This is a genomic window from Amycolatopsis anabasis (assembly GCF_009765355.1).
Classification (GTDB): domain Bacteria; phylum Actinomycetota; class Actinomycetes; order Mycobacteriales; family Pseudonocardiaceae; genus Amycolatopsis; species Amycolatopsis anabasis.
In genome coordinates this window covers 1-55,686 of record NZ_VTHK01000051.1, presented here as the reverse complement: position 1 = coordinate 55,686, position 55,686 = coordinate 1, and the positions used below count along the sequence as shown (strand labels likewise).

Annotated in this window: 59 protein-coding genes (1 of these 59 only partly in view); 42 read left to right on the top strand and 17 right to left on the bottom strand. The window is 71.0% G+C overall.

Annotated features, from left to right (window positions below):
• Positions 1 to 108: the 3' portion of an HAD family hydrolase gene (locus FXO23_RS40445; protein WP_158892401.1), read on the top strand. 561 nt of this gene lie to the left of the window's left edge; the window shows 108 of its 669 coding nt (coding positions 562–669); its start codon lies off the left edge, out of view; the stop codon is at positions 106 to 108.
• Here FXO23_RS40445 and FXO23_RS40440 read toward each other — a convergent pair.
• Positions 81 to 713, bottom strand: coding sequence for an antibiotic biosynthesis monooxygenase (locus FXO23_RS40440; protein ID WP_158892399.1), 633 nt, complete (start codon positions 711 to 713; stop codon positions 81 to 83). The genes FXO23_RS40445 and FXO23_RS40440 overlap by 28 nt on opposite strands.
• A 59-nt stretch (positions 714 to 772) precedes the next feature.
• Between FXO23_RS40440 and FXO23_RS40435 the strand changes: the two genes are divergently transcribed.
• The 3 genes from FXO23_RS40435 to FXO23_RS40425 all read left to right on the top strand — a co-directional run bounded on the left by FXO23_RS40435 (position 773) and on the right by FXO23_RS40425 (position 3,025).
• The gene (locus FXO23_RS40435; protein WP_158892397.1) at positions 773 to 1,795 is read left to right on the top strand and encodes an aminotransferase class V-fold PLP-dependent enzyme; all 1,023 of its coding nucleotides are present in this window, start codon (positions 773 to 775) and stop codon (positions 1,793 to 1,795) included.
• 82 nt (positions 1,796 to 1,877) lie between these two features.
• Positions 1,878 to 2,474, top strand: a complete 597-nt coding sequence (locus FXO23_RS40430; RefSeq protein ID WP_158892395.1) for a hypothetical protein — start codon at positions 1,878 to 1,880, stop codon at positions 2,472 to 2,474.
• A 56-nt stretch (positions 2,475 to 2,530) separates the two neighbouring features.
• Positions 2,531 to 3,025, top strand: a complete 495-nt coding sequence (locus FXO23_RS40425; protein WP_158892393.1) for a GNAT family N-acetyltransferase — start codon at positions 2,531 to 2,533, stop codon at positions 3,023 to 3,025.
• Here the strand turns inward: FXO23_RS40425 and FXO23_RS40420 are convergent.
• On the bottom strand, positions 3,022 to 3,963 hold the full coding sequence (locus FXO23_RS40420) for a ferritin-like domain-containing protein (protein ID WP_158892391.1): 942 nt from the start codon (positions 3,961 to 3,963) through the stop codon (positions 3,022 to 3,024). The genes FXO23_RS40425 and FXO23_RS40420 overlap by 4 nt on opposite strands.
• A gap of 118 nt (positions 3,964 to 4,081) precedes the next feature.
• Here FXO23_RS40420 and rimP point away from each other — a divergent pair, with 118 nt between their 5' ends.
• The 8 genes from rimP (at position 4,082) to FXO23_RS40380 (ending at position 11,432) form a co-directional block, all read left to right on the top strand.
• On the top strand, positions 4,082 to 4,624 hold the full coding sequence (gene rimP / locus FXO23_RS40415) for a ribosome maturation factor RimP (RefSeq protein WP_158892389.1): 543 nt from the start codon (positions 4,082 to 4,084) through the stop codon (positions 4,622 to 4,624).
• Entirely contained in the window at positions 4,621 to 5,658 is a 1,038-nt protein-coding gene (gene nusA, locus FXO23_RS40410) for a transcription termination factor NusA (RefSeq protein WP_158892387.1), read from the top strand. The genes rimP and nusA overlap by 4 nt, the downstream gene beginning before the upstream one ends.
• Positions 5,655 to 6,056 (top strand): YlxR family protein, encoded by a 402-nt coding sequence (locus tag FXO23_RS52560; protein WP_343034566.1) that lies wholly within the window; start codon positions 5,655 to 5,657, stop codon positions 6,054 to 6,056. The genes nusA and FXO23_RS52560 overlap by 4 nt, the downstream gene beginning before the upstream one ends.
• 76 nt (positions 6,057 to 6,132) lie before the next feature.
• Positions 6,133 to 9,066 carry a translation initiation factor IF-2 gene (infB, locus tag FXO23_RS40400; protein ID WP_158892385.1) on the top strand — a complete coding sequence of 978 codons (2,934 nt, stop codon included), beginning with the start codon at positions 6,133 to 6,135 and terminating at the stop codon, positions 9,064 to 9,066.
• A 91-nt stretch (positions 9,067 to 9,157) separates the two neighbouring features.
• Entirely contained in the window at positions 9,158 to 9,454 is a 297-nt protein-coding gene (locus tag FXO23_RS40395; protein WP_158892407.1) for a DUF503 domain-containing protein, read from the top strand.
• Between the two features lie 31 nt (positions 9,455 to 9,485).
• Positions 9,486 to 9,959: a 30S ribosome-binding factor RbfA gene (gene rbfA, locus FXO23_RS40390; RefSeq protein WP_158892383.1), complete on the top strand. Its 474-nt coding sequence runs from the start codon at positions 9,486 to 9,488 to the stop codon at positions 9,957 to 9,959.
• Between the two features lie 29 nt (positions 9,960 to 9,988).
• A complete protein-coding gene (locus FXO23_RS40385) occupies positions 9,989 to 10,822 on the top strand; it encodes an alpha/beta hydrolase (protein ID WP_158892381.1) in 834 nt (277 codons plus the stop codon).
• Positions 10,823 to 10,835: 13 nt separating this feature from the next.
• Positions 10,836 to 11,432 (top strand): mycothiol-dependent nitroreductase Rv2466c family protein, encoded by a 597-nt coding sequence (locus tag FXO23_RS40380; protein WP_158892379.1) that lies wholly within the window; start codon positions 10,836 to 10,838, stop codon positions 11,430 to 11,432.
• On the opposite strand, the gene FXO23_RS40375 is transcribed toward FXO23_RS40380, so the two are convergent.
• Entirely contained in the window at positions 11,423 to 12,466 is a 1,044-nt protein-coding gene (locus FXO23_RS40375; protein ID WP_158892377.1) for a TRM11 family SAM-dependent methyltransferase, read from the bottom strand. The genes FXO23_RS40380 and FXO23_RS40375 overlap by 10 nt on opposite strands.
• 24 nt (positions 12,467 to 12,490) lie before the next feature.
• Here FXO23_RS40375 and FXO23_RS40370 point away from each other — a divergent pair, with 24 nt between their 5' ends.
• On the top strand, positions 12,491 to 13,498 hold the full coding sequence (locus FXO23_RS40370) for a DHH family phosphoesterase (protein ID WP_158892375.1): 1,008 nt from the start codon (positions 12,491 to 12,493) through the stop codon (positions 13,496 to 13,498).
• On the opposite strand, the gene FXO23_RS40365 is transcribed toward FXO23_RS40370, so the two are convergent.
• Positions 13,495 to 13,914, bottom strand: a complete 420-nt coding sequence (locus FXO23_RS40365; RefSeq protein ID WP_158892373.1) for a hypothetical protein — start codon at positions 13,912 to 13,914, stop codon at positions 13,495 to 13,497. The two genes, FXO23_RS40370 and FXO23_RS40365, sit on opposite strands and share 4 nt — an antisense overlap.
• A gap of 83 nt (positions 13,915 to 13,997) precedes the next feature.
• Here FXO23_RS40365 and FXO23_RS40360 point away from each other — a divergent pair, with 83 nt between their 5' ends.
• The 11 genes from FXO23_RS40360 (at position 13,998) to FXO23_RS40310 (ending at position 25,548) form a co-directional block, all read left to right on the top strand.
• Positions 13,998 to 15,314, top strand: coding sequence for an MATE family efflux transporter (locus FXO23_RS40360; RefSeq protein ID WP_158892371.1), 1,317 nt, complete (start codon positions 13,998 to 14,000; stop codon positions 15,312 to 15,314).
• Positions 15,315 to 15,659: 345 nt separating this feature from the next.
• Positions 15,660 to 16,976, top strand: a complete 1,317-nt coding sequence (locus FXO23_RS40355; protein WP_246258312.1) for an MFS transporter — start codon at positions 15,660 to 15,662, stop codon at positions 16,974 to 16,976.
• 28 nt (positions 16,977 to 17,004) lie between these two features.
• On the top strand, positions 17,005 to 17,919 hold the full coding sequence (truB, locus tag FXO23_RS40350) for a tRNA pseudouridine(55) synthase TruB (protein ID WP_158892367.1): 915 nt from the start codon (positions 17,005 to 17,007) through the stop codon (positions 17,917 to 17,919).
• A gap of 9 nt (positions 17,920 to 17,928) precedes the next feature.
• On the top strand, positions 17,929 to 18,897 hold the full coding sequence (locus tag FXO23_RS40345) for a bifunctional riboflavin kinase/FAD synthetase (RefSeq protein WP_158892365.1): 969 nt from the start codon (positions 17,929 to 17,931) through the stop codon (positions 18,895 to 18,897).
• Between the two features lie 121 nt (positions 18,898 to 19,018).
• Positions 19,019 to 19,510 carry a helix-turn-helix domain-containing protein gene (locus FXO23_RS40340; protein WP_158892364.1) on the top strand — a complete coding sequence of 164 codons (492 nt, stop codon included), beginning with the start codon at positions 19,019 to 19,021 and terminating at the stop codon, positions 19,508 to 19,510.
• Position 19,511: 1 nt separating this feature from the next.
• Positions 19,512 to 20,036 carry an RNA 2',3'-cyclic phosphodiesterase gene (gene thpR / locus FXO23_RS40335; protein ID WP_158892362.1) on the top strand — a complete coding sequence of 175 codons (525 nt, stop codon included), beginning with the start codon at positions 19,512 to 19,514 and terminating at the stop codon, positions 20,034 to 20,036.
• Positions 20,037 to 20,154: 118 nt separating this feature from the next.
• Positions 20,155 to 20,424 carry a 30S ribosomal protein S15 gene (rpsO, locus tag FXO23_RS40330; protein WP_158892360.1) on the top strand — a complete coding sequence of 90 codons (270 nt, stop codon included), beginning with the start codon at positions 20,155 to 20,157 and terminating at the stop codon, positions 20,422 to 20,424.
• Between the two features lie 228 nt (positions 20,425 to 20,652).
• The gene (locus FXO23_RS40325; protein WP_158892357.1) at positions 20,653 to 22,905 is read left to right on the top strand and encodes a polyribonucleotide nucleotidyltransferase; all 2,253 of its coding nucleotides are present in this window, start codon (positions 20,653 to 20,655) and stop codon (positions 22,903 to 22,905) included.
• 77 nt (positions 22,906 to 22,982) lie between these two features.
• Positions 22,983 to 24,347, top strand: coding sequence for a M16 family metallopeptidase (locus FXO23_RS40320; protein ID WP_158892355.1), 1,365 nt, complete (start codon positions 22,983 to 22,985; stop codon positions 24,345 to 24,347).
• A complete protein-coding gene (gene dapB / locus FXO23_RS40315; RefSeq protein WP_158892353.1) occupies positions 24,344 to 25,105 on the top strand; it encodes a 4-hydroxy-tetrahydrodipicolinate reductase in 762 nt (253 codons plus the stop codon). Before FXO23_RS40320 ends, dapB begins: the two co-directional genes overlap by 4 nt.
• Positions 25,102 to 25,548: a tetratricopeptide repeat protein gene (locus FXO23_RS40310; protein ID WP_158892351.1), complete on the top strand. Its 447-nt coding sequence runs from the start codon at positions 25,102 to 25,104 to the stop codon at positions 25,546 to 25,548. Before dapB ends, FXO23_RS40310 begins: the two co-directional genes overlap by 4 nt.
• An 18-nt stretch (positions 25,549 to 25,566) precedes the next feature.
• On the opposite strand, the gene FXO23_RS40305 is transcribed toward FXO23_RS40310, so the two are convergent.
• A complete protein-coding gene (locus tag FXO23_RS40305; RefSeq protein WP_158892349.1) occupies positions 25,567 to 26,088 on the bottom strand; it encodes a YqaA family protein in 522 nt (173 codons plus the stop codon).
• 138 nt (positions 26,089 to 26,226) lie between these two features.
• Here FXO23_RS40305 and FXO23_RS40300 point away from each other — a divergent pair, with 138 nt between their 5' ends.
• Positions 26,227 to 26,730 carry a GtrA family protein gene (locus tag FXO23_RS40300; RefSeq protein WP_158892347.1) on the top strand — a complete coding sequence of 168 codons (504 nt, stop codon included), beginning with the start codon at positions 26,227 to 26,229 and terminating at the stop codon, positions 26,728 to 26,730.
• Positions 26,731 to 27,067: 337 nt separating this feature from the next.
• Here FXO23_RS40300 and FXO23_RS40295 read toward each other — a convergent pair whose 3' ends face one another.
• A complete protein-coding gene (locus tag FXO23_RS40295) occupies positions 27,068 to 27,625 on the bottom strand; it encodes a GNAT family N-acetyltransferase (protein WP_158892345.1) in 558 nt (185 codons plus the stop codon).
• 58 nt (positions 27,626 to 27,683) lie between these two features.
• Between FXO23_RS40295 and FXO23_RS40290 the strand changes: the two genes are divergently transcribed.
• Complete coding sequence (locus tag FXO23_RS40290; RefSeq protein ID WP_158892343.1) at positions 27,684 to 28,904, top strand: winged helix-turn-helix domain-containing protein; 1,221 nt, start codon at positions 27,684 to 27,686, stop codon at positions 28,902 to 28,904.
• Between the two features lie 299 nt (positions 28,905 to 29,203).
• A complete protein-coding gene (locus FXO23_RS40285; RefSeq protein ID WP_158892341.1) occupies positions 29,204 to 29,446 on the top strand; it encodes a hypothetical protein in 243 nt (80 codons plus the stop codon).
• A gap of 67 nt (positions 29,447 to 29,513) precedes the next feature.
• Here FXO23_RS40285 and FXO23_RS40280 read toward each other — a convergent pair whose 3' ends face one another.
• Positions 29,514 to 29,654 (bottom strand): hypothetical protein, encoded by a 141-nt coding sequence (locus tag FXO23_RS40280; protein ID WP_158892339.1) that lies wholly within the window; start codon positions 29,652 to 29,654, stop codon positions 29,514 to 29,516.
• A 131-nt stretch (positions 29,655 to 29,785) separates the two neighbouring features.
• A complete protein-coding gene (locus tag FXO23_RS40275) occupies positions 29,786 to 30,346 on the bottom strand; it encodes an NADPH-dependent FMN reductase (protein ID WP_158892337.1) in 561 nt (186 codons plus the stop codon).
• A gap of 255 nt (positions 30,347 to 30,601) precedes the next feature.
• Between FXO23_RS40275 and FXO23_RS51940 the strand changes: the two genes are divergently transcribed.
• The 4 genes from FXO23_RS51940 to FXO23_RS40265 are packed head-to-tail and all read left to right on the top strand — an operon-like array spanning position 30,602 to position 31,445.
• Positions 30,602 to 30,739 carry a helix-turn-helix domain-containing protein gene (locus FXO23_RS51940; RefSeq protein ID WP_343034565.1) on the top strand — a complete coding sequence of 46 codons (138 nt, stop codon included), beginning with the start codon at positions 30,602 to 30,604 and terminating at the stop codon, positions 30,737 to 30,739.
• On the top strand, positions 30,718 to 30,858 hold the full coding sequence (locus tag FXO23_RS51935; protein ID WP_246258311.1) for a hypothetical protein: 141 nt from the start codon (positions 30,718 to 30,720) through the stop codon (positions 30,856 to 30,858). The genes FXO23_RS51940 and FXO23_RS51935 overlap by 22 nt, the downstream gene beginning before the upstream one ends.
• A 23-nt stretch (positions 30,859 to 30,881) precedes the next feature.
• On the top strand, positions 30,882 to 31,235 hold the full coding sequence (locus tag FXO23_RS51930) for a Scr1 family TA system antitoxin-like transcriptional regulator (RefSeq protein WP_246258310.1): 354 nt from the start codon (positions 30,882 to 30,884) through the stop codon (positions 31,233 to 31,235).
• Between the two features lie 21 nt (positions 31,236 to 31,256).
• Positions 31,257 to 31,445, top strand: coding sequence for a DUF397 domain-containing protein (locus tag FXO23_RS40265; protein WP_158892335.1), 189 nt, complete (start codon positions 31,257 to 31,259; stop codon positions 31,443 to 31,445).
• On the opposite strand, the gene FXO23_RS40260 is transcribed toward FXO23_RS40265, so the two are convergent.
• The 3 genes from FXO23_RS40260 to FXO23_RS40250 form a co-directional block, all read right to left on the bottom strand.
• Positions 31,425 to 34,250: a helix-turn-helix transcriptional regulator gene (locus tag FXO23_RS40260; protein ID WP_158892333.1), complete on the bottom strand. Its 2,826-nt coding sequence runs from the start codon at positions 34,248 to 34,250 to the stop codon at positions 31,425 to 31,427. The two genes, FXO23_RS40265 and FXO23_RS40260, sit on opposite strands and share 21 nt — an antisense overlap.
• A gap of 125 nt (positions 34,251 to 34,375) precedes the next feature.
• On the bottom strand, positions 34,376 to 35,293 hold the full coding sequence (locus tag FXO23_RS40255; RefSeq protein WP_158892331.1) for a DUF4097 family beta strand repeat-containing protein: 918 nt from the start codon (positions 35,291 to 35,293) through the stop codon (positions 34,376 to 34,378).
• 5 nt (positions 35,294 to 35,298) lie between these two features.
• On the bottom strand, positions 35,299 to 35,820 hold the full coding sequence (locus FXO23_RS40250) for a toxin-antitoxin system HicB family antitoxin (protein WP_158892329.1): 522 nt from the start codon (positions 35,818 to 35,820) through the stop codon (positions 35,299 to 35,301).
• A 142-nt stretch (positions 35,821 to 35,962) separates the two neighbouring features.
• On the opposite strand from FXO23_RS40250, the gene thyX reads away from it, so the two are divergent.
• The 6 genes from thyX (at position 35,963) to FXO23_RS40220 (ending at position 42,952) form a co-directional block, all read left to right on the top strand.
• Complete coding sequence (thyX, locus tag FXO23_RS40245; protein WP_158892327.1) at positions 35,963 to 36,715, top strand: FAD-dependent thymidylate synthase; 753 nt, start codon at positions 35,963 to 35,965, stop codon at positions 36,713 to 36,715.
• On the top strand, positions 36,715 to 37,113 hold the full coding sequence (locus FXO23_RS40240; RefSeq protein WP_158892325.1) for an ACT domain-containing protein: 399 nt from the start codon (positions 36,715 to 36,717) through the stop codon (positions 37,111 to 37,113). The genes thyX and FXO23_RS40240 overlap by 1 nt, the downstream gene beginning before the upstream one ends.
• Before the next feature lie 168 nt (positions 37,114 to 37,281).
• Positions 37,282 to 38,520 (top strand): Nramp family divalent metal transporter, encoded by a 1,239-nt coding sequence (locus FXO23_RS40235; protein ID WP_179957018.1) that lies wholly within the window; start codon positions 37,282 to 37,284, stop codon positions 38,518 to 38,520.
• 75 nt (positions 38,521 to 38,595) lie between these two features.
• Complete coding sequence (locus FXO23_RS40230; protein WP_158892323.1) at positions 38,596 to 40,113, top strand: serine/threonine-protein kinase; 1,518 nt, start codon at positions 38,596 to 38,598, stop codon at positions 40,111 to 40,113.
• 131 nt (positions 40,114 to 40,244) lie between these two features.
• Positions 40,245 to 41,258, top strand: a complete 1,014-nt coding sequence (gene dapA, locus FXO23_RS40225) for a 4-hydroxy-tetrahydrodipicolinate synthase (protein WP_158892321.1) — start codon at positions 40,245 to 40,247, stop codon at positions 41,256 to 41,258.
• On the top strand, positions 41,255 to 42,952 hold the full coding sequence (locus FXO23_RS40220; protein WP_158892319.1) for a ribonuclease J: 1,698 nt from the start codon (positions 41,255 to 41,257) through the stop codon (positions 42,950 to 42,952). The genes dapA and FXO23_RS40220 overlap by 4 nt, the downstream gene beginning before the upstream one ends.
• Before the next feature lie 227 nt (positions 42,953 to 43,179).
• On the opposite strand, the gene FXO23_RS50895 is transcribed toward FXO23_RS40220, so the two are convergent.
• The gene (locus tag FXO23_RS50895; protein ID WP_179957017.1) at positions 43,180 to 43,332 is read right to left on the bottom strand and encodes a hypothetical protein; all 153 of its coding nucleotides are present in this window, start codon (positions 43,330 to 43,332) and stop codon (positions 43,180 to 43,182) included.
• Between the two features lie 255 nt (positions 43,333 to 43,587).
• Here FXO23_RS50895 and FXO23_RS40215 point away from each other — a divergent pair, with 255 nt between their 5' ends.
• Entirely contained in the window at positions 43,588 to 45,246 is a 1,659-nt protein-coding gene (locus FXO23_RS40215) for a substrate-binding and VWA domain-containing protein (protein WP_158892317.1), read from the top strand.
• Positions 45,247 to 45,255: 9 nt separating this feature from the next.
• Here the strand turns inward: FXO23_RS40215 and FXO23_RS40210 are convergent, their stop codons facing one another.
• Positions 45,256 to 46,671 (bottom strand): glycoside hydrolase family 30 protein, encoded by a 1,416-nt coding sequence (locus FXO23_RS40210; protein WP_158892315.1) that lies wholly within the window; start codon positions 46,669 to 46,671, stop codon positions 45,256 to 45,258.
• 126 nt (positions 46,672 to 46,797) lie between these two features.
• Positions 46,798 to 48,165: an amino acid permease gene (locus FXO23_RS40205; protein WP_158892313.1), complete on the bottom strand. Its 1,368-nt coding sequence runs from the start codon at positions 48,163 to 48,165 to the stop codon at positions 46,798 to 46,800.
• Positions 48,166 to 48,292: 127 nt separating this feature from the next.
• Here FXO23_RS40205 and FXO23_RS40200 point away from each other — a divergent pair, with 127 nt between their 5' ends.
• Positions 48,293 to 48,910, top strand: coding sequence for a DUF305 domain-containing protein (locus FXO23_RS40200; RefSeq protein ID WP_158892311.1), 618 nt, complete (start codon positions 48,293 to 48,295; stop codon positions 48,908 to 48,910).
• Here the strand turns inward: FXO23_RS40200 and FXO23_RS40195 are convergent.
• Entirely contained in the window at positions 48,897 to 49,877 is a 981-nt protein-coding gene (locus tag FXO23_RS40195; RefSeq protein WP_158892310.1) for an EamA family transporter, read from the bottom strand. The two genes, FXO23_RS40200 and FXO23_RS40195, sit on opposite strands and share 14 nt — an antisense overlap.
• A 36-nt stretch (positions 49,878 to 49,913) precedes the next feature.
• Positions 49,914 to 50,531 (bottom strand): NAD(P)H:quinone oxidoreductase, encoded by a 618-nt coding sequence (gene wrbA / locus FXO23_RS40190; RefSeq protein WP_158892308.1) that lies wholly within the window; start codon positions 50,529 to 50,531, stop codon positions 49,914 to 49,916.
• A gap of 100 nt (positions 50,532 to 50,631) precedes the next feature.
• Between wrbA and FXO23_RS40185 the strand changes: the two genes are divergently transcribed.
• Positions 50,632 to 51,915 carry an MFS transporter gene (locus tag FXO23_RS40185; protein ID WP_218952301.1) on the top strand — a complete coding sequence of 428 codons (1,284 nt, stop codon included), beginning with the start codon at positions 50,632 to 50,634 and terminating at the stop codon, positions 51,913 to 51,915.
• Positions 51,912 to 53,270 (top strand): LLM class flavin-dependent oxidoreductase, encoded by a 1,359-nt coding sequence (locus FXO23_RS40180; RefSeq protein ID WP_158892304.1) that lies wholly within the window; start codon positions 51,912 to 51,914, stop codon positions 53,268 to 53,270. Before FXO23_RS40185 ends, FXO23_RS40180 begins: the two co-directional genes overlap by 4 nt.
• Here FXO23_RS40180 and FXO23_RS40175 read toward each other — a convergent pair.
• Positions 53,267 to 54,067: a lysophospholipid acyltransferase family protein gene (locus FXO23_RS40175; RefSeq protein ID WP_158892302.1), complete on the bottom strand. Its 801-nt coding sequence runs from the start codon at positions 54,065 to 54,067 to the stop codon at positions 53,267 to 53,269. The two genes, FXO23_RS40180 and FXO23_RS40175, sit on opposite strands and share 4 nt — an antisense overlap.
• Positions 54,068 to 54,265: 198 nt before the next feature.
• Between FXO23_RS40175 and FXO23_RS40170 the strand changes: the two genes are divergently transcribed.
• On the top strand, positions 54,266 to 55,686 hold a 1,421-nt coding region (locus tag FXO23_RS40170; RefSeq protein ID WP_179957016.1), incomplete at its 3' end, for a DNA translocase FtsK 4TM domain-containing protein.

The following is a 55,686-nucleotide window of genomic DNA, read 5'->3' as shown; positions in this document are numbered from 1 at the left end:
CTCGCGAACGATCCGGCGGTGTCCCGGACCGCGGACTGGGTGGTCGGTTCGCTGACCGAACTCGTGCCGATCCTGGCGGATCAGCGCGGCCGGGAAAGGCTGCGGTAGAGCCGGTACCGCTGGCTGTCGAACCGGTCGGGCCCGGGGATGTCCTGGACGCGCTGCCAGGCGGAGTCGTCCGCCCCTTCCGCGTAGACGAGGACCCGGGTGCCGTCCAGGCTGACGTGGAAGTGCGCGGAGACGGGATCCTCTTCCAGCGCGCGGAGCGCGGTGTCCGCCCACGGCCGCGCGCGTTCCGGGCCGTCGAAGTCGGCGGTGACCACGACCACGCTTCCGGACGGGGCGGGGTCCGCCGCGATCTTGCTGCGGTAGAGCCGGTACCGGACGACCCCGGGACGTTCGATGTCGGCGACCGCGGCGTCGATCTCGCGGACCAGCGCCGGGCGCTGGGTGCGCATGAACTCGCGATGGGCTTCGTCGCTGGTCCACTGCGCGTAGTTGAGCACGGTGTCGCCGGCGGCGTTCAGGAAGCAGTTGAGCGAAAGGAAGGCGTCCGGCCAGCGCAGGTCCGACCATTCGGCGATGGTCGAGTCGACCGCGGCCCGCTGGCGTTCGGGCGTGCCCACGAGCCAGGGGCTGACCAGGATCGTGCCCACGTCGGAGCGGGTGAGGTCGGGCGGGATGTCCCGGATCATCTTCGGCTGTTCTCGCATGCTGCGAACGGTAGAAACTGAACCATTGTTGAGGTCAAGGTTTGGCTAGCCTCGTGATCATGCGGACTGCTTTCGGAGCCGATTTCGACGTACCGGACGGATACCTCAACACCCCCAGCATCGGCATCCCGTCGACCGAGATCGCGGACGCGGTGGCCGAGGCGGTCGGCCGGTGGCGCACCGGCGCCGATCGCCCGGGCGACTTCGACGAGGTGGTGGAAACCTCGCGTGCGGCGTTCGGCCGCCTGATCGGGGTTCCCGGCGACCGGGTCGCGATCGGCGCCACGGCGTCGCAGCTGGTCGCCCTGGTCGCGTCCGGCCTGCCCGACGGCGCCCGGGTGCTCGTCGCCCGGCGCGAGTTCACCAGCGTGTCGTTTCCGTTCGCGGCGCAGGCGCATCGCGGGATCACGGTCACCGAGGTGGATCTGCCCGCGCTGCCGTCCCGGGTGGCGGAGCACGATCTGGTGGCGGTCAGCGTGGTCCAGTCCGCCGACGGGGCCCGGGTGGATCTGGACGCCCTGCGCGCGGCGGCCGAGGCGGCGGGGGTGCCGGTGCTGCTGGACGCGACGCAGGCCGCCGGCTGGCTGCCGGTCCGGCTGGACTGGGCGGACTGGGTGGTCGCCGCCGGGTACAAGTGGCTGCTCGCGCCGCGCGGGGCGGCGTGGCTCGCGATCCATCCGCGGGCCGCCGAGCGCACCGTGCCGGTCGCCGCGAACTGGTACGCGGGCGGGGAGCGGTGGCAGAGCATTTACGGGTTGCCGCTGCGGCTCGCCGATGACGCGCGCGGCTTCGATCTGTCACCGGCCTGGCTCGCCCACCTCGGCGCGTCGGTCGCGTTGCCCTATCTCGCGGGGCTGGATCCCGACGCGGTCGCGGCGCACTGCGTCAACCTCGCCGACACGCTGCTGACCAGGCTCGGACTGCCGCCGCGGGGCAGCGCGATCGTGGCCCTCGACGCCGATCCGGCCCGGCTGGAGGCGGCCGGGATCGTCGCCGGGGCGCGTGCCGGGAAGGCACGGGTCGGCTTCCACCTCTACAACACGCTCAGTGATGTCGAACGGGTTTTGACCGCGTTCGGGTGAACCCGGCCGCGCCCGTGCTCTACCGTATGCGGGCGTGGTTGGTGCGCAATTTACTTCTCCTCGCATCGGTGACACGGCGCCGATGCAGCGGGTCCCCGCCGGTCCGCCCCCACCGCGGCGGGGGAAACCGGTCGTCCTCAAGGCGGCCGGGCTGGTGGTGGTCGCGGTGGTCTCCGGGCTCGTCTGGTGGCTGATCCGGCACGACGACGCCGCCGACGGCGGGGCCGGTCCGGACCCGCGGGCGCAGCAACTCCAGTTCACCACCGCCGAAGGCCCGGTCGTGGCCACCGACTGCGCGGCGAACGCCTACGGCACCACGAAGAAGTGGTTCGCCGAGCACCCGTGCAAGCGGGTGTCCCGGGCGCTCTACAGCGTGGCGACGGACGGCGCGCGAGCCCTGGTGTCGGTCGCGCTGGTGACCATGCCGGCGCCGGAACAAGCGCAGGAGCTCAAGGCGCTCACCGAGGCCGACAACACCGGGAACGTCAACGACCTGGTCAAGGACGGCACCGCCAAGATCGCCGGGGCGCCGAAGCTCGCCACCGGGCAGTACAACTCCCAGGTCACCGGCGCGGATGTCACCATCGTGCTGGCCGAGTTCTTCGACAAGCACCAGAACAAGGCCCTGCTCCAACGGATCAGCACCGAAGCCCTGCACCTCGACGAACGCCTCCGCTGACCCGTCGGTTGTCTGGTCAGGGCGAGATCGGGCGTGGTTCGCTGAGGGAGCGTGCGATGGCGTCGAGAGTCGAACCGGTCGTGCGGGATGCCGAGCACGGCGATGTCGCGGCCATCTGCCGGTTCGGCGAGGCGCACATTCGACCCCACTACGCGCCGCTGATCGGCGCGGAGGCCGCGGACGAGCAGGTCCGCACGTGGTGGAACGAGACGCACGTCGGCACGGCCGTGGCCGAGGGGCTGGTGGTCGTCGCCGAGGCCGACGGGCAGCTTGTCGGCGTCGGGCAGCGCGGCCGCAGAGGAGCCGACCACGTGGTCTACAAGCTCTACCTCCACCCCCGGCATCGCGGCCGCGGGCTGGGCGCTCAGTTGCTCGATGCCCTCATCAGGCAGCTGCCCGCCAACGCTGATCGGCTGTATGTCGAACATTTCGCGGCCAACGAGCGCGCGGGCGCGTTCTACGAGCGCGAGGGCTTCACCGTGGAGCGGCTCGAACCAAGTCCTACCGAAGACCCCGCACTCGGGGTGGTGTGGCGTGCCCGGGCCCGCTAGGCGGGGGAGCCGGGCAGCGCGATGGCGGACGGTTGTTCCCCGGCGGCGATGCGCCAGCGGGTGCCGCGCCGGGCCGACGCGACCAGGGCTCGCAGCGCCACACCGCGCAGCTGGGCGTCGTCGGTGTTCTCCAGCACGCCGCGCCAGGACGCCGCGCAGTCCGCTTCCGCCGTGGCGACCACGCTCTTCGCCGACGCCGCGTCGGTCACCGGTTTGGGCGGCACGTACGCGGGTTCGGCCGCCTGCGGGGCGACCCCGGCGGCGTTCAGCATGCGTTCGCACGCGTCCCGGCGGTTCCGGTGTTCGGCCGCGCCCTCGTTCGCCGAGGACGCGAAGTCGCCCGGGAGGTACGCGCTGACCAGTCCGTAGACCCACACCGCCGCGTGCTCGGCGTCCAGCGCCTGCTGCAGCGCGGGCACCGACTCCGCGCCCGGCTTCCCCGCCGCCGCGGGATCGACCGGCGCCGGGGCCTCGCCCGGGCCGAGCTGATCGGACAGCCGCTGGAGCGCGGCGCATCCGGCGGCCACCGCGGCCACCAGGCCCGCGCGGTACCGGGGCAGCCCGGCCACCAGCTCCTCGGCCTGCTTGCGCGCCTGGGCCAGCCGCTGCTTGAGCCCGTCCATTCCGGGGGGCGCCTGCGGCGTGGCCGGGGCCGGTCCCTTCGGCTGGTTCTGGCGGTCCACTTCGGACTGAAGGGCTTGGGCGTGCGCGCTGCGCGCGGCGGCCACCTGCTGGGCGAGCCCGGACCCGGCGACCGCGTTCGCCGCCGCCGCGTCCGCCTTCGCCTGCTCGGCGAGCGGGGCCAGCGGATCGGGACCATCGGCATAACCGCTGCTACAGGCGGCGGCGAGGGGAACGGCGAGGGCGGCCAGCGCGCCCGCGCGCAGCACCTCGCGCCGGGTCCGCGGCGCCGGACGGTCAGTGGATCGTGCGGTCACGTGGACCCATCCTGCCAGGCGAGCCGTCGCAGGCGGCGGTGCCCGGCGGGTACGAGATAAGCTGGACCTTCACTGAGCCTGATGTTGAACCAAGTGGATTGAACAGGAGAGCGCCAAGGTGGCAGGAGAACTCGCTGGCCGGCTCGAGCCGATCGTGGCCGAGGCCGTCAGAGGCGCGGGTTTCGACCTGGACGCGCTCGACGTCCAGCAAGCGGGTCGCCGCAAGCTGGTCAAGGTCGTCGTGGATGGCGACGACGGAGTCGGACTCGACGAGGTCGCGGAAATCAGCCGTGCCGTATCCGCCGTGCTCGACGCGCATGAGCACTTGATCGCGGGCGCGTACACGCTCGAGGTCACTTCGCCGGGCGTGGATCGCCCGCTCACCAAGCCGAGACACTGGCGCCGCGCGAAGTACCGCCTGGCGCGGGTCAGCCCGCACGAGGGCGCGGAGTTCGTCGGCCGGGTCGGGCACGCCGGGGAGGACTCGGTCCGGATGCTCGTGGATTCGGCGATCCGGGACGTCGACTACCGCACGGTCGCCAAGGCCGTGCTCGAGATCGAGTTCAAACAGCCGCCGACCGCGGACCTGAAGCTGCTGGAAGACGACGCCTGCGGCATGATCAACAACGCCGAGACGGAGTCGAAGGAGGAGTCGGAGTGAACGTCGACATCGCGGCGCTGCGCGCGATCGAACGGGACAAGGACATCCCCTTCGAAACCGTGCTCGAGGCCATCGAGACCGCGCTGCTCACCGCCTACAAGCACACCGAGGGGCACCAGCCGCACGCCAAGATCGACATCGATCGCAAGAGCGGTTTCGTGCGCGTGCTCGCGCACACGCTCGACGAGAACGGTGAGATCGCCGAGGAATGGGACGACACGCCGGAGGGTTTCGGCCGGATCGCGGCGACCACCGCGCGCCAGGTCATCCTGCAGCGGCTGCGCGACGCCGAGCACGAGAAGACCTTCGGCGAGTTCTCCGCCAAGGAGGGCGAGATCGTCGCCGGCGTGATCCAGCGCGACGCCCGGGCCAACGCGCGCGGCATGGTCGTGATCCAGGTCGGCGACACCGAGGGCGTGCTGCCCGCGGCCGAGCAGGTGCCGGGCGAGTCCTACCAGCACGGCAGCCGGATCAAGGCCTTCGTGGTCGGGGTGTCCCGCGGTGCCCGCGGCCCGCAGATCACGCTGTCGCGCACGCACCCCAACCTGGTGCGCAAGCTGTTCGCCCTGGAGGTCCCGGAGATCGCCGACGGCACGGTCGAGATCGCCGCGGTCGCCCGCGAGGCCGGGCACCGGTCCAAGATCGCGGTGCGCTCCACGGTGCCGGGCGTGAACGCCAAGGGCGCGTGCATCGGCCCGGTCGGCGCGCGGGTGCGCAACGTGATGAGCGAACTCGCCGGGGAGAAGATCGACATCATCGACTACTCGGAAGATCCGGCTCGCTTCGTCGGGAATGCGCTGTCGCCCGCGAAGGTTGTATCGGTACGCGTCGTCGACGAACGCGCGAAGACCGCCCGGGTCGTGGTGCCGGACTTCCAGTTGTCCCTCGCCATCGGCAAGGAAGGTCAGAACGCACGGCTCGCCGCCCGGCTGACCGGGTGGCGGATCGACATCCGCAGCGACGCGGTCCCGGACGCCGAACCAGCCTCGCCGGAACAAACCCGGCGCGCGGCAACAACCGGTTCGGCTGAGTGAGGGGCCACGAGCTAGACTTGACCGTGGTTCGGAGCCCGCAGCCGGGTGCCGCACAAGATCGGGGCCGGAATGAACCGGTCCGGACGTGTGTGGGATGCCGGAAGCGGGCTTCGATCGGCGAGTTGCTGCGAGTGGTCGCGGTGGACGGGCACCTGGTCGTCGACGAACGTCGGCGGCTTCCGGGGCGGGGGGCATGGCTGCACCCCGGGCCGGAGTGCCTGACCAAGGCCGAGCGGCGGCGAGCGTTCCCCAGGGCGTTGCGGGTTTCTGGGGTGCTCGACGCCCGGGCCGTGCGCCACTACGTGGAGCGGCGAGCCGTGAAGAGTACGGGCGAGGAGCCATCCCCGTCCGGTGTCGGAATGAAGGAAGCAGGTCGACCCGTCATGAGTCAGCCGTGAAGCTGAAGCCATGAACGCGCGACGATAGGACGAGGTCTGCGGGTCCAGCCGCCGACCTCCCCAGTTGAGGAGAGCAGTGGCAGGCAAGGCCCGTGTGCACGAGCTCGCGAAAGAGCTCGGTGTTACGAGTAAGGAAGTTCTCGCCAAGCTGAAAGAGCAGGGCGAGTTCGTGAAATCCGCGTCTTCGACCGTCGAGGCACCCGTTGCCCGGCGGTTGCGCGACGCGCTGGGCGGCAAGACCGCCAAGCCCGGTAAGCCGGGCCCCAAGAAGCCGTCGGCCCCCGCCCCGGCCCCGCCGGGCAACGGCGTGGCGCCCGCGGCGAAGGCCCCGGCGCCCGCCGACAAACCGTCCGCACCCCAGGCCCGGCCGTCCGCGGTCCCCGGCCCGAAGCCCGGTCCCAAGCCGGGCCCGAAGCCGCCCGCGCAGGAGGCTCCGGCGCAGAAGCCGCAGGCCCCGCAGGGTCCCAAGCCCGGCGCGCCGAAGCCCGCGCCGAGCCCGGACACCCAGGCCCCGGCCGCGGCGCAGTCCGGTTCGGTCGTGCCGCCCAAGCCGCAGGGCCCCAAGCCCGGCGGCCCGAAGCCGGGCCCGCGCACCCCGCGGGTCGGCAACAACCCGTTCGGCGTCGGTTCCGGCGCTCCCACCCCGCGGCCCCCGGCACGTCCCGGGCCGAGCCAGCCCGGTGGCGATCGCCCGCCGCGTCAGGGTGGCGGTGGCGACCGGCCGAGCGGTGACCGTCCGGCACCCCGTCCCGGCGGTTCCGGCGGCGCTCCGCGCCCGAACCCGGGCAACATGCCGCCGCGTCCGAACCCGGGCATGATGCCGGGCCGGCCGGCGTCCCGGCCCGGTCCTGGCGGTGGTGGCCGCGGTGGTCCGGGCGGCGGTCGCGGTGGCCCCGGTGGCGGTGCCCGCGGCGGCCCCGGTGGCGGCGGTCGTCCCGGTGGCGGCGGCGGTTTCCGCGGCGGTCCCGGTGGCGGTGGCCCCGGTGGTGGCGGCGGCGGTTTCCGCGGTGGCCCCGGTGGCGCTCCCGCCGGTGGTGGCGGTTTCCGCGGGGGCGGTGGTCCCCGTGGTGGCGCCGGTCGCGGTGGTACCGCGGGCGCCTTCGGGCGTCCGGGTGGCCCCTCGCGCAAGGGCCGCAAGTCGAAGCGGCAGAAGCGCCAGGAGTACATGGACAACATGCAGGCGCCCAGCGTCGGCGGCGTCCGCCTGCCCAAGGGCAGCGGCGAGACGATCCGGCTGCCGCGCGGCGCCTCGCTGACCGACTTCGCGGAGAAGATCGACGCGAACCCGGCTTCGCTGGTGCAGGTGCTGTTCCACCTCGGTGAGATGGTCACCGCCACGCAGTCGGTGTCGGACGAGATCCTCGAGCTGCTCGGCTCGGAGATGAACTACAACGTCCAGGTGGTCAGCCCCGAGGAGGAGGACCGCGAGCTGCTGGAGACCTTCGACATCACCTACGGCGAGGACGCCGGTGACGAGGAGGATCTGCAGGTCCGGCCGCCGGTCGTGACCATCATGGGTCATGTCGACCACGGTAAGACCCGCCTGCTGGACACGATCCGGAAGACGAAGGTGCGCGAAGGTGAAGCCGGTGGCATCACCCAGCACATCGGCGCCTACCAGATCGAGACCGAGCTGGAGGGCAACCCGCGGCTCATCACCTTCATCGACACCCCGGGTCACGAGGCGTTCACCGCCATGCGTGCCCGCGGTGCGAACTCCACCGACATCGCGGTGATCGTGGTCGCCGCCGATGACGGGGTGATGCCGCAGACGGTCGAGGCGATCAACCACGCGCAGGCCGCCAAGGCGCCGATCGTGGTCGCGATCAACAAGATCGACAAGGAGGGGGCGAACCCCGACAAGATCCGCCAGCAGCTCACCGAGTACGGGCTGGTCGCCGAGGAGTACGGCGGCGACACGATGTTCGTGGAGATCTCCGCGCGGGAGAACATCAACATCGACGGCCTGCTGGAGGCGATCCTGCTGACCGCCGACGCCACGCTGGACCTCCGGGCCAACCCGGACATGGAGGCCCAGGGCGTCGCGATCGAGGCGCATCTGGACCGCGGTCGCGGTCCGGTCGCCACGGTGCTGGTGCAGCGCGGCACGCTGCGCATCGGTGACTCGGTGGTCGCCGGTGACGCGTACGGCCGCGTGCGGCGGATGGTCGACGAGCACAACGAGGACGTGACCGAGGCGCTGCCCTCGCGTCCGGTCCAGGTCATCGGGTTCACCTCGGTGCCGGGTGCGGGCGACACGTTCCTGGTGGTGGACGAGGACCGGGTGGCCCGGCAGATCGCCGAGCGCCGCCAGGCCCGGATCCGCAACGCGCAGAACGCGGCCAAGCGCAAGCGCGTCAGCCTCGAGGACCTGGACTCCGCGCTGAAGGAGACCTCGACCCTCAACCTGATCATCAAGGGCGACAACTCGGGTACCGTCGAGGCGCTCGAAGCGTCCCTGATGCAGCTGGAGGTCGGCGACGAGGTCCAGCTCAACGTGGTGCACCGCGGCGTCGGTGGGGTCACCGAGAGCGACATCGACCTGGCGACCGCGTCCGACGCGATCGTGCTCGGCTTCAACGTGCGGGCCCAGGGCAAGGCGACCGAGCGGGCCAACCGCGAGGGCGTCGACGTCCGGTACTACACGGTCATCTACCAGGCGATCGATGAGATCGAGCAGGCCCTGAAGGGCATGCTCAAGCCGGAGTACGAAGAGGTCGAGCTCGGCAAGGCGGAGGTCCGCGAGGTCTTCAAGTCCTCGAAGTTCGGCACCATCGCCGGTTGCCTGGTCACCGCGGGCGAGATCCGGCGCAACGCGAAGGCGCGGTTGCTGCGGGATTCGAACGTGGTGGCGGAGAACCTGCCGATCAGCTCGCTGCGGCGGTTCAAGGACGACGCGGTCGAGGTCCGCGAGGGCTTCGAATGCGGTCTGACCCTCGGTTCGTACAACGACATCAAGGTCGGTGACGTGATCGAGACCTACGAGCAGCGCGAGAAGCCGCGCGCCTGAGATCCGGCACGGCCGGGAGGGGACTCGCCCCGAGTTCCCTCCCGGTCTCGGATGCCCGTCCTGTTTCCTCCAACCGAACACCCTGATGCCTATGTTTGTCGGCGCGCTCGAGCTGGACGTCCTGCTCGGTGACGTACGTTCGCTGAAGCAGAAGCGATCCGCCGTCCGTCCGGTGCTCGCCGAGGTGCGCAGGCGGTTCGAGGTCTCGGTGGCCGAAGCGGGTCATCTGGACCTGCACCGGCGCGCGCTCATCGGGGTGGCGGTCGTCGCCGCCGACGGCGGGCACGTCCGCGATGTGCTGGACGGCTGCGAACGGTTCGTCGCGAGCCGTCCGGAGCTGGAACTGCTCTCCGCACATCGCCGCCTGCTCGGTCCGGACGACGAATAACACAGACATCGCACGCAGAAAGGGGTGCGGCGTGGCCGATCCGGCTCGCGCGCGCAAGCTGGCCAAGCGGATCTCACAGATCGTGGCCTTCGCGCTGGAACACGAGGTGAAGGACCCGCGTCTGAACTACGTGACCATCACCGACACGAAGATCACCGCGGACCTGCACGACGCCACCGTTTACTACACGGTGCTGGGCGAGCGCCTGGACGCCGAGCCGGACTTCGCCGGTGCCGCGGCCGCGCTGGAGTCCGCGCGCGGGGTGCTCCGCACCAAGGTCGGTCAGGGCACCGGGGTGCGCTACACCCCGACCCTCACGTTCGTCGCCGACAGCATCCCGGAGGACGCGAAGCGCATCGAGGAACTGCTGGCCAAGGCGCGAGAGGCGGACGCGGAGGTCGCCCGCCGGGCCACCGGCGCGCGGCACGCGGGGGAGCCCGACCCGTATCGCGCTCCGCGCGAGGAATCCGACGACGAGTTCGCCGAGCCCGATTCGCGTTCCTGAGCGGGCGACGCCATGTGGGGGAACGCGAGATGGTGACCCGGCGGATCTTCCTGGCGGGTGGGGCTGGGCTGGCGCTGACCGCCGCGGGGTGTGCTTCGGGCGGTGCGCCGACCGTGCCCGGCCCGCCCGCGGTCCCGCCGCCACCCCGCCCGGTCGCGCTCACTGAACCGGTCACCGTGGAACGGGTGCGGTCGCAGGCCCGGGCGACCGAGGTGGACCTGGTGCTCATCACGCCCGAAGGCGTCCCCGCGGCGGGCCTGCCGGTGTGCCTCGCCCTGCACGGGCGGGGCGGGCGCGCGCGGACCTTCCTCGAACTCGGCGTCCCGGCGATGCTGACCGCGGCGGTGCGCGCGGGCGCGCCGCCGTTCGCGATCGCCGCGCTGGACGGCGACCACTACTGGGTCGCGGTGGACCAGCGCGACGATCCGCAGCGCATGCTCACCGAGGAACTCCCCGGCTGGCTGAGCCGGCGCGACCTGCGTCCCGCGCCCGCCGCGGCCTTCGGCATCTCGATGGGCGCTTTCGGCGCGTACCGCTACGCGCGCGACCACCACGACCTCAAGGCCGTCGTCGGCTGCAGCCCGGCGCTGTTCGTGAACTGGCCGGATGCCAAGGCGCGCAAGGTTTTCCGCGATGAGCAGCAGTGGGAGACCAATGAACCGCTGCGCCACATCGAGGAGTTGAAACCGGTGCCGGTCGGCGTGTGGTGCGGGGTCGGCGACCCGTTCGCCCACGCGGCCCGCCGGTTCGCGCAGAACGCCGCCCCGGCGGCCGCCAAGTTCTCCGCCGGGGCGCACAACGACAAGTACTGGAAACGCGTGCTGCCGGACATCCTGAAGTTCATCGGCAGCCGCCTCGCCTGAACTGGGGGAAGCCTTGGGGGACAAGCAGATCGTCGACTTCTGGTTCGATCCCGCGTGCCCGTACACCTGGGTCACCTCCCGGTGGGTGCTCGAGGTGGCGAAGGTCCGGCCGGTCGAGGTGCGCTGGCACGTGCTGAGCCTGTCGGTGCTCAACGAGGGCCGGGACGACGATCCGGAAGGGGACCCGGAGGGCTACCTGTGGTTCCCGGTCCGGGTGTGCGCCGCGGTCGCGCACGAACACGGGCAGGAGGCGCTCGGCCGGTTCTACACCGCGCTGGGCGCCCGGTTCCACGAGCGCGGTGAGTGGGACGCGATCCCGGCGGCGCTCGCCGAGGCCGGGCTGTCCTCCGCGCTGGCCGAGGTCGCCGGGACCACGGACTACGACGAGCTGGTGCGCGCCTCGCACGCGGAGGGCATCGGGCGGATCGGCACGCACGTCGGCACGCCGGTGATCGCGACCGCCGGAACCGCGTTCTTCGGCCCGGTGCTGTCCCGGATCCCGCGCGGCGAGGAGGCCGGGCGCCTGTGGGACGGCACCCTGCTGGTCGCGAGCGTGCCCGGTTTCCACGAGCTGAAAGGCGGCCCGCCCGCGGAGCCGGATTACTCCTGACGCGGTTTGACCGCCACCACGAGATCGCGCAGGATCGCCTGGTCCACCCGGTGCTCGAACTCGTCGTACGGGCCGCCCTCGCACACCCGCAGGCCCGCGCGGGTGAGGATCTCGACGAGTTCCGAACGCTTGGCCACCAAGGTGTTCCAGGAGATCCCGAGCGCACCGCCGGGCCGCAGCACCCGTGTCCACACCGGAACCGCGGCGGCCAGCAGTTCGCGGGGACTGCGGGACAGTTCGGCCGAGCGGTGGCTGCCGTGCTGGACGCCGTAGGGCGCGTCGGTGACGATCAGATCGACCGATCCGGCCCGCAGCAACTCGTCCACGGTCAACGTGTCGCAGTTGAGGTAGCTGATCTTCCGGGTGTCCCCGGCCTTGTAGTCCTCTTTGGACAGTCCGAATTCGACATCCAGCCGCCGGCCGAGCCGGACCTTGTTGCGCCGCACCGCGCCGGATTCGGCGGTGTGCTTGAACCGCTTGGTGCGCAGCCAGGTCTTGATGAACTGGCCGTAGGCGTCGAAGTCCTTGCCGTCGGTTTCGAACCCGGTCGCGTGGTAGCCGTACATCATCGCCTGGTTCAACGTCGTTCCCCGGCCGCACAAGGGATCCAGCACGTGCAGCGGGCGGCCGAGCAGCCCGTCCGGCCGGTCCGCGGCCAGCGCGGTGACGTTGAGCAGGAGCTTGGTGAACAGTTCGTTCGTCTTGCCCGGGTACTTCTGGATGGTCAGCAGATCGGAGTCGACCTTGTCCAGCGGGCTGACCGTCAGCGGGCGCAGGGCGTCGCCGGTGACCTCGAACAGCGCGTACAGCGAGGACAGGTTCGACAGGTGCTCGAGGTCGGCGCCGGACAGCGGGTCCGCGGTGGTGAAGGTGACGTAGTCGACCCCGCCGAGCTTCGTGCCGCCGATCTCGGTGAGGTCGGTGGTGAGGGTGGTCTGGCCGAAGACCTGGAGTTCGGCGCGCAGCAGCCGGGGCGAGGAGTCGGTGTAGACCCGGTTGGCCGCCGGGTAGACCAGGATCGCGTACTGGGGCATCGCAGGTCAGGGTAGCTTGCGAGCATGGGCACCTTGGACGCAGACATCTCCCGCGCCGTCACGCTGTTGCGCGAAGCCACCGACGTCACCCTGCTCGCGCACGTGCGACCGGACGCGGACGCCCTCGGCAGCGCGCTCGCGCTCGGGCGCGTCCTGCACCGGCGCGGGGCGCGCGTGCGGGTGTCGTTCGGGCATCCCGCCGAGGTGCCGGAGACGCTGGCCGGCCTGGACACCGACGGCCTGCTGGTCCGGCCGGGCGAGTTGCCGGAGACCGAACCGCTGCTCGTCGCGCTGGACACGCCGAGCCCCGCCCGGCTCGGGGCGCTGGGGGAACGGGTGGCCGCGACCAAGGCGGCGGGCGGGCAGGTGCTGGTCGTCGACCACCACGCCTCGAACCTGCGCTACGGCACCTGCCACGTCATCGACGACCACGCCGAGGCCACCGCCGTGCTCGTGCTGCGACTGCTGGACGCGCTCGGCGCCGAACTCGACGAACCGGTCGCGCGGTGCCTCTACGCCGGGCTGGTCACCGACACCAGCGGGTTCCGCCGGGCGACCCCGGCGACCCACCGGATGGCCGCGCGGCTGCTGGAGGCGGGCGTCGATCCGGACCGGGTCGTGCGCGAGGTGGTCGACGACCACCCGTTCGCGTGGCTGCCGATGCTGTCCCAGGTGCTCGCGGGCGCGCGCCTGGAGCCGGCGGAGGCGCGGGGCTTCGGCCTGGTGCACGCCGTGGTGCCCGCGGCGGTCGCGGCCACCGTCCGGCTCGAGGAGGTGGAGGCCGTCATCGACGTGGTTCGCGGGATCCGGGACGCCGAGGTCGCGGCGGTGCTCAAGGAAGCCGAGCCCGGCCCCGACGGTCCGGTGTGGACGGTGTCGCTGCGCGCGGTGAGCAAGGTCGACGTGTCCGAGGCCGCCCGCGCGCTCGGCGGCGGGGGCCACCGGCTGGCGGCGGGCTGCACGGTCGAGGGGACCGCGGAACAGGCCCTCGACCGGGTGCGCACCGCCCTGCGGGACGCACCGCTCCTCTAGCGCGGGCGCGGTTTCGCGCCGGTGAGTTCGGCGACCGCCTCCACCTCGTTCTCGTCGTAGGCGGTGCGCGCCCCGGAGATGGACATGCCCGCCGCCTGCGCGAGGTCCTCCAGCCGGTACGGACGCGGCTGCACGAACTCGCGGCCGTAGGCGATCAGCATGCGCAGGCGTTTCTCGGCGGCCAGGAGGACGTGCCGGACATACACCAGCTCCGCCAGCAACGGGTCCTGCTCGGTCAGCTCCCACGCCTCGCGCAGGTTCTTCGCGTATTCGCGCTGCACCACGTCGAGCCGCCGCCGGGCGTTGGTGGCCAGCAGTTCGTCGAACTCGTACCCGGTCTTGCCCTCGTACTTCTCCGGTAGCGGCACCGGATCAGCCAGGGCAGCCAGGTCCTGAAAGATGTCACGAGTCACCATGAATTACAGCGTGCGCCAAGTTTTGCGATGATCGCAATAGCCTGGTCGGCGGTTTTGTCGGTGCCGCCGGATAGATTGGCGAAGTGGTTAGTTCGGCTCAGCAAAGGGTCCCGGCGCGTCGGATCGCCGGGCTGGCGATCCCGGCCTTGGGGGTCCTTGCCGCGGAACCGCTCTACGTCCTTGTCGACACGGCGGTGGTCGGGCATCTCGGCGCGGTGCCGCTGGCCGGGCTGGCGCTCGGCGGCGTGGTGCTGTCCCAGGTGTCCACCCAGCTGACGTTCCTGTCCTACGGCACGACCTCGCGCACGGCCCGGTTGCACGGCGCGGGCCGCCGCGCGGACGCGGTGAGCGAAGGCGTCCAGGCCACCTGGCTGGCCGTGGCCGTCGGGCTGGTGCTGCTGGTGGCCGGGCAGCTGCTGGCCGCGCCGATCGCGCGGGCGCTGTCCGGGGACGCCGAGACCGCCGGTGCCGCGGTTTCCTGGCTGCGGATCGCGCTGTTCGGCGCCCCGCTGATCTTGATCACCATGGCCGGGAACGGCTGGATGCGCGGGGTGCAGGACACCGTCCGGCCGCTGCGTTTCGTCTTGGCGGGCAACGGAATCTCGGCCGTGCTGTGCCCGGTGCTGGTGTACGCGGCGGACTGGGGACTCGAAGGTTCGGCCATCGCGAACGTGGTCGCGCAGGTCATCTCCGCGGGGCTGTTCGTCCGCGCGCTGGTGCGCGAGAAGGTGCCGCTGCGGCCGCGTCCGGCGGTCATGCGGGCGCAGCTCGGGCTGGGCCGGGACCTGGTGCTGCGCAGCCTGGCGTTCCAGGCCTGCTTCGTCTCCGCGGCGGCGGTCGCCGCGCGCACGTCCACCGAGGCGGTCGGCGCCCACCAGGTCGTCCTGCAGCTGTGGACGTTCCTCGCGCTCGTGCTCGACTCGGTCGCGATCGCCGCGCAGTCGCTGATCGGCGCCGCGCTCGGCGCCGGATCGGAAGCGGAGGCGCGCGGGGTGGCCGGTCAGATCACCCGGTACGGCCTGGTGTTCGGCTGCGTGCTGTGCCTGCTCTTCGCCGCCGTGTCGCAGGTGCTGCCGCACGCGTTCACCTCGGATCCCGGGGTGCTCGCGGAAGTCCCGCACGCGTGGTGGTTCTTCGTGGCGCTGCAACCGGTCGCCGGGATCGTGTTCGCGCTCGACGGCGTGCTGCTCGGCGCCGGGGACGCCGCGTTCCTGCGCACCGCGACCCTGCTCAGCGCGGGCGCGGGATTCCTGCCGCTGATCTGGTTGTCGCTGGCGTTCGGCTGGGGGCTGGCCGGGATCTGGACCGGGCTGACCGCGTTCATGCTGCTCCGCCTCGCCGCGGTGGTCGTGCGCTGGCGTTCCGGCAGCTGGGCCGTCGTGGGTGCCGTCCGAGCCTGATCGTGAGGGCGCCGAGGGCCCCAACACCCGGTTCCCCCCTTTGCTTACGCGGGCAAGAAGGTCACCGCGGCGGGGAAGTGCCACCGCGACGCGACCCGAAGGTGCGCGCACTTTCGACGCGACCGAGCGAGGCGACCCAGTTTTCACCCCGCAACGGGCGCTCCCAGGGCAGCGATGACCAACCGGCCTGTCCACTCACGACGCCCAGAACGCAAGGTCCTCGGCATGTGGCCAATCGCACGCCGGTAACGGGTATGTATCGGTGTTGCGTAGGCGATACAACTAGTAGGGCGGCAGTGCGGGCGTCCTCAGTCGATGCCGCATACGCACACCCGGGAGGAATTCGTGACTGGACGGGCCAGCCGCCGGTCCTGGTTCATCTGGCTGAGCGCCGCCGCGGTCTACCTCCTCGCCGTCTTCCACCGGACCTCCTTCGGCGTCGCCGGACTGCAGGCCGCCGACCGGTTCGGGGTCGGCGCCGCCGCGCTCGGCACCTTCACCGTGCTGCAGGTCGGCGTGTACGCCGCGATGCAGATCCCGACCGGGGTCCTGGTCGACCGCTACGGCCCGCGCCGGGTGCTCACCGCCGCGTTGCTGTTCCTCGGCCTCGGCCAGGTCCTGCTGGCCGTCGCGCATTCCTACCCGCTCGGCCTGACCGCGCGCGCTGTGCTCGGCTTCGGGGACGCGCTGACCTTCGTGAGCGTGCTGCGGCTGATCGCCGCGCACTTCCCGGGCCGCCAGTACGCGGTGGTCACCTCGTTCACCACGGCGCTCGGGTACGTCGGCAACCTGGCCGCGACCGTCCCGCTCACCCTGCTGCTCGCCGGGCCGGGGTGGACGGCGACCTTCCTCACCGTGGGCGTGGTGACCGCGGGATACGCGGCGTGGACGCTGCGGCGCGTCGAGGACCACCCCGCCGGGGTCCCGGTTCCCGAACGCCCGGCGGTCGATCCGCGCGCGCTCGGCCACCAGGTGCTCCGGACGTGGCGGGTGCCCGGCACGCGGCTCGGGTTCTGGGTCCACTTCACCACGATGTTCGCCCCGAACGTGCTCACCATGCTGTGGGGTGTGCCGTTCCTGGTGCAGGGACAGGGACTTCCGGCCGCGACGGCGAGCGCGCTGCTCACCGTCTTCGTGTTCGGCTCGATGCTCGGCGGCCCGCTGACCGGCAGCCTGATCGCGCGGCGGCCGTCGCTGCGGATGCCGCTCGTCGGCGGCTACCTCGCCGGCGCGGCGCTGGTCTGGGCGCTCCTGCTCGGCTGGCCGGGCGCGGTACCGGTCGCGGTGCTGGTGCCCTGCTTCGCGTTCCTCTCCCTCGGCGGGCCCGCGTCGATGATCGGCTTCGCGCTGGCGCGGGACTACAACCCGCTGCAGCGCGTCGGCACCGCGACCGGCGTGGTGAACGTGGGCGGTTTCGTGGCCACCACGATCGCCGCGCTGAGTATCGGCGTGCTGCTGCAGTGGACCGGCGGGAACTTCCGGATCGCGTTGCTGGCCGTGGTCACGGTGCTGGCGTTCGGCACCTGCCGGATGCTCCTCTGGTGGCGCCGCACCCGCGCCGCGCTCTTCGCCGCCCAGGCCCGGGGCGAGGAGATCCCGGTCCGCATCCGCCGCCGCCCGTGGGACGCCCCGGTTCCGCAGCGAGTCCCCGCCGCGGCCTGACGTTCTCCGCCGCCGATAGGGTGCATCCGTGTCACGCCCGCAGTCCCCTCGTCGTCCCTCGCCGCCGCCCGGTCTGCTGGTGGTGGACAAGCCCGCCGGAATGACTTCGCACGACGTGGTCGCCCGCGTCCGGCGGATCATGGGCACCCGCAAGGTCGGCCACGCCGGCACGCTCGACCCGATGGCCACCGGCATCCTCGTGCTCGGCATCGAACGCGCCACGAAACTGCTCGGCCACCTCGCACTGGACCGCAAGACCTACCTCGCCTCCCTGGTCCTCGGCGCCGCGACGACCACCGACGACGTCGAGGGGGAGCGCCTGTCCACCGCCGATCCGGAAGCGGTGGCCGCGGTCTCCGACGAGGCGCTAGCGAGGGCCGTCGCCGCGCTGACCGGGGAAATCGAGCAGGTGCCGAGCGCGGTCAGCGCGGTCAAAGTGGACGGAAAGCGCGCCTACGCCCGGGTGCGCGCGGGGGAGCAGGTCGAGCTGGCCGCCCGCCCGGTCACCGTCTACCGCTTCGACGTGCTGGCCACCCGCCGCGAGCCGGACCGGATCGAACTCGACGCCGTGATCGAGTGCTCCTCGGGCACCTACGTCCGCGCGCTCGCCCGCGATCTCGGGGCGGCACTGGGCATCGGCGGGCATCTCGGCGCGCTCCGGCGGACCACGGTCGGCCCGTTCACGCTCGCCGCCGCGCGCACCCTGGAAAGGCTGGCGGACGAGCCCACGCTCTCGTTCGACCTCGACTCGGCGGTGGCGGCGGCCTTCCCGCGGCACGACGTCGACGCGGCGACCGCCCGTGCCGTCCAATATGGACAACGCATTCCGGTGGCCGGGATCGACGGCACGTACGGCGTTTTCGGTCCGGACGGGCGGGCCCTCGCACTCGCGGCCGACGCCGAGGGAGTATCCCGCTCGGTGGTTGTGCTTGCCCCGGCTTAGGGTGTGCACGTGCAGCGTTGGCGCGGTTTGAACGATCTCCCCGGTGGCTGGGGACGGTGTGTGGTCACCATCGGCATCTTCGACGGGGTCCATCGCGGACACCAGGCGTTGATCGGCAGGACCGTGGAGGCGGCGAAGACCCGCGGCCTGCCGAGTGTTCTGCTCACCTTCGACCCGCATCCGTCGGAGGTCCTCCGGCCGGGCACCCATCCGGCGCAGCTCACCACGCTGCGCCGCAAGGCCGAACTCGTCGAGCAGCTCGGCGTGGACGTGTTCGCGGTGCTGCCGTTCACCCTGGAGCTGTCCCGGCTCTCGCCCGACGAGTTCGTGCACGAGGTGCTGGTCGACCGGCTGCACGCGGCGGCGGTGCTGGTGGGGGAGAACTTCACCTTCGGCGCCAAGGCCGCCGGTGACGTGACCCTGCTGCGCAAGCTCGGCCGCCGGTTCGGGTTCGTGGCCTACGGCGCGGAGCTGCAGGGCGGCACGCTGGACGGCGAGGGCACGCTGAACGGCGAGATCACCTTCTCCTCGACCTACGTCCGGTCCTGCATCGACGCCGGTGACGTCGGAGCCGCCGCGGAGGCCCTCGGCCGCCCGCACCGCCTCGAGGGAATAGTCGTCCGTGGCGACGGGCGCGGGCACGATCTCGGCTACCCGACCGCGAACCTGTCCACCCCGCGGTACGCCGCCGTCCCCGCGGACGGCGTGTACAGCTGCTGGTTCACCCGATCCGCTGAACCTGATCGCCGCCTTCCCGCCGCGGTCTCGGTGGGCACCAACCCCACCTTCTCCGGGCGTGAGCGGACCGTCGAGGCCTTCGTCCTCGACGTCGACGAGGACTTCTACGGCCAGCACGTCGCCGTCGACTTCGTGGGCCGTCTGCGTGACCAGGTCCGCTTCCCGACCTCGGCGGAACTGGTGACCCAGATCGACGACGACGTCCGCCGGACCAGACAGATCCTCGGCCTGGCGACCTAGCCCGCCGCCTGGGACGGGTGCGAATGCGAATCCCTCAGCGATTTCGCCACGCACAAACTGCCCGACCTGGCAAGATGCTGGCTACGGGCGTCATCAATGCTGTTAGGGGAGCGCATATACCGTGGAGGACCACAAGATCGTCCAGCGGAACATCGCCCTGCAACGGGAGTGGTACGGCGAGCCACTGGGAGACCGCGTGCGGCGCCTCGTCGTGGCCTTCGACATCTCGCAGGCGTTCCTCGCGGAGGTGCTCGGCATCAGCGCGCCCATGCTCAGCCAGGTGATGAGCGGGCGGCGGGCCAAGATCGGCAACCCGGTCGTGCTCGCCCGGATGATCATGTTGGAACGCAAGATCCTCACCCCGGCGGTGGCGTCGGGCAACAAGGAGGCGCTGCTCGCCGCGCTGGAGGACGTCCGCGAGTCGCGGCCGACCGTGGGCCGGGACAACTTCCCGGTCGGGGCGGTCGCCGACGACCAAACCGTGCTCGCCGCGCTGCGGGAGATCGCCGAGGACGAGGACCTCGGCGAGGCCGCGAGCCGGTTGGAAGGCGATTTCCCGGCGATCGCCGACCTGCTGCGCCGGGCGGGCAAGGGCGCGCGAGAGGGCGTCTGAATTGACCCTGTTCTCCGCCCTGCTGCCCCCGGCGGAGGCGATCGAAGCGCTGCGCGCCGAACTGGATCGGCTCGGCGCGGGCGGGGACGGACTGCGCTGGGAGCCACCCGAGCGGTGGCACATCACGCTCGGTTTCTACGGCGTCGTCGAGGACGAGAAACGCCAGGTAGACTGGTTGCGAGAGCGGCTGCGGGGGCACCCCGCGCCGACCCTGCGCCTGGCCGGGAGCGGCACGTTCCCCGGCGTGCTCTGGATCGGGGTCGACGGCAGCGGTGTGCTCGAACTGGGCACGGCCGCCGGAGCCGGTCGGGAGGGGCGCGAGTACCACCCGCACCTGACCCTGGCCCGGGCGCGACGCGCGGTGCCGAGCCGGTGGAAACGGCGGCTCGCCGGGTTCCGCGGCGAACCGTGGACCGCCGCCGAGGCCGTGCTCATGCGCAGCGAGCGGGACGACCGCGGGCCGCGTTATACCGTGGTCGAGGCGTTCCCGCTACCCGCACAGCGCGCCGATCGAGGCAGCGAGTAGGGCGGCTGCTACCCTCGATGACGGGTCCGGCTGCAGTCCGTGGCGGCCGAGACCGACTCACCCGGCGCGAAGCGCGCGTCCGGGCCGCACGGCACAGATATATCCGAGGAGAACACGAGTGGCGCTGTCCACCGAAGACAAGAAGTCGATCCTTTCCGAGTACGGCGTGCACGACTCGGACACCGGATCCCCCGAGGCCCAGGTCGCCCTGCTCACCAAGCGGATCATCGGCCTGACCGAGCACCTCAAGGTGCACAAGCACGACCACCACTCTCGTCGCGGCCTGTTGCTGCTGGTCGGCCGTCGTCGCCGGCTGCTCAACTACGTGATGAAGGTGGACATCGAACGGTACCGGTCGCTGATTCAGCGCCTCGGCCTCCGCCGATGACCCATCCCGAGGGGGAGTGACCACCCGGTCACTCCCCCTCGGTACAAACGCAGAAACCACGGCAGGCGCACCAGCGCGCGAGAGGACCCGTCAGCCGGTCCTCGGTAGTGGTTCCCGGGCGAAACGGCCCCGGGGACTTCGATCGAAGACCGGCCTCGCTTCTCGGGCGTGGGACACCAAGGGGTTGGTGCCCGGCGGCTGCCTGAGAACAAAGAGGAGAAACACCTTATGACCGACTCCACCGGAGTCACCGTGCACGAAACCGAAGCCGTCATCGACAACGGCCGGTTCGGCACCCGCACCATCCGCTTCGAGACCGGCCGGCTGGCCAAGCAGGCCGCCGGCGCGGTGGTCGCCTACCTCGACGAAGAGACCATGCTGCTCTCCGCGACCACGGCGTCCAAGCAGCCGAAGGAGCACTTCGACTTCTTCCCGCTCACCGTCGACGTCGAGGAGCGGATGTACGCCGCAGGCCGGATCCCCGGCGCGTTCTTCCGCCGCGAGGGCCGTCCCTCGACCGACGCGATCCTGACCGCCCGGCTGATCGACCGGCCGCTGCGCCCGTCCTTCGCCGACGGCCTGCGCAACGAGATCCAGGTCGTCATCACCGTGCAGAGCCTGCACCCGGACGACCCGTACGACGTGCTCGCGATCAACGCCGCGTCGGCGTCCACCCAGATCGGCGGCCTGCCGTTCTCCGGTCCGATCGGCGGCGTCCGCGTCGCGCTGATCGAGGACCAGTGGGTGGCGTTCCCGACCTGGAAGCAGTTGGAGAAGGCGACCTTCAACATGGTCGTCGCGGGCCGCATCGTCGGCGACGACGTGGCGATCATGATGGTCGAGGCCGAGGGCACCGAGCAGACCCTGGACCTGATCGCCGCCGGTGCGAAGGCGCCGGACGAGCAGGTCGTGGCCGAGGGCCTGGACGCGGCGAAGCCGTTCATCCGGGTGCTCTGCCAGGCACAGCAGCAGCTCGCCGAGGTGGCCGCGAAGCCGACCGGCGAGTTCCCGACCTTCCCGGCCTACCAGCCCGACGCCTACGACGCGGTGGCCGCGATCGCCACCGACGACCTGGCCAAGGCGCTGACCATCGCCGGCAAGCAGGACCGCGACAACGCCGTCGACGAGGTCAAGGCCGCCGTGCTGGAGCGCGTCGGCATCGGCGAGGGCGAGGCCTTCGAGGGCCGCGAGAAGGAGATCGGCGCCGCGTTCAAGGCGCTGAGCAAGAAGGTCATGCGTGCGCGGGTCCTGCGCGACAAGATCCGCATGGACGGCCGCGGGCTGACCGATATCCGGTCGCTGTCCGCCGAGGTCGCCGTGGTGCCGCGGGCGCACGGTTCGGCCCTGTTCGAGCGCGGCGAGACCCAGATCCTGGGCATCACCACGCTGAACATGCTCCGCATGGAGCAGCAGATCGACTCGCTGTCCCCGGAGACCACCAAGCGCTACCTGCACCACTACAACTTCCCGCCCTTCTCCACCGGGGAGACCGGCCGCGTCGGTTCGCCGAAGCGGCGCGAGATCGGCCACGGCATGCTGGCCGAGCGGGCGCTGGTGCCGGTGCTGCCGAAGCGGGACGAGTTCCCGTACGCGATCCGCCAGGTGTCCGAGGCGCTGGGCTCCAACGGTTCCACCTCGATGGGTTCGGTCTGCGCCTCGACCATGGGCCTGCTCAACGCCGGGGTGCCGCTGAAGGCGCCGGTCGCCGGGATCGCCATGGGCCTGATCTCCGACGAGGTCGACGGCAAGACCGAGTACGTCGCGCTGACCGACATCCTCGGCGCCGAGGACGCCATGGGCGACATGGACTTCAAGGTCGCCGGCACCAAGGACGTGGTCACCGCGCTGCAGCTGGACACCAAGCTGGACGGCATCCCGTCCGAGGTGCTGGCCGCCGCGCTGAAGCAGGCCAAGGACGCGCGGCTCACCATCCTGGAGGTCATCGCCGAGGCGATCGACGGCCCGGACGAGATGAGCCCGTACGCCCCGCGGGTCACCAGCGTGAAGATCCCGGTCGACAAGATCGGCGAGGTCATCGGGCCGAAGGGCAAGATGATCAACTCGATCACCGAGGAGACCGGCGCCGACATCTCGATCGAGGACGACGGCACGATCTACGTCGGCGCCGCGGACGGCCCGTCGGCCACCGCCGCGATCGACAAGATCAACGCGATCGCGAACCCGCAACTGCCCAAGGTCGGCGAGCGCTTCCTCGGCACCGTGGTGAAGACGGCCGCGTTCGGCGCGTTCGTCTCGCTGCTGCCGGGCAAGGACGGCCTGGTGCACATCTCCAAGCTGGGCAACGGCAAGCGCATCGGCAAGGTCGAGGACGTGGTGAACGTCGGCGACAAGCTCCGCGTGGAGATCGCCGACATCGACAACCGCGGCAAGATCAGCCTGATCGTGGTCAAGGACGAGGACGAGGCCAAGCCCGCCGAGAAGTCCGAGTCCAACCCGGAAAAGGCCGACTCGGCCCAGTAGTCGACATGTCATGAGGGGACCCCTCCGGACAAATTTTGTCTTGAGGGGTCCCCTCATGACACCGGGGTAAGGAACACATGGCGAGCAAGAATCCCGGGTTCTCCCAGCCCGTGGGCAGTACTCGTACGCTCGAGTCCACCGCGGACGGTTCGGTGGTCAAGCGGTCCGTGCTGCCCGGTGGCCTGCGGGTGATCACCGAGCACGTGCCGGCCTCGCGGTCGGCGACCGTCGGGCTGTGGGTCGGCGTCGGCTCCCGCGACGAGCAGCCGAACGTGGCCGGCGCCGCGCACTACCTGGAACACCTGCTGTTCAAGGGCACCCGCAACCGCGACGCCAAGCAGATCGCCGAAGAGGTGGACGCGGTCGGCGGCGAGTTCAACGCCTTCACGGCCAAGGAACACACCTGCTACTACGCGCAGGTGCTCGACTCGGACCTGCCGCTCGCCGTCGACCTGGTGACCGACGTCGTCTTCGAGGCGCTGTGCGCGGATTCCGATGTGGACACCGAGCGCAGCGTGGTGCTCGAGGAAATCGCGATGCGCGACGACGATCCCGAGGACCTGCTGCACGAGACGTTCGTCAGCGCGATCCTCGGTGAGCACCCGCTCGGCCGCCCGGTCCTCGGCACCGAGGAGTCGATCACCGGGATGGCGCCCGCCGCGTTGCGCGGGTTCTACCGGCGCCGGTACCGGTTGCCGCGCATGGTGCTCGCGGTCGCCGGGAACATCGACCACACCCAGGTGCTTCGCTTGGTGCGCAAGGCTTTGCGAGACCGGCTGTCCGGTTCGGACACTCCGGTGCCGCCGCGCCGGGGACGGGCCCGGATCGTCACCAACCGCAAGCTGGCGCTGCACACCGACGACACCGAGCAGGCGCACGTGATGCTCGGGATGCGCGCGCTCTCCCGGCACGACGAGCGCCGGTACACGTTGAGCGTGCTCAACGCCGCACTCGGCGGCGGGATGAGTTCGCGGTTGTTCCAGGAGGTTCGCGAGCGCCGCGGGCTGGCCTACCAGGTGTACTCGTCGGTGGCCAGCTACGCCGACACCGGGCATCTCGCCGTGTACGCGGGCTGCCAGCCGGACCGGCTCGGCGAGGTCGCGGGGGTGCTGCGCGAGGTCCTCGACCAGGTCGCCCGGGACGGGCTCACCGACGCCGAGGTCGCCCGGGCCAAGGGCCAGTTGCGCGGCGGGCTGGTGCTCGGGCTGGAGGACACCGCGTCCCGGATGTCGCGGATCGGCAAGCAGGAGCTGAACTACGGCGACTACCTGGGCGTCGAGGGCACCGTGGCGCGGATCGACGCGGTCACTGCCGAGGACGTCCGGGCCCTGGCGAGCGTGCTGCTGCGGCGGCCGGGTGGGGTTTCCGCCGCCGCGGTGGTCGGGCCGTACGCTCACGACGACGACCTGCCGGACGATTTGCACGAGGTGATCGCGTCATGACCGAGACTGCCAGGCCGATTCGAGTGGGTGTGCTCGGCGCCCGCGGCCGGATGGGCGCCCAGGCCGTCCGGGCCGTCGAGGCGAGTGCCGATCTGGAGGTCGTGGCGGCGGTCGACGTGGGCGACCAGCTCTCCGATGTCGCCGACGCCAAGGCCGAGGTGGTCATCGACTTCACGCACCCGGACGCGGTGATGGACAACCTGCGGTTCGCGGTGGAGCACGACCTGCACGCGGTGGTGGGCACCACCGGGTTCACCGAGGACCGGCTGACCACCCTGCGGGGGTGGCTGGCGGACAAGCCCGGGCTCGGCGTGCTGATCGCGCCGAACTTCGCGCTCGGCGCGGTGCTGGCGATGCGGTTCGCCGAGCAGGCGGCCCGGTTCTACCAGGCCGCCGAGGTCATCGAACTGCACCACAACCGCAAGGCCGACGCCCCGTCGGGGACCGCCGCGCACACCGCGCGCCTGATCTCCCAGGCGCGGGCCGCCGCCGGTCTGTCCCCCGCCTCCGATGCGACGACGTCCGAATTGGACGGTGCGCGCGGGGCGCGGGTGGAGGACGTGCCGGTGCATTCGGTCCGGCTGCCCGGGCTGATCGCGCACGAGGAGATCCTGTTCGGCGCCGAGGGGGAGACGCTGACCATCCGGCACGATTCGATGGACCGCTCGTCGTTCATGCCCGGTGTGCTGCTCGGGGTGCGTTCGGTGGTGAAGCGCCCGGGGCTGACCGTCGGCCTGGAGAACGTGCTCGACCTATGAGGGCCCGGAACGTCGCGCTGCTGCTGACCGCGGCGCTGGTGGTCTACCTGGTGCTGCTCGCCGGGCGGGCCGTCGCCCTGCTGCGCACCGGTGAGGCCGTGCCGATGGTGCTGGGCGCCGGGGTGCTGGTGCTGCCGCTGCTCGGGGTGTGGATGGTGGTCACCACCTGGCGTTCGGGCGCCCGGGTGCAGCGGCTCGCCCGCCGCCTCGACGCCGAGGGCGAGTTGCCGGACGTTGACGACCTGCCGCGGATGCCGTCCGGGCGGGTTGATCGCAAGGCGGCCGATTCGTGGTTCGAGCAGCGCCGCGCGGATCTGGAGGCGGATCCGGGGAACTGGCGGCACTGGTACCGGCTGGCGTATGCCTACGACATCGCCGGTGACCGCCGCCGTGCCCGCGAAACCATGCGCAAAGCCATCGACCTCGAAGCCGCCGACCACTGACCTCGCGGACCAGAGGCATCAGAGGCGGAGCCAGGAAGCGAACAGGGCGGGGGAGGCGGCGAGCGCGCTGAACCGGATGAACCGGCCGATGATCCCGGCGGCGAGGAACGTCGACGCGGGCATCTGGACGAAACCGGCGAGCACGGTGGTCGCCATGAACGGCGGGATGCCGACGATCGAGCTGACCCCGTAGGTCCCGGTCATCCAGTGCGGGTGCCGGTGGCAGCGCTCGCGAATCGATTCCAGCTTGGTGCGGAGCCATTTCGTCCGCTTGTGCCAGCGCTCGCGGCGCGGGGTCATCGGGCGTTCCCGGTGCAGCCGGTCGTGCAGGAACTTGGGCAGCTTGATCGAACCGCGCGCGGCCAGGTAGTACAGGAACTTCCCGGCGACCTGCCCGATCGCGGCCACCGCGCCGACGAGCAGCCAGTGCACACCGGCCTCGCTGGTCGCGAGCCCGATGACCCAGACCTCGACGGTGATCAGCGGGACGATGGCGGAGCCGAACGCGACGCCGAGCGTCATGCACAGCAGTCCGAACATCGCCGCCTCCTGAAGAGATCCCCTGCCCAAGCTAGCAGCGACCGCGCCGGGATCCCCGGGGGTTAGCCCCACTCTTCGAGCCCCGAATGATCACCTGGTGGTCGCCTTCCGGACATCTGTCCCTGGAAGGCTTGTCCCGTGGTCGACCAGCGAGTCGGGGGGACCGGCCACGCGTTCCCCGAGAAGTTCGCGCGCGCGTGCGCCGCGGTGGTCCGTCGGTTGCCGTTCGGGCTCGATCGCCTGGTCGCGCCCAGTTTCCTGGGCTTCTGCGTGATCAACGGATTCACTTTCGGCGTCGATCTGGCGCTGCTCACCCTGCTGCACGGCGGCCTGGGGCTGCCGGTGGCGGTGAGCGTGACGGTCGCGTACCTCTGCGCGTTCGGGCTCAGCTTCGTGCTGAACCGGAGCATGAACTTCCGCTCGCACGCACCGGTCGGCCGCCAGGCGGTGCTCTACGCGATCGCGATCGGTGTCAACTACGTCGCGTTCATCCTCGGCGTGGGCGCGGGACTCGCGGCGCTCGGCCTGCAGTACCACCTCTCCCGCATCCTCGCGGGCGCCTGCGAAGGCGTCTTCATGTACAGCGTGATGCGCTGGATCGTCTTCGCCGACCGCAACCGCTCTGCCTCCCCCGCCGAGTAAGCGCCCCCAATGCCACATTGAGGTTTTCTCGGTAGGGCTTGTCGAGAGGTGTTCGGAGTGCTCGATGCGGCGGCGTAGGAACCTTGCCTTCCCGCGTGCGCCGAAGGCCGCATCGGGCACCGCCAACTCCCGAAACGGGGAACTCGGGCTACCGAAACGGGGAACACACCCGACCAGAACGGGGAACTCGCGGGCACCACACGAGCACGGCACCACACCACACACCGAGAAAACCCCATTGAGGTTTCTCGGTCGGGCTTCCGCCGTGCTCGTGGGGGACCCGCACGCCCGGAACGGCCTCGCGACGAAAGGTGCGCAAGGTGTTCGTGGGGCACATCTAGGTGAGGGCGAGTTCCAGGGTGCCGGTGAGGCGGAGTTCCTTGAGCAGGCGTTCGCCGGTGTCGAGGGTGCGCACGGTGCCGTCGGGATGCCAGCCCGCGCGCCGGAACAACGCCAGCGAGGCCGAATCCGCCTGCGCCACCCAGGAGATCCCGCGTTCCGCGCCGAGCCCCCGCAGATCCGCGGCGGCGGTCGCGAGCAGCCGCCCGCCGTGGCCGCGCCGTCCCCAGCGCGGTTCGACGAGCACCGACGCGATGAGCCCGATCCGGTCGGCGTCCGGGGGCGGGGTGCCGTCGGCCGCGGCGGACTCCTCTTCGGGAGCGGGCCCGGCGACACAGAAACCGACCGTGAACCTGCCTTCGAGGGCCACGTACACGCGGGTTTCCGGATGCTCGATCGCGCCGGTCCACTGGCGCTCGGCGTCGGCGGCGTCGAGTTCGGCGAGCGCGTGCTCGCCCAGCATCTCGGCGTAGGCGGCACGCCAGGTGTCGCGCTGGATCCGGGCGATCTCCCCGGCGTCGTCGACGGTGGCGGTGCGGACCTCGGCGGTACTCATGCCCCGCAACCTAACGCGTCCCGAAATTGTCGGTGGCCCCTGGCACTATGACCCCACGATGCAGACGATCAGTTTGGCGGTGGCGCGCAGGGCGGCGCTCGCCGCGCAGGGATTCGCCGACGCACGGCCCGCCGGGGCGCCCACCCGGCGGCATCTGCGCCGGGTGCTGGCCAGAACCCAGCTGCTCCAGCTGGATTCGGTGAACGTGGCGGTGCGCGCGCACTACGCCCCGGTGTTCGCGCGGCTCGGGGCGTACGAGCCCGCGCTGGTGGACGACGCGGCCTGGGCGCACAGCACGCGGCGGCCGCGGCTGCTGGTGGAGTCCTGGGCGCACGAGGCGAGCCTGATCCCGGTCGAGGACTGGCCCCTGCTGCAGTCCGGCGCGAAACGGCCCGGCTGGTGGAAGGGGTACAGCCGGATCATCGACCGGTCGCCCATGCTGGTCGAGGACGTCCTGGCGGTGGTGAAGGAACTCGGCCCGGTGGGGGCGGGCGAGATCGAGCGGCAGGTGATGGGGGAGAACTCCCGCATCACCGGCGGGATGTGGAACCGGTCGGAGGTCAAGAAGGTCTGCGAGTGGCTGTTCGGGATGGGACAGCTCACCACCGGCGCGCGGCGGAGTTTCGAGCGGCTGTACGACCTCACCGAGCGAGTGCTCCCGCCGGAAGTGCTCGCCCGCCGGATCACGCCGGAGGAGGGGGCCCGGGAACTGATCACCCGCGCGGCGACCGCGCTCGGCGTGGCGACCGAACCCGATCTGCGCGACTACTACCGGCTCGGCCCGGACGCGAGCCAGCAGGCGGTCGCGGAACTCGTGGAGGCCGGTGTGCTGGAACCGGTGCGGGTGCGGACCTGGCGCGCCCAGGCCTACCGGCACGTCGACGCCCGCGTGCCCCGCGCGATCACCGGGCGGGCGCTGCTGTGCCCGTTCGATCCGCTGATCTGGGAACGCGCCCGCACCGAGCGGCTGTTCGACTTCTACTACCGCATCGAGATCTACGTCCCCGAGGCGAAGCGGGTGCACGGGTACTACGTGTTCCCGTTCCTGCTCGACGGCGAACTGGTCGGCCGCGTCGACCTCAAGGCCGACCGCGCGGCTGGTGTCCTGCGGGTGCAGGGCGCCTTCGCCGAACCGGATGCGGACACCGGCCGGGTCGCCGCCGAACTGGCCGCCGAACTTTCCCTGATGGCCGAATGGCTCCAGCTCGACGGCGTCGCCGTCGGCAACCGTGGCGACCTGTCCGCCACCCTCCGTCAACAGTTCGCGCACCGGGGGTGAGAGCAAGGGACCTTTACTACGGTTCAACTGTAGTAAAGGTCCCTTGCTCCCTTTGAGGCGTAGTGAAGGTCCCTTCCTGCCGCTTGCCGAGATGACTCGTTCCGGTGAGATTCGGGACGAGCGGTGACGGGCCGTGGGCGCCCGGGAATACACAGGTCAGCGCGGGCGGCGTCCAGTCGGATGCACCGCGAGTGCGGAGATCGGTCCGGTCGCCCAGGCGTGTGGTCTGGCGCGAACTTCGCGCGAAGAAGCGGAAGGCTCGCGGTGACAACACGTCCCCTTCGGCGAAGGAGTTCTACATGCGTCGCATCGCGACCGGAATGAGTGTCGCAGCGCTGGCTGTCGGCGCCCTGCTGGGTGCCGCCGGATCCGCTTCCGCGCAGGAAGTCCCGGGATCGGGCCACCACAAAGTGATCCCGAAAGAGGTGTGCGAAGAAACGCTCGGTGCGGTGATCCCTGAGGACGACAGCCCCACCGGGTGGGAGTGCAAGGACGGTCCCTACGACGACTACCCCGTTTCGCTCGGTATCGAGACCGACTGACACCCGCACCCCGGCCCCGCCGCCTCACCGGCGCGGGGCCGGGGGCGTGCTCGGGTGCTGGCGGCGATCAGGACGGCTGGTAGCCATGCCCGCTGAAACCGCGGGCCCGGCGACCCCGGCTCAGCGGAACCAACGTCAGCACGACGCTCATCGCTCGCGCCCGATGTGCGGAACGCACCGAGGCCACCACGATCGGCATCCCGATCACACCAATCAGGCTCCCGAAGATTCCGTGCAGCATCCGGCCCGCGGGAGCGAGTGGGTGAGCGGAACCCCTTGCGATGCCGAGTGAGACCACGACCACCGCGCTCCACCGCGTCCGTTCGGGAGCGGTCGTGGTCAGGCTGCCGGAACGTCACCGCGGATGGTGCGGTGCAGTTCGGCGATCAGCGCGGTGAGCGAGGTGCGCAGCTCGTGGTCTAGCAGCCGGTCGCGCTCGTCGAGCTGCCGGAACGCCTCGGGCACCGCGACCTGCGCGTCGCTCACGTTCGCCCCCGCCTGGCCGAGCACCTTGCGCAGCTCGGCCTGCGCCCACGCCGCGCCGTACTGGCCGGGGCTCGCGCCGATCACCGCGGCGGGCTTGCCGGACAGCGACGACTCGCCGTAAGGCCGCGACGCCCAGTCCAACGCGTTCTTCAACTGGCCCGGAATCGAACCGTTGTACTCCGGGGTGGCGATCAGCAGCCCATCCGCCTCGAGGATCGCCGTGCGCAGCGTGGCGACCGAACGCGGCGCGGGCCCGTCTTCGGCGTCCTCGTCGAACGGCGGCACGTGCGCCAGCTCGTCCCAGGTGACCAGTGCCAGGCCGTCGGGCAGTTCGTGGCTCGCGGCGGTCAGCAGCCTGCGGTTGAACGAGCCCTTGCGGAGGCTTCCGGCGATGCCCAGGATCTTCGCGGTCATATTCTCGGCTCCCTTGCGTGTCGCTCTGACGGGATCGAGATTCGCCCTAAGGCGGGGGAGCCCGCATGAGGCGCGGGCCTTATTTCCGCGTACGCGATCTCAGCCGGGGCTAAGGCGCGCGGCGAGTCGAAACTTTCGACCGCGAAAGCCCACCTTACGATTCGTGCTCAGACGTATCCGAGGGGTGATTTCCGGTGCGTGAGCCACGCAAACCCAACGCGCGCATGCGGCAGGTCGGCCGGATGCTTTCGCCGCATGCGCGACCGCGAGCGGATGACGCAGCAGGAGGCCGGGAAGAAGCTGCGCTTCTCGCCGTCGAAGATGAGCCGCATCGAGAAGGGCCGCTGCCGCATTACCACGAGTACCTGGCGATGCTGGACCTCTACGGCGTGATCACCCCGGACTTCCCGGACTACGTCAAGCTCTACGACCGCGCCGACGAGCGCGGCTGGTGGTACGCCTACGGCCTGGACGACCGAGGCTTCGTCAGCATCGAAGCGGAGGCTCGATGATCCGCACGTATCAGCTCGGTTTCGTGCCCGGGCTGCTGCAAACCGAGACCTACATGCGGACCGTTTTCGATTCGGCCCGCGATCCCTTCACCGGGAAGCGGCTGGAGAACGAGGTCGCCGTGCGACTGCAGACGGTGCAAGTGATTCCGCAGAACGTTGGCCCGCACAGTGGCCTGTACAGCAACTTCATCATCGTGGATTTCGAGGACCCAGAGGAACCCGGCCTGGTCTATCTCGAATACGGGTTCGGATCGATGCAATTGGAGAAACCGCGCGATATTCGCGCTGGTAGGCTGCTGTTCGACCACTTCACCGATCTCGGACTGGATGAGCAGGACTCGATCTCCTTGATCCGGGAGGTGGCCGCCGAACGCTGAGCCGAGCCGGAGAGGCACGCCGTGGACCTGATCAACGTTCCCTGGCGGAAGAGCACATACAGCGGAGGCGATGGTGCCAACGGCGACTGCGTTGAGGTGGCCTTCATCGGTCCGGCGGTTGCCGTGCGCGACAGCAAGTCGCCCGAGGCCGGTGCGCTCGTCGTGTCGGCCGCGGCGTGGCGGGCGTTCCTACGACGCGAAGATTCCTAGGCGGTTGGCGGTGGCGGCAGCCTCCACCCGGTTCGCGACGCCGAGTTTGCCCAGTATGTTCGACACGTGCACGCTGGCCGTCTTCGCCGAGATGAACAGTTGCTCGGCGATCTCCTTGTTTCCCCGGCCGTCGGCGACCAGGCGCAGGATCTCCCGTTCGCGCGGGGTGAGGCCCAGGCGGGCGATCGCCTGATCGGGTTCCGGTTCGTTCGGGGACAGCACGATCCGGGCGCGGCGCGCGAGGTCGCCGATGCGTTCGCGCAAGGGGAGCGCGCCGAGGGAATCGGCGAGTTCGGCGGCTCGGCGCAGGGAAGCCGCCGCCGCTTCCCGGTCGACCGTGATCGCGGCTTCGGCGGCGGGGAGCAGCGCCTCCGCCAGGCGCAGGGGCTGGCCGACCTTCTCCCATGCGGCGACCGCCGCGTCCCACGCCGCGCCGTCCGCTTCGGCGGCGAAGGTCAGGGCGAACGCGTGCTGTACCGGGCCCGCGACGCGTAGGCGATCGGCCAGTTCGCGCAGTCGCGGGAGCAGGTCCGGGTCGGCCGTGCGCGCGCCGAGCACCAGCAGCGGCCAGGCGAACCGGGAGGAATCGAGCAGGTACTCGCCGGGCAGCACGTCGGCCACCACCCGCGCGGCCGCCTTCGGGTCGCCCTCGGCGAGCCGGAGTTCCGCCTTCAGCCGCGGCAACATGAGCGGGTCCTGGCAGAACTTCGTTTCGCCGCCGAGCAACTCGTAGGAGCGTTCGGTCAGGCTCGCGCAGTCGGCGAGATCGCCGCGGTGCAGCGCGAGAAAACCCTTGAACGCCAGTAGATGCGCGTGGTGGTTGGGTGGTGGGGCGAGTTCGAGTGCGCGATCGGCGGTTTCCAGGGCGTCGTCCCAGCGGCCCGCGGCGACGAGCGCGGCGGTGAGGTCGACGGCGTGCTCGGCGCCGTCCGACCGGGCGAGCCCGACCTCGCGGGCGACCGCCAATCCTTGCCGCGCAAGACTTTCCGCCTCTTCCAGTCGGCCGAATGCTTGCATCAGCGAGGATTCGCAGTGCAGGGCGTGCAGCTGGATGCGGTGTGCGCCGATGTTCTCCGCGATCGCGCGGGCTCGGGCGAACTTCGGCAGTTCGGCGTCCGGGTTCCCGGCGCGGCCGCGGACCACCGCGAGCGTGATCAGGGCGGAAGCCTCGGTCGGATCCGCGCCCGCTTCGTGCGCGGCGGCGAGGGCTTCCTCCGCGACCTTCCGCGCTTCCTCCTCGTTCGGGATCTCCATCAGATGCGCGGCGAGCGAGTTCAGCAGGAAACCGCGGATCTGGCTGTCCGGCGGCACGATCCGCACCGCTTCACGAAGATCGGCCAGGGTGCCGGGAAGCCCGGAATGGCCGCGGATCCGCGCCCGCTGTTCGAGCATCGCGGCGGTGCGGACCCGCTGACCGGTGCCTTCGAGCACGGCCAGCGCCTCGGTGGCGAGCGCTTCGCCGCGTGCCAGTTCCCCGGCCAGGCTCGCCGCGTGGACCGCCTTCTCCAAGACGTCGAGGCGTTCGGCGCCGATGCGCTCGGCGCTGCCGGGCACCGAATCCCACAGTTCCAGAACACGCTCGAGCATTCCGAGCTGTTCGGCGTAGGCGAGCGAGCGCTTGGCCTCGTCGGCCGCCGCCCAGGCCGCGCACAGCGCGCCGGGCAGGTCCCGGGCGGCGAACAGGTGGTGCGCGAGTTCGGCGGTCGGGCGCGGGCTGGCGGCCAGGGTCGGATCGGCGCGCAGTGCCTCGGCGTAGCGGGCGTGCCAGGCGAGCCGATCGCCCGGTACGAGATCGCGGTACACGGCGTCGCCGATCAGCGCGTGCCGGAACCGGTAGCCGTCGCCCTCGACGGCGAGCACGTTCGCGTCCACCGCAGCGCGCAGGCCGCGCGAAAGCGTCGCCGAGTCCACATCGGACACCGCGACCAGCAGGCGGTGGCAGACGCTGATCGGGCCGACCCCGGCGATCCGGACGACCTGCGCGGCGTCCTCGGGCAACCGGTCGATCCGGGTGAGCAGGAGGTCCGCCAGCGACGCCGGAAGCCCGTCCGTGCCGTCGCGGTCGAGCAGCGCCTCGACGAATAGCGGATTGCCGTCGCTGCGCCGGTAGAGGACGCCGAGCTGCGCCGGATCCGGTTCGCGGCCGAGGATGCCGCGGGCCTGGCGGACGACTTCGCGTTTGCCCAGCCGGGCCAGTTCGAGGCGTTCGGTCCACGACAACCGGGCCAGCCCGGCGAGCAATGGGCGCAGCGGGTGGGTGCGGCCGAGTTCCTCGGAACGATGGGTGACCACGAGCAGGGAACCGTCGGCGGAATGCTGGTTGCGCACCAGGAAATCGAGCAGGTCGCGGCTCGAGCGGTCCGCCCAGTGGGCGTCCTCGATGACCACGACCACGGGCCGTTTCTCGCCCAGCCGCGCGAGCAGCGCCAGCATGCCCTCGAACAGCCGCGGCCGGGCCTCGTCGCCCGCGGTCGGGGTCGCCGGGGTGGAGCCGGGCAGCAGCGGCGCCAGCGCGGTGCGCTCGTGGTCGGTCAGGTCGCCGGACAGCCCGCGCAGCGCGGCGACGAACGGCGCGAACGGCAGGCCCTCGGCGCCGAATTCCACGCAGCCGCCGGTCAGGACCAGGGCTCGCGCCCCGAGCCGGGCGGTGAATTCCCCGATCAGCCGGGTCTTGCCGATCCCCGCCTCGCCGCCGATCAGCACGGTGGCCGCGCCACCCCCGGCGACGCGTTCGAAGGTCCGGTCGAGGCGATCGGATTCGCCGTCCCGCCCGACGAAGACCGGGCTTACCACGTTCGTGCTCATCGTGACCAGAGCCTAGCCGGGTGCGAAAAATAGCAAGGGAGCTTTACTCCAGGAGAACATGAGGAAGGGAGCTTTACTACGGTTGAACGGTAGTAAAGCTCCCTTCCTGCCCCCTGGGAAGTGGCCTACTGGGCGGCCCGGGTGACCACCGCGTGGCCGTACCCCGTGCGCGCGTTCACCTTCAGCGCCGCTCCGGCGTCGGGCGGTTCGGTGGACACGTCCAGCTCGCTGGAGACCTTGCCCGAACCCGAGGACAGGGTGATCTCGGCGACCACGCCCGAGCGGATGCCGATCCGGACCTCGCCGGACCCGGTGAGCAGCTCGAGCTTGCCCGCGGCCGCTTCCGCGACGGAGAGGTCGCCGCTGCCGCTGCGGGCGAGCACCTCCCCGGACACCACGCCGAGCCAGATGGCCCCGGTGCCGGTCACGATGGTCGCCGAACCGGACAGCGAGGACGCCTCGACGTCACCGCTGCCGGTGCGCACCTGCAAGCCCGCCAGCGTCGGGCCGAGGCGGATGGCGCCGGAACCGGTGCGGACGATCGCCGCCCCGTCGGCGCGGTCCAGCGCGACCTCACCGGTGCCGGTGACCAGATCGGCGCGGCCCGCCGGACCGGTCACCTTGACGTCCGCCGCGCCCGCCTTCACCTCGAGGTGGGAACCGGCCGGCGCGTGCACGGTGATCGCGAGCGGAATCCGGCGCAGTGGCAGGGCTTTCGGCGCGCGCACGGACAGCCGGTTGCCGGTCTTCTCGATGCGCGCCTGCTGCACCGCGTCCACCGGCGTCCCGCTGAGGTCGGCGCCGAACGAGTCACCGAACCGCTCGGTGACCCAGTTCAGCACGTTCGTCACCCCGGTCGCCCAGGGCTCCTGCGCCGACGGGTCGTGGCGCACCTCGACGGTCGCCTCTTCGACGTCCGCGCTCAACCGGATGTCGATCCGGCCGATCGTCACGCTGATGTCCAGTTCGATCGGCCCGTCGACGGGGTACGCCTGGGTGCGGACGAGTTCCTCGCCGGACGAGGTCTGCTCTTCGGTCGGCATCGCGGTCAGCCCTCCACCCAGCCGTGCAGGAACGAGTCGGTTTGCTTGCCCTGCTTCGGTTTCTCCGGCGAACCGTGGCCCGGAACCGTGCCGTGCAACGCCCCCTGCACCGCCTGCGAGATGAAGGTGTTGAGGGAGACGCCCTGCGCGGCGGCGGCCTGCTCGGCCTGGCCCTTGATCTTCTCCACCATGCGCAACGTCATGCGGGTGATGTCGCCGCCGTCGATCGGCGGCAGCGGCGCCTGCGTCCGTTCGGCACGGGGAGCTTCCTCCGCGGCCGAACCGCCCGTCCCGGTGACCACCACGCGGACGTCCCGGCCGTCGAGCCGGACCTCCACGACGTGGTCGGGCAGGCTCGCGGTGACCTCCGCCGCGAGATCGGCCAGCGCGTTCATCAGCGCGAGGCGCACCGCCGGCTCCAGCGCCGCGGACAGCACCGCCGCCGCGCGCCGGGTCTGCTCGTCTCCGGCGGAGGCCGTCGCGGTGAGGTCCTCGCGGAGGTTGGTGATGTACGGCGTCAGGTCCATGACACCAACATGCCACCACATATGACACCAGTCAAGGAAGCGATGGTGTCGCCGTGGTGCGCGGGTGTTGATCCCGGCGGCCCGTCCGGCGGCGGTTAGGCTGCCGGTGTTCGTCAGGAGCGGGGAGTCAAGAGGAGCGCGCGTGGCCGAGACGGTGTCGCCGAAGGTGCAGTTGATCGCGAAGACGGAGTTCTTCCCGCCGGAGGACGTGCCGTGGTCCACCGATTCCGACGGTGGCCAGGCGCTCGCCGAGTTCGCCGGCCGGGCCTGCTACCAGTCCTGGAAGAAGCCCAACCCGAAGACCGCCACCAACGCCGGGTACATCGACCACATCATCGAGGTCGGGCACCTGTCGGTCCTGGAGCACGGCTCCGCGAGCTTCTACATCACCGGGATCTCGCGTTCGCTGACCCACGAGCTGATCCGGCACCGGCACTTCTCGTACTCTCAGCTTTCGCAGCGGTACGTCCCCGAGCGCAAGGCCGCGTTCGTCGAGCCGGACGTGATCGCCGAGGACCCGGAGCTGCACGAGAAGTTCCTCGCCGCGACGCAGGCCAGCCTGGACGCCTACACGGAACTGCTCGCCGGGCTGGAGGAGAAGTTCGCCGACGCGCCGAGCGCGACACTGCGCCGCAAGCAGGCCCGCCAGGCCGCGCGTTCGGTGCTGCCCAACGCGACCGAGACCCGGATCGTGGTCACCGGGAACTACCGCGCGTGGCGGCACTTCATCGCCATGCGCGCGACCGAGCACGCCGATGTCGAGATCCGCGCGCTGGCCGTGGAATGCTTGCGGCAGTTGCAGAAGGTGGCGGAGAACGTGTTCGCGGACTTCACCATCTCCACCCTGCCGGACGGCACCGAGGTGGCCTCCAGCCCGAAGGTGCTCGAAGGCTGATGCGCCGCCTCGCGATCGACGTCCAGGCGGGGGAGTACGCCGTCGCACGGCTGGCGCCGGACGCCCCGACCCCGCCCGGGCTTCTGGACGTCACCGATCCGGTGCTGGTGTCGGTGACCAGAACCCCGAGCGAGCTGTCGGTCATCTGCCCGGCGGAACTCGCGCCCGGGGACGCGGAGGTCGAGGACGGCTGGCGCCTGCTCACCGTGCGCGGGCCGCTGGCGTTCACGCTCACCGGGATCATCGCCGCGCTCGCCAGCGAACTGGCGTCCGCCGGGGTCGCGTTGTTCTCACTGTCCACTTTCGACACCGACCACATCCTGGTGCGCGGCGACCAGCTCGACCAGGCGATCGCCGCCCTGCGCGCCTCCGGCCACGAGGTCGCACTCCCCGCCTAGTGCTTCTTTCATGAGGGGGCCCCTCCAGACAAAATTTGTCTGGAGGGGTCCCCTCACGACACTTCTGGCATTCGGATCAGTGTGGGACGTCACGCTAGGCAGGAATGTTCGGCGCGCCTAAACTTGGAGTTGGTTGAACCGACAACTCTGGGGAACTGAGGTGGCGTGATGGCACTGGCGCAGGCGGCTCGTCCGAAACTCGCCAAGGTGCGCGCCGGATCCGTGCTGCTCGGCCCCGCGTTCGTCGCCGCGATCGCCTACGTCGACCCGGGCAACGTCGCGTCCAACATCAGCGCCGGGGCGCAGTTCGGCTACCTGCTGGTCTGGGTCATCGTCGCGGCGAACCTGATGGCCGGGCTGGTGCAGTACCTGTCGGCCAAACTCGGGCTCGTCACCGGGATGTCGCTGCCCGAGGCGGTGCGGGAGAAGACTTCGCGGCCGGTCCGGCTCGCTTACTGGGGACAGGCGGAGCTGGTGGCCATGGCCACCGACCTCGCCGAGGTGGTCGGCGGCGCGATCGCGCTGCACCTGCTGTTCGGGCTGCCGCTGCTGGTCGGCGGGCTGATCACCGGGGTGGTCTCGCTCGGGCTGCTGCTGGTGCAGGACAAGCGGGGGCAGCGCCCGTTCGAACGGGTGATCACCGGGCTGCTGGCGATCATCGCGATCGGCTTCCTGGTCGGCGTGTTCGTCGAACCACCGTCGGCGTCCGGCACGTTCGGCGGGCTGGTGCCGCGGTTCCAGGGCACCGAGAGCGTGCTCATCGCCGCCGCCATGCTCGGCGCCACGGTGATGCCGCACGCGGTCTACCTGCACTCCGGGCTGGCCCGCGACCGGCACGGGCAACCCGAAGGCGCGCAGCGGAAACGGCTGCTGAAGGTCACCCGGTACGACGTGGGGCTGGCGATGCTGCTGGCCGGCGCGGTGAACCTGTCCATGGTGCTGCTCGCCGCGACGAACCTGCAGGGGCAGGAGGGCGTCGACTCGATCGAGGGCGCGCACGCGGCGGTGGGCCAGGCGCTCGGGCCGGTGGTCGCGCTGCTGTTCGCGGTCGGGCTGCTCGCCTCCGGGCTCGCGTCCACTTCGGTCGGTGCGTACGCGGGCGCGATGATCATGCAAGGCTTGCTGCGCAAACGGATTCCGCTGCTGCTGCGCCGGTTGGTCACGCTCGCGCCCGCGATCGTGGTGCTGGCGACCGGGGTCGATCCGAGCCGCGCGCTCGTGGTGTCGCAGGTGGTGCTCTCGTTCGGGATCCCGTTCGCGCTGGTGCCGTTGATCAAGCTGACCGGCGACCGGAACCTGATGGGCGAGCACGCGAACCACCGGGTCACCATGGGCCTCGGCTGGGTGGTCGCGAGTGTGATCATCACGCTGAACGTGGCGTTGATCTGGCTCACCTTCACCGGCTGATCTCCGGGAACCGCGGCCCCTCCGGAAAGGTCGGACTACCATCCTGGCCAAATCTGGAGGGAAGGCAAGCCGATCGTGACCGAGGAACAGACCCAGCAGACGCAGCGAACGCAGCCCGCGAACGCGCCCCAGGTGATCGCCGGACGCTACGCGCTGCTGGGCGAGATCGGCCGCGGCGGCATGGGCGTGGTGTGGCGCGCCGAGGACCGGGTGATCGGGCGGCACGTCGCGATCAAGAGCCTGCACCTGCCCGGCGGTGCCGAGGACGTGGGCGTGTTCCAGGAGCGCGTGCTGCGCGAGGTGCGCACCGGCGGGAAGCTCAACGATCCGGCCGTGGTGACCGTGTACGACGTGATCCACGAGGGCGACACCACCTACATCGTGATGGAGCTCGTCGAGGCGCCCACGCTGTCCGATCTGGTGCGGCAGCACGGACCGTTGCCGCCCGCGCGGGTCGCGGCGATCGGCGAGCAGGTGCTGTCCGCGCTGCAGGCCGCGCACGCCGCGGGCATCGTGCACCGGGACGTCAAGCCCGGCAACATCATGGTCGCCCCGAACGGCCGCGTGAAGCTCACCGATTTCGGCATCGCGCAGGCGGTGGACGATCCGCGGCTGACCACCAGCGGGATGATCGTCGGCTCGCCCGCGTTCATGGCCCCCGAACGCGTCGAGGGCCGCGAGGCGATGCCCGAATCGGACCTCTGGTCGCTCGGCGCGACGCTGTTCTTCGCGGTCGAGGGCCTGGTCGCGTTCGAGCGGCCGACCACCGCGGCGACCCTGCACGCGATCATGAACGAGGTCCCGTACCTGACCCGCGGCCAGGGCCCGCTCGCGTCGGCGATCATGGGACTGCTGATCTCCAGCCCGGAGGCCAGGATCACCGCGACCCAGGCGCGCGGGTTGCTGTCGATGGCGAGTTCGGGCACCGGCCAGGCCACCCCGCCCGGCGGCCAGACCGCGCTGTACACCGGCCAGGCGCCGGTGCACTACGCCCCGCCCGCCACGCGGGCGAACAGGGGAAAGCGCACCGCGCTGGCGATCGGGGCCGCGGTGGTCGCGGTGGCCCTGCTCGTGGCGGGCCTGTTCGTCGGCAAGTGGATCTTCTCGCCCGAGGCCGACTCCGCGATGCTGCCGACCCTGACCTACGGCGACGGCGGTGACATCCGCGCGTTCAACTGGTCCTCCAGCTCGTCCAGCGACGGCTGCGTCAACGTGAAGCTCGAGGCGCAAGCCGTGCCGACCAAGGACAACTGGGTCGACTGCAAGGAACTGCACTACGCGGAGCTGTTCGACCAGGCCGAACCGGTCAAGCTGGAAAGCTCCAGCTCCAGCGACAAGCCGTTGGCCGCCTACCCGGGGCTGGACGTGCTCAAGCGGTTCGGCGAGGCGAGGTGCGCGAGCAGCTTCAACACCAACCGGATCACCCCGGGCGAGCGGCCGAACCTGCGATACCGCGCGCTGGTGCCCACCGAGAACGAGTGGAAGAAGGCCCCGGCCTCCTCCAGCGACAGCCTGGAGCGCACCGTGCACTGCTTCGTCGAGCGGACCGGCGGCGCCGCGAGCCAGGGATCGGTGAAGCACGAGATCAAGTAGCGCCGGAGAAGTTCCGGCCGCATGATAGGCGCACGGGGGATCCTCCGCCGTGTGGCCGCCGCATGCGATGATCATGGCGTTCAGCCAGCTCGAAGCCGAGCTGACCACGAGGAAGAGGTACCGTCAGGAGCATGTCGACTCCTCCTACCGCAGCGCCCGGGAGACCGTTCGGGCGCGTGCTCACGGCCATGGTCACCCCCTTCGACGCGGACGGCGCGCTCGACTTGAAGCGGGCCCAGGAGCTCGCGGTGCACCTGGTGGAGCTGGGCAACGACGGCCTCGTGCTCAACGGCACCACCGGGGAGAGCCCGACCACGAGCGACGCCGAGAAGGCCGATCTGATCCGGGCAGTTCTCGAAGCCGTCGGCGACCGGGCGACCATCGTGGCCGGGGCCGGCACCAACGACACCGCGCACAGCATCGAACTCGTCCGCCAGGCCGAGAAGGCCGGTGCGCACGGCGTGCTCGTGGTGACGCCGTACTACTCCCGGCCCACCCAGGCCGGGCTCTACGCGCACTTCACCGCGGTCGCCGACGCGACCGAGCTGCCGGTCATGCTCTACGACATCCCGCCGCGCTCGATCGTGCCGATCGAGGTCGACACCCTGCGCCGCCTCGCCGAGCACCCGCGGATCCTCGCGGTCAAGGACGCCAAGGGCGATCTGCTCGCGGGCAGCGAGGTCATCGCCAACACCCACCTCGCCTACTACTCCGGCGACGACGGCCTGAACCTGCCGTGGCTCTCGGTCGGCGCGGCCGGCGTGGTCAGCGTCGTCGGGCACGTCGTGGCGGGCCGCATCCGCGCGATGATCGAGGCCTACGAGGACGGCGACACCTCCACCGCGCGCACCAACCACCGCGGCATGCTGCCGGTGTACCGGGCGTTCTCCCGGGTCGGCGGCGTGGTGTTCGGCAAGACCGCGCTGCGCATGCGCGGCCACGACGTCGGCGAGCCGCGGCTACCGATCGTGCCCGCGACCGAAGACCAGATCCAGGCCATCGCCGCCGATCTGACCCAGGCGGGCGTGCCCCTCGACGATTCCCCGACCAGCGACTGGCACGGCTCCCGGGTCGCCCACACCGACTCCGCGGCCGCGTATGTCGCGCCGACAACCCATACCAGCGTAGGGACCATTCATAGGTGAGCTCGCTCTCGACAGGACCCGGACCGACCAACCCCCCGCCCGCACTACCCGACGGCGGTCTCCGCGTGGTCGCGCTCGGGGGCATCGGCGAGGTCGGCCGCAACATGACCGTGTTCGAATTCGACGGCCGGCTGCTGATCGTCGACTGCGGGGTGCTCTTCCCGGAGGACGACCAGCCCGGCGTCGATCTGATCCTGCCCGACTTCCGGGCGATCGAGGACCGGCTCGACGACATCGACGCGCTGGTGCTCACGCACGGGCACGAGGACCACATCGGCGCGGTGCCGTTCCTGCTGCGGATGCGGCCCGATCTGCCGGTCTACGGTTCGCGGTTCACCCTGGCGCTGCTCGCGGCGAAGGCCAAGGAACACCGGCAGCGGCCGAAGCTGATCGAGGTGCGCGAAGGGGAGCGGCGGATCGTCGGGCCGTTCGAGCTCGAGTTCTTCGCGGTCAACCACTCCATCCCGGACGCGCTCGCGGTGGCGCTGCGCACCCCGGCCGGGGTGGTGCTGCACACCGGTGACATCAAACTCGACCAGCTGCCGCTGGACGGGCGGCTGACCGATCTGGCCGGGTTCTCCCGGCTCGGCGACGAGGGTGTCGACCTGCTGTGCGTCGACTCCACCAACGCCGAGGTGCCCGGGTTCGTCACGCCCGAACGGGACATCGGGCCGGTGCTCGACGACGTGATCTCGCGGGTGCGGCAGCGGGTCATCGTGGCCTGCTTCGCCAGCCATGTGCACCGCGTGCAGCAGGTGCTCGACGCCGCGGTGAAACACGGCCGCCGGGTGGCGTTCGTCGGGCGGTCCATGGTCCGCAACATGGGCATCGCCGCCGAGCTGGGCCTGCTCAGCATCCCGGAGGGCCTGCTGATCGACCTGGACCAGGCGGTGAACCTGCCGGAGACGCAGGTGCTGTTCGTGTCCACCGGTTCGCAGGGCGAGCCGCTGTCCGCGCTGTCCCGGATGGCGCGCGGCGAGCACCGGCAGATCTCGATCCGCGCCGGGGACACCGTGGTGCTGGCCAGTTCTCTCATCCCCGGCAACGAGACCGCGGTGTTCGGGGTGGTCAACGGGCTGGTGCGGCTCGGCGCGCAGGTCGTGCACCAGGGCAACGCGAAGGTGCACGTGTCCGGGCACGCGTCGGCGGGCGAGTTGCTGTTCCTGTACAACGCGATCCGGCCGAGCAACGTGATGCCGGTGCACGGCGAGTGGCGGCACCTGCGGGCCAACGGCGCCCTCGCGGTGCGGACCGGGGTCAGCGAGGACAACGTGGTGATCGCCGAGGACGGCGTGGTGGTGGACCTGGTCGACGGCCAGGCGCGGATCACCGGCCGGGTCGAGGTGGGCCACGTCTACGTGGACGGGCTCTCGGTCGGCGATGTCGGCGAGTCGACGCTGTCGGATCGGCTGATCCTCGGCGAGGGCGGGTTCATCGCGATCAACGTCGCGGTGGATTCCAGCACCGGGCGGGCCGTTTCGCCGCCGACGATCTCCGGCCGCGGTTTCTCCGACGACCCGAAGGCCCTGGACGCCGTGGTGCCGCTGGTGGAGATGGAACTCTCCCGCACCGAATCGGAGGGCATCACCGACACGCACCGGATCGCCCAGTCGGTGCGGCGCGTGGTGGGCCGGTGGGTGGCCGACACCTACCGCCGCCGCCCGATGATCGTGCCCACCGTCATCCCGGTCTGAACTCCACACTCAGGTAAGCGAAATACACACTCGGGACCGCCCCGCGACACCGGTCGGCTTCCCGGTGCCCGCCGCGATCGGGAACCCGCCGGATACCGGGTCCCGGCAGCCCGAATGCGCCCTGCGGGCCCCCGAGTGTGTGACTCGCGTACCTGAGTGTGTAACTCGCGTGCTTGGGTGTGCAACTCGCGGCGGCGGGATCAATGTCAATGTGGCTTGGGCAGGGCTTAGCGGGTGGTTCCCGCGGCGAGTAGGCAGGCCAGGGCGACCAGCAGGGCTTGGCGGAGCAGGGCGTGGCGGGCTCGGCGTTGTTCGGCCCGGGTGGGGTGCGAGGGCGTTATGGCTCCGGGCAGGCGGGCGGGATCGGGCGGCTGAGTCATCGGGTCCCCCGGGTGGTCGCTGGATGTCGTTGCCGGTCAAGGATTTCGTGCCGGCCGCCGGGTTGTCGTCGTACCGGGGAAGGGTTCGGCTCCTCCTCGGGAGGGAGTAGCGATCCCGAGGCCGTTGCGCTTCCCGTCGTAGCGCGGGCTACGCCGATCGCACCAGGAACCGGCGCGAATTTCTTCTAGCCTGTATCCGGACGGACGGCGGCCCAGCCGGGGAGGGTCGCACCGATCGGCAGGAAGGCTGCGCCGATGGGGCGACATTCCAGCACCCAGCCGCGCCCTCGCCTGCGCGCGTCCGCGCTCGCCGCGGCCGTCGTGGTGCTACTCGGCCTCGGCGGCTGGTTCGTGGTGCGCACGGTGTGGGGTTCCGACTGCGCCAATCCGACCGTGGTGCGGGTGACCGCCGCCCCGGACATCGCCCCGACGGTCACCCAGCTCTCGCGTTCCCTGCCCGGCGACGGCTGCCAGCGGTTCGACGTGCAGGCGCGCGATTCGGCCGCGGTGGCCGAATCGCTGGCCATCTCCGACGGCAGCGAACGGCCGCACGTCTGGATCCCGGAATCCACGGTCCGCCTGCAACGGGCCAAGGGGAGCGGCGCGGGCGAGGTGCCCGAACTGGGCACGTCGGTGGCCAGTTCCCCGGTGGTGCTCGCGCTCACCGAACAGGCGGCGCGGGAACTGCGCTGGCCGGACAAGGCGCCCACCTGGTCCGACGTCCTCGCCGCTCCCGGAATCGGCGTCGGAATCCCCGATCCGGCACGGGATCCGGTCGGCGTGGCCGCGCTGCTCGGCGTCCGCGCGGCGAGCCGGGGCGCACCGGATCCCGCGGCCGCCTATGCCGCCGCACTGCGCAGGCTGTCCCCGAACACCACGGCCGGCTCGGCCGAGCTGTTCGCCCGGTTGCCCGGCGGCGGCACCCAGCGGGACCCGCTCAGCGCGTTCCCGGCCTCGGAGAATTCCCTGTTGCGGCACAACGTGAAGCAGCGGGAGAACGGTCTGGTCGCCGCCTATTCGGAGATGCCGATCCCCGCCCTGGACTATCCGCTGGCCGTGTTGTCCAACGCGGGCGCCGCCGAGCGCGCCGGGGCCGAGCGGCTGCTGCGCGCCCTGCTCGATCCGCCCGGGCGGGCGGCGCTCGCCGACGCCGGGTTCCGCACGCCGGAAGGCCGGACGTTGCGGGATCGTTCGCAGGACAAGCACGTTTCCGGCCTGGACCAACCGCCGGAAACCATGCCGCCGCTGTCCGCGCTCGACGAACTGCTCAACCAGTGGGCCGGGGTGAACCTGAGTTCGCGGGTGCGGGTGCTGCTCGACGTGTCCGGTTCGATGAACGCGATCGATCCCGCGTCGGGCAAGACCAGGATGGCGCTCACCCTGGAAGCCGCCGAGCAGGGCCTGGGCCTGTTCAAGCCCACCACCAAGATCAGCATCTGGACGTTCTCCACCGCGCTGGACGGCGACAAGGACTACCGGCAGATCGTGCCGATGGTGCCGATCGGTGAGCAGCTCACCGGGGTGGCGGAGAAACTGCGGGGTATCAAGGCGACGCCGGACGGCCGGACCGGGCTCTACGACAGCGTGCTGGCGGCCTACCGGATCGCGCGCCAGGAATGGGAACCCGGGCGGCTCAACATCGTGGTGCTCATGACCGACGGGCGGAACGAGGACCCCGACGGGATCAACCGGGCTGATCTGCTCGCCGAACTCGGGAAGCTCAAGGATCCGCACCGGCCGATCGCGATCATCGGGATCGGGATCGGGCCGGATATCGACAGCGCCGAACTGGACGCCATCACCGTGCCGACCGGTGGCAAGACCTTCACCGCCCCGGATCCGTCGAAGATCGCCGATGTCTTCTACGGCGCGCTGAGCAAACTCGCCTGCCAGCCCCCGAACTGCTCCGGCTGACGCCCGGGGTCAGTGCAGGAGGTAGGTGGCCAGGGAACGGGCGGGCTGGGTGGTGGTGACGTGCTTGCCGTTCAGCGAGAGGTCGAAGGTCCGCTGGTCGCCGGGGTTGAGCACGATCACCGCGACACCACCGTCCGGATTGCGGAACGCGACCGAACCGAGCCCGTCACCGCCCGCCGAGTCGATCCGCACCGCGCCCGGCTGGACGAACTTGCTCGCATGCCCGAGCACGTAATAACTCGCGTTGTAGTCGACGCGGCCCGCCTTGTTGTCCACGGTGAGCAGGCCGGTGCAGTTCCGGCACCAGCCCCGCGCCGGGCCGTTCTCCGGGTCGAGCGCGATGTTCCAGGTGAGCACCGAGGACGCCCAGTTCCGGGTTCCGTCGACGAGCAGCCTTCCCGCCTGCCACAACAACGTGTCCGCGAACGTGCTCTCCTCGCTCACCCCCTCGGTGCCGCTGCACTCGGTGAGTTCGATCGCCAGTTCCGGATGCCGCTCGTGCAGGGCGCTCTGCGCCGCCACATCGCCCTGGTAGCAGTGGAACGCGACGCCGTCGACGTACTTGCGCGCCTTTCCGTCGGCCAGCACGGATTCCGGATAGGACAGTCCGTCCCAGTTGTGGTCGTAGGCGAGGATCCGGGTGTCGCCCAGCCCGGCCTCGGCCAGCGCCGGGCCGAGATCGTTGCCGATGAACGCGGATTGCGCGTCGGCGCTCATCCGCGCGCTCGGGTACTCCCCGGCCGGGTTCTCCGGTTCGTTCTGCGGGGTGACCGTGCCGACGCGCACCCCGGCCTCGGCGTAGGCCCGCAGGAAACGGACGAAGTACTGGGCGTAGGTGTGGAAACTCGCGGCGGTCAGGCTACCGCCGGTGAGGCTCTCGTTGTCCTTCATCCAAGCCGGTGGCGTCCACGGCGTGGCGGTGACGCTGAGCCGCGGGTTCAGCGCGGCCGCCTGGCGCAGCAGCGGAATCACCGTCGCCCGGTCCCGGTCGACGCTGAACTTCGCCAGCTTCCAGTCCTGGCTTCCCGCCGGTACGTCGTCGTAGGTGTAGAAGTCGGTCGAGAAGTCCGAGGCGCCCATCGGCTGGCGCAGGGCGCTCAGGCCGATCCCGGCGTGCGGGTCGAAGAGCCTGCGCATCACCTCGTCGCGTCGCGGCGAGGCGTGCACGAGCGACGCCGAGGAACCGGTGAACGAGGCGCCGAACCCGCGCATGGTCTGGTAGGTCGTGCCGGGGGAGAGGGTGATCACCGGACCCGAGCCCGCCGAGGACGCGCCCGCGGTCAGGCGCAGCGTCGCCTGCGCGTCCATCCGGGACCGGCCGTCCGCCGTGGTCACCCACGACTGCACGGCCTCGGTGTCCGGATGGGGCACACCGGCGACCGTGCACGCGGTGACCAGCGCGCACAGGCTCAGGACCAGGGACATAATTCGAGCAGAACGCGCGCGCCCGCGAATGTCGCGCTGCTGGCGGGTGAACTTGCTCGCCCGTCGGGGTATCACGCTCTGTCACCACAAGGTTGATCGCCTGGTCGCCCCGAGCTTAGCCGTCCTTCAGGCGCGGGCGCGTTTCGCCCGCAGCACCAGGTAGATCCCCAGGAAGACCACCAGGCTGAGCACGCTCAGCAGCAGTTGCGACCGGGCCTCGGCGACGAACGCCATCGACACCACCACGACCAGCGTGGCGATCAGGGTCAGCCAGCTCAGCCACGGGTAGCCCCACATCCGCAGCTTCAGCCGCTCCGGCGCCTCCCGTTCCAGCCTGCCCCGCATGCGCAGCTGGGACCCCGCGATGATCGCGTAGACGAACAGCGCGACCGCGCCCGCCGAGTTGATGATGAAGTAGAAGATCGTGTCCGGCGAGACGTAACTCATCACCACCGCGACATAACCGACCACTGTGGACAGCAGGATCGCCTGCCACGGCACCCCGCGCCGGCTGGTGTGGGCCACCCAGCGGGGCGCCCAGCCGTGCCGCCGCAACGCGAACAGCATCCGGGACGCGGTGTAGAGCCCGGAGTTCAGCACCGAAAGCGCGGCGGTCAGCACCACCGCGCTCACGATGGTCTCCGCGGCCGGGATGCCGAACTTCCCGAACGCGGCCGCGAACGGGCTGGTTTCGGTCGGCACGTCCCGCCACGGCGTGATCATCACGAGCAACGCGACCGAGCCGACGTAGAACACGATCACCCGCCACACCGTGGTCGCGGTGGCCTTGGCGACGGCCTTCTCCGGCTCGCTGGATTCGGCGGCCGCGATGGTGACGATCTCGGTGCCGAAGTAGGAGAAGATGACGATCACCACGCCGTGGATCACCGAGAACCCGCCGTTGGCGAAGAAACCGTCCCGCCCGAGGTTGCCGGCGGAGAACGACGCGCCCGGCCACAGGCCCAGCACGAACAGCACCCCGACCGCCAGGAAGATCACGATCGTGGCGACCTTGATCGAGGCCAGCCAGAACTCGGTCTCGCCGAACGAACGCGCCGATACCAGGTTCGTGAGCGTGAGCAGCAGCATCAGGCCGAGCGAGAACACCCATTGCGGCACCACGGGAATCCAGCGCACCAGGATCTCCGCGCCGGCCACCGCCTCGAAGGCGATCACGCCGACCCAGAAGTACCAGTACAGCCAGCCGATGGTGAACCCGGCCCAGCCGCCGAGCGCCTCCCGGGCGTACTCCATGAACGAGCCGAGCGACGGGGACGCGACGGCCAGTTCGCCGAGCATGCGCATCACGAGCACCACCAGCAGCCCGCCGAGCGCGTAGGACAGCACGGCGGCCGGGCCGACGGTGTGGATCACCGCGCCGCTGCCGATGAACAGGCTGGCGCCGATGATTCCGCCGAGCGCGATCATCCGGACGTGGCGCTGACGAAGGGTCGGACGGAGGCCCTCGACACTCGCCCGTGTGGTCTGGTCCATCCGCCGCTCCCTTCACCGCCGGGCCAAGATCGCGGGATTCTCGCACCACGGCGGGCTGGTTGGCCAGGGATTCACCGACCCCGGTCGTGCTCGCGGGTGTCCGTTCTGCGAACCTATGCCGGTCCACGTGCCGTTGACCACCTCGTTCGCCTTCCAGGAGTCGATCATGTTCCGCTTCCACCGACGGCTGGCCTTCGCTGTCGTGGTGTCCGCGCTGGCGCTCACCGGATGTTCCGGCGGTCCGGATCCGGCGCCGTCCGCGGCGCCACCCGCGCCGGAGCAGTTCAACGAGGCGGATGTGCACTTCGCGAACAAGATGATCCCGCACCTGCAGCAGTCGCTGGACATGGCGGCGCTCGCCGACACCCGGGCGGGCAACGAAAGGCTCAAGGCGCTGGCCCGGCGCATCCAGGACGTGCACGAACCGGAGATCGCCCGGTTGTCCGGCCTGCTGGAGAGCTGGGGGCAGCCCGCGCCCGAGGATCCCGGGCTGCACGCCGCCGAACAGGCCGGGCTGTCCGGCATGCTGACCGGTCCGGACATGGCCGGACTGCAGGCCGCTTCGGGCGCCGCGTTCGACCAATCCTTCGCGGACCTGATGATCCGGCACCACGAGGGCGCGCTGAACCTGGCCGGTCAGGCCAGTTCGGCGGGGGTGAACCCGCAGTCGCGTGCCCTGGCCGAGCAGATCAGCCAGGCGCAGCGGGCGGAGATCGACGAACTGCGCGCGCTCAAGGCGGGCTGAGCCGGTCGACCGGGAGCGGTTCGCCCGCGGGCTGCTTGCCCGGCGAGGTGAGCTGGACGATCAGCGCGCCGGTGAGCAGCACCGCGGAACCCAGCAACTGCACCCAGCTCAGCTCCTCGCCGACCAGCAGCCACGCCGTCACCATGGCGACGACCGGTTCGAGCAGGCCGAGGACGCTGGCCGTCGAGGCGGGCAGGTGCCGCAGCGCGGTGGTGCCGACCAGGTAGGCCAGGACGGTCGAGAAAAGCGCGACGGTCACCAGCAACAGCCACACCGGCGGCTGCCACGGGCCGAACCGGGCGGGTGTGGTGAGCACCGAGGCGGGCAGCGTCCACGGCGGGGCCACCGCGCACACCGCGACCGCGCCGATGATCATTCCCCAGGTGACCATGCCCAGCGGGTGGCGGCTGGCGACGCCGTGCTCGCCGAGCAGGAAGTAGCTCGCCGAACACACGGCCGCGCCCAGCCCGGCGAGCAGGCCGAGGGCGTCCAGCCGCAGTCCCTGCCAGACCTGTGCGACCATCGCCAGCCCGAGCATCGCCAGCAGCGTGCCGCCCCACATGACGGCGGGCAGCCGGACGCGGCGCACGAACCGGACCCACAGCGCGATCAGCACCGGCGAGATGAACTCCAGCAGGATCGCGACGCCCACCGGGATCTGAGACGCGGCGACGAAGTAGCACAACTGCACCCCGGCGACGCCGAGCAGGCCGTACCCGGCCAGCACCGGCCATTCGCCGCGCCGCACGCGCAGCAGGCCGGGTTTGACGAGCGCGACCCCGGCGAGCAGGACCAGCGCGGACAGCCCGATCCGGGCCGCGGCCACCTGCTCCGGCGACAGGCCCGCGAGCATCGCCGGTTTCGCTATCGAGCCCGAACTGCCGAAGCAGACCGACGCGACGAGGATCAGCGCGGTGCCCCGCCCGCGGTGGGCGCGGACCGGCGGTGCGGAAAGATCAAGGGCCACGGGGCGAGACTATGCGGCCCCACCGGCGCCGACGAACTACTTTTCGGCGCCCCGCAGGCCGTCGGCCACGTAACCGGTGATCGTGGCGAGCCGGTTACCCTGCAGCTGCAGCGCGCGCAGTGCCGTCTCGTCGGGTTCGGCGGACTTGCGGGAGACGAACGAACCGCCGTACGGGTTGCCCGATTCCAGCAGGTGCGCGTCGGCGTAGCCGAGCGGGACCACGATCGCGCCCCAATGGTAGAAGGCGTTGTTGATGGCCAGCAGGGTCGACTCCAGGCCGCCGTGCGCGGTGGACGCCGTGGTGAAACTCGTCGCCACCTTGTTCGCCAGCTTCCCCTTGGCCCACAAGCCACCCGTGGTGTCCAAATAGGACTTCAGCTGGCTTGCCGGGCCGCCGAACCGGGTGGGGCTGCCGACCGCGAGGCCGTCCGCCCAGTCCAGATCGTCCAGGGTCGCCAGTTCGGCGTGCGGTCCGGAATCCACCCAGGCCTGCCAGCGCGGGTTGGTCGCGATCGCCTCGGCGGGGGCGGTTTCGGCCACCGTGCGCAGCCGCACCTCGGCGCCCGCCTCTTCGGCGCCCTTGGCCAGCGAAGACGCCAGCGCGGCGGTGTTGCCGGTGGCGCTGTAGTAGACGACGAGAATGCGCGTGCTCACGGGGAACGACTCTAGGGGACCCGCAGGCGGTGTCCCATGATCTGGACCGGAAGTCCGGATGGTGCCCAAGATCGCCGACTTCCGCTTAGCGTGCACCGGCGTGACGACAACGATCTCCGACCGCCCGCGCACCACCCCGCGGGGCGCCGCGATCGGCAGCATGGTCGGCACCACCGTCGAGTGGTACGACTTCTACCTCTACGCCACCGCGACCGCGCTGGTGTTCAAACCGCTGTTCTTCCCGGCGGTGTCGCCGACCGCGGGCACGCTGGCCTCCTTCGCGACCTACGCCGCGGGGTTCGGCGCCCGGCCGATCGGCGCGGTCGTGTCCGGGCACCTCGGCGACCGGATGGGGCGGAAAACGGTGCTGGTCGGCGCCTTGGTGCTGATGGGCGCGGCGACCACGGCGATCGGCGTGCTGCCGACCTACGCGCAGGCCGGTGTGCTCGCGCCCGCGCTGCTCGTGGTGTTGCGGTTGCTGCAGGGGCTCGCGGTGGGCGCCGAATGGGGTGGTGCGGCACTGCTCTCGGTCGAACACGCGCCGCCCGGGCGGCGCGGGCTGTTCGGCAGTTTCACCCAGCTCGGCTCGTCGGCGGGCATGCTGCTGGCCACGGGCGTCTACTACGCCGTGCGTTCGATCGCCGGGGACGCCGCGTTCCTCGCCGGGGCCTGGCGGATCCCGTTCCTGATCAGCTTCGTCCTGGTGCTCGTCGGCCTGGTGATCCGGCTCCGCCTGGCGGACGCCGAAGAGTTCACCGAACTCAAGCGGCGCCGGGAAACCGCGCGCCTGCCGGTCGTCGAGGTGCTGCGCACGCAGCCCCGCGAGGTGCTGCTGACCACCGGCCTGCGGCTGTCGCAGATCGCGTTGTTCGTCCTGCTCACCACGTATTCGCTGACCTACCTGCAGGACGTGTTCGGCAAGGACAGCCAGGTCGGCCTGGTCGCGGTGATGATCGCCTCGGCGCTCGGCCTGGTCAGCACCCCGCTGTGGGCCTGGCTTTCCGACCGGTTCGGGCGGCGGCCGCCGTACCTGTTCGGCGCGGTCGCCGGGGTGATCGCGCTGGCCCTGTTCTTCCTCGCCGCGGAATCGGGGTCGCCGGTGGCCGTGGTGCTGGCGATCGTGTTCGGGGTCAACGTGGTGCACGACGCGATGTACGGCCCGCAGGCGGCCTGGTTCGGCGAGTTGTTCGCGACCCGGGTCCGCTACAGCGGGGCGTCACTGGGTTACCAGCTCGGCGCGGTGCTCTCCGGCGGGTTCGCGCCGCTGATCGCCGCCGCCCTGCTGGCCGCGGGCGGCGGCCCGTGGCTGATCGTCGGTTACTTCGCCGTGCTCGCCGGGCTGACCGGCGCATCGGCTTGTCTGGCAAGGGAAACATATCTATGAGTCGGATCTACCTGAACGCCTTCGACATGGCGTGCGTCGGCCACCAGTCACCGGGGTTGTGGCGGCATCCGGAGGACCAGGGGCACCGCTACACCGACCTCGAGTACTGGGTCGATCTGGCCCGGACCCTGGACCAGGGCGGGTTCGACGCGTTGTTCCTCGCCGACGTGCTGGGTGTGTACGACGTGTACCAGGGTTCCCGCGACGCCGCGGTCGCCGATGCCGCGCAGTTCCCGGTGAACGATCCCACGCTGGCGATCTCGGCGATGGCCGCGGTGACCGGGCAGCTCGGCTTCGGGGTCACCGTTTCGCTCACCTACGAGCAGCCCTACGCACTCGCCCGCCGACTGTCTACTTTGGACCACCTCACCAAGGGGCGGGTCGCGTGGAACATCGTGACGTCCTATTTGGACAGCGCGGCGCGCAATCTCGGCCTGGGCACGCAGATCCCGCACGACGAAAGGTACGAGATCGCCGAGGAGTACCTCGAGGTCTGCTACCGGCTGTGGGAATCCTCCTGGGAGGACGGCGCGGTGCTGCGGGACGCCGAGCGCGGGGTGTTCACCGATCCGGCGAAGGTGCACGACATCGGGCATGCCGGCAAGTACTTCACCGTGCCCGGGCCGTTCCTCTGCGAACCGTCACCGCAGCGGACCCCGGTGCTGTTCCAGGCGGGAGCCTCGCCGCGCGGGGTGCGGTTCGCCGCCGCGCACGCGGAGGCGGTGTTCGTGTCCGGACCGACCCCGCGGGTGGTGCGCCGCTCGGTGGACGCGCTGCGCGGGGCGGCCGCCGAACGCGGCCGGGATCCGCGGTCGATCAAGGTGTTCACCATGCTGACGCCGATCGTCGGTGAGACCGCGGCGGAGGCGGCGGAGAAACTGGCCGGATACCGGCGGCTGGTCAGCGTGCCCGGTGCGTTCGCGCTGTTCGGCGGCTGGACCGGGGTCGACCTCGCGGAGCTGGCGGTCGACGAACCGCTGAGCTATGCCGACCGGGACGCGAACCGGTCGGCGCTGGCCTCGTTCACCACCGCCGATCCGGACCGCGCGTGGACCCCGCGCGACCTGGCCGAGTTCATCGGCATCGGCGGGCGCGGCCCGGTGGTGGCCGGTTCCCCGGCGCAGGTGGCCGACGAACTCGAGCGCTGGGTCGCCGAGGCCGACGTGGACGGCTTCAACCTCGCCTACGCGACCACACCGGGCACCTTCGCCGACTTCGCCCGGCTCGTGGTCCCCGAACTGCGGGCGCGCGGGCGGGTGCCGGAACACCCGGGAACCGGGACGCTGCGGGAGAAACTGAGCGGCGGGGGACCGCGGCTGCCCGCCGACCACCCCGGCGCCGGATACCGGCGTTAGGGGCGCCAGGGACTCTTCGTGTCGGTAGGCCGCGTCGGGTCGTGGAACCGCGGCCGGTCCAGTTCGTTCTTCCGCAACGGGACCAGGCCGTCGGTGATCGCGCGCATGATCTTCGCGTGCGCGCGCACCCCGCTGCCCGGTTTGTCCGGCGGAAACTCCGACAGGTCGACCGGCTCGCCGAAGTGGACGCGGAAGGTCGGTCGGCGCAGCGGCGCGGTCAGCCCCGAACGCGCGAGCGGCACCAGATCGGCGGGCCCGGACACGGTCTCTGTGCCCCAGTAGACGGCCTCGTGCGCGCCCCACTGGCTGATCGGCACCACCGGCACCCCGGCGGCCAGCGCGAGCCGCGCCGCGCCGGTCTTCCCGCGTTCCGGCCACAGGCCCGGATCGTGGCTGATCCGGCCCTCGGGGTAGACGATGATCGGCGACCGGGTGGTGCGCAGGGCCTCGATCGCCTGCGCGAACTGCTCGATCGCGGTGGCCTTGCCCCGGTCGATCCGCAGGTGCCCGCTGGCGCGCAGCGCCGGGCCGACGACCGGGGCGTCCAGCAGGCCCCCGGCCAGCAGGAACCGCGGTTCGAAGCCCAGCTTCTTGCAGGCGGCGATCAGGACGAACGCGTCGAAGACGCCGATGTGGTTGGCGGCCATCAGCAAGGGTCGTTTGCGCAGGTCAGCCGGTACCTGGCCGGTGACCTTGAGGCGGCCGACCAGACTCACCAGGCCGCGGTCGAGGGCCGTCATGGTCCGCCAGACCGCCGGGACCCCCCGGCGATTCTCGTCGTGGTGCAGCGCGAACATGGGCAGAGCATTTCATGCGGATGATCCGGCTTGGCGGCCACTTGGGTGACTCGGCCGGGAAAATGCCCAAAGTCGCGGCGAAAGGCATGGTCAACGCGATCGCGGTCCGCGTTCTCAGATGAACACGGTGAGATTTGTTTCGGGTGCGGTGCGAGTGGCACCCGGGGCTGGAGGGGCTCGGCGGCTACCGTAGAAGGCATGGCTAGCGGTACGGCGACCAAGCGGAGCGGATCGAGAGGCGGCAAGGGTCCGGCGCGCAAAACCGGCGGATCCGGCAGGTCACGGCCCGCTTCGACGCGTAGCTCCGCCCGCAGGCCCGCGGCTCGGCGGAGGTCCTCGGGCACGTTCAGCCGGGGCGTCCGCGGCGGCTGGAACCTGCTCGCGAAGGGGGTGGGCAGCCTCGCCCGCATGGTGGGCCGCAGCCGTGAACTGGAGCCCGAACACCGCCGCGACGGGGTCGCGCTGGGGATGATCGCGCTCGCCGTGATCATCGCCGCCGGGGTCTGGTGGCATGCCGCCGGACCGGTCGGCGGCTGGGTCGAGGTCGGCACGCGGACCGTGTTCGGCGCCGGGGCGGTCGCGCTGCCACTGGCGCTGGTCGTGGCCGCCGTGGCGTTGATGCGCACCGAGCCGCGTCCGGAGGCCCGGCCGCGGCTGGCGATCGGCACGCTGCTGGTGACGTTGTCGATTCTCGGACTGCTGCACGTGTTCAGCGGGTTGCCGGTCGCCAACCAGGACCGGATGTACGCGGGCGGGCAGTTCGGGTTCGTCTCCGGCGGGCTGCTGGAAAAGGGCGTGACGAGCTGGGTCGCGGTGCCCCTGCTCATCCTGTCCCTCGGCTACGGCGTGCTGGTGTTCACCGGGACGCCGGTGCGCCAGATCCCGCAGCGGCTGCGGGAATGGGGGCTGTCCGACGAGGAACGGGAGGCCGCCGAGGCCGAGCGGCAGAAGATCGCCGAGGAACGCGACGCGGTCACCGAGGCCGATCCGAAGGCGGTCCGGCTGCGCAAACCGTCGCGCCGCCGCCAGGGCACCGGGGACGATTCGGGGCAGCAGAAGCTCGACCTCGAGGCCGCGCTCGCCGAACCGCCCACGCCCGCCCGGCCGCCGAAGGTCAAACCGTCCGAGGTCCCGGAGAAGAAGCCGAAGAAGGCCGAGCCCGCGCTCGCGGTCACCCGGACCGTCGAGGGCGACTACCAGTTGCCGTCGCCGGACCTGCTGCAGCTCGGGGACGCCCCGAAGACGCGCAGCAAGGCCAACGACTCGATGATCGAGTCGATCACCGGCGTGCTGGAGCAGTTCAACGTGGACGCGCAGGTCACCGGGTTCACCCGGGGGCCGACGGTCACCCGGTACGAGGTCGAACTCGGGCCGGGCGTGAAGGTCGAGAAGATCACCGCGCTGACCAAGAACATCGCCTACGCGGTGGCCACCGACAACGTGCGGCTGCTGGCGCCCATCCCCGGCAAGTCCGCGGTGGGCATCGAGGTGCCGAACTCCGACCGCGAGATGGTCCGCCTCGGCGACGTCCTGCGCTCGTCGAAGGCCGTCAAGGACAACCACCCGATGGTGATCGGGCTGGGCAAGGACATCGAGGGCCATTTCGTCACCGCGAACCT

Bases quoted from the DNA above. Each gene is read 5' to 3' on its own strand.
- FXO23_RS40440 (WP_158892399.1), bottom strand. From the start codon at position 713: ATGCGAGAACAGCCGAAGATGATCCGGGACATCCCGCCCGACCTCACC.
- FXO23_RS40435 (WP_158892397.1), top strand. From the start codon at position 773: ATGCGGACTGCTTTCGGAGCCGATTTCGACGTACCGGACGGATACCTC.
- FXO23_RS40430 (WP_158892395.1), top strand. From the start codon at position 1,878: ATGCAGCGGGTCCCCGCCGGTCCGCCCCCACCGCGGCGGGGGAAACCG.
- FXO23_RS40425 (WP_158892393.1), top strand. From the start codon at position 2,531: ATGGCGTCGAGAGTCGAACCGGTCGTGCGGGATGCCGAGCACGGCGAT.
- FXO23_RS40395 (WP_158892407.1), top strand. From the start codon at position 9,158: ATGTTTGTCGGCGCGCTCGAGCTGGACGTCCTGCTCGGTGACGTACGT.
- FXO23_RS40385 (WP_158892381.1), top strand. From the start codon at position 9,989: ATGGTGACCCGGCGGATCTTCCTGGCGGGTGGGGCTGGGCTGGCGCTG.
- FXO23_RS40375 (WP_158892377.1), bottom strand. From the start codon at position 12,466: ATGCCCCAGTACGCGATCCTGGTCTACCCGGCGGCCAACCGGGTCTAC.
- FXO23_RS40370 (WP_158892375.1), top strand. From the start codon at position 12,491: ATGGGCACCTTGGACGCAGACATCTCCCGCGCCGTCACGCTGTTGCGC.
- FXO23_RS40365 (WP_158892373.1), bottom strand. From the start codon at position 13,914: ATGGTGACTCGTGACATCTTTCAGGACCTGGCTGCCCTGGCTGATCCG.
- FXO23_RS40325 (WP_158892357.1), top strand. From the start codon at position 20,653: ATGACCGACTCCACCGGAGTCACCGTGCACGAAACCGAAGCCGTCATC.
- FXO23_RS40320 (WP_158892355.1), top strand. From the start codon at position 22,983: ATGGCGAGCAAGAATCCCGGGTTCTCCCAGCCCGTGGGCAGTACTCGT.
- dapB (WP_158892353.1), top strand. From the start codon at position 24,344: ATGACCGAGACTGCCAGGCCGATTCGAGTGGGTGTGCTCGGCGCCCGC.
- FXO23_RS40310 (WP_158892351.1), top strand. From the start codon at position 25,102: ATGAGGGCCCGGAACGTCGCGCTGCTGCTGACCGCGGCGCTGGTGGTC.
- FXO23_RS40305 (WP_158892349.1), bottom strand. From the start codon at position 26,088: ATGTTCGGACTGCTGTGCATGACGCTCGGCGTCGCGTTCGGCTCCGCC.
- FXO23_RS40295 (WP_158892345.1), bottom strand. From the start codon at position 27,625: ATGAGTACCGCCGAGGTCCGCACCGCCACCGTCGACGACGCCGGGGAG.
- FXO23_RS40290 (WP_158892343.1), top strand. From the start codon at position 27,684: ATGCAGACGATCAGTTTGGCGGTGGCGCGCAGGGCGGCGCTCGCCGCG.
- FXO23_RS40285 (WP_158892341.1), top strand. From the start codon at position 29,204: ATGCGTCGCATCGCGACCGGAATGAGTGTCGCAGCGCTGGCTGTCGGC.
- FXO23_RS40275 (WP_158892337.1), bottom strand. From the start codon at position 30,346: ATGACCGCGAAGATCCTGGGCATCGCCGGAAGCCTCCGCAAGGGCTCG.
- FXO23_RS51940 (WP_343034565.1), top strand. From the start codon at position 30,602: ATGCGCGACCGCGAGCGGATGACGCAGCAGGAGGCCGGGAAGAAGCTG.
- FXO23_RS51935 (WP_246258311.1), top strand. From the start codon at position 30,718: ATGCTGGACCTCTACGGCGTGATCACCCCGGACTTCCCGGACTACGTC.
- FXO23_RS40260 (WP_158892333.1), bottom strand. From the start codon at position 34,250: ATGAGCACGAACGTGGTAAGCCCGGTCTTCGTCGGGCGGGACGGCGAA.
- FXO23_RS40255 (WP_158892331.1), bottom strand. From the start codon at position 35,293: ATGCCGACCGAAGAGCAGACCTCGTCCGGCGAGGAACTCGTCCGCACC.
- FXO23_RS40250 (WP_158892329.1), bottom strand. From the start codon at position 35,820: ATGGACCTGACGCCGTACATCACCAACCTCCGCGAGGACCTCACCGCG.
- FXO23_RS40240 (WP_158892325.1), top strand. From the start codon at position 36,715: ATGCGCCGCCTCGCGATCGACGTCCAGGCGGGGGAGTACGCCGTCGCA.
- FXO23_RS40235 (WP_179957018.1), top strand. From the start codon at position 37,282: ATGGCACTGGCGCAGGCGGCTCGTCCGAAACTCGCCAAGGTGCGCGCC.
- dapA (WP_158892321.1), top strand. From the start codon at position 40,245: ATGTCGACTCCTCCTACCGCAGCGCCCGGGAGACCGTTCGGGCGCGTG.
- FXO23_RS50895 (WP_179957017.1), bottom strand. From the start codon at position 43,332: ATGACTCAGCCGCCCGATCCCGCCCGCCTGCCCGGAGCCATAACGCCC.
- FXO23_RS40215 (WP_158892317.1), top strand. From the start codon at position 43,588: ATGGGGCGACATTCCAGCACCCAGCCGCGCCCTCGCCTGCGCGCGTCC.
- FXO23_RS40210 (WP_158892315.1), bottom strand. From the start codon at position 46,671: ATGTCCCTGGTCCTGAGCCTGTGCGCGCTGGTCACCGCGTGCACGGTC.
- FXO23_RS40205 (WP_158892313.1), bottom strand. From the start codon at position 48,165: ATGGACCAGACCACACGGGCGAGTGTCGAGGGCCTCCGTCCGACCCTT.
- FXO23_RS40180 (WP_158892304.1), top strand. From the start codon at position 51,912: ATGAGTCGGATCTACCTGAACGCCTTCGACATGGCGTGCGTCGGCCAC.
- FXO23_RS40175 (WP_158892302.1), bottom strand. From the start codon at position 54,067: ATGTTCGCGCTGCACCACGACGAGAATCGCCGGGGGGTCCCGGCGGTC.